This is a genomic window from Halolamina pelagica, assembly GCF_001307315.1.
GTDB classification, from domain to species: Archaea; Halobacteriota; Halobacteria; order Halobacteriales; family Haloferacaceae; genus Halolamina; species Halolamina pelagica_B.
Window position 1 is genome coordinate 2519512 of sequence record NZ_LGUC01000001.1, and the last position, 54953, is coordinate 2574464.

The 54953-nt window shown below is 69.6% G+C and carries 52 protein-coding genes, 1 tRNA gene and 12 pseudogenes (1 of these 65 running past the window's edge); 33 read left to right on the forward strand and 32 right to left on the reverse strand.

Features of this window, described 5'->3' with window-relative positions:
* The 3 genes from SY89_RS13150 to SY89_RS13160 form a co-directional block, all read right to left on the reverse strand.
* Positions 1–871 carry the 5' portion of a histone deacetylase family protein gene (locus SY89_RS13150; RefSeq protein WP_054584563.1) on the reverse strand. The gene continues 137 nt to the left of window position 1, outside the view, so only the first 871 of its 1008 coding nucleotides appear in the window; the start codon lies at positions 869–871; its stop codon lies beyond the left edge, outside the window.
* Positions 871–1302: a histone gene (locus SY89_RS13155; protein ID WP_054584564.1), complete on the reverse strand. Its 432-nt coding sequence runs from the start codon at positions 1300–1302 to the stop codon at positions 871–873. The genes SY89_RS13150 and SY89_RS13155 overlap by 1 nt, the downstream gene beginning before the upstream one ends.
* Before the next feature lie 311 nt (positions 1303–1613).
* Positions 1614–1686 (reverse strand) — tRNA-Arg (locus SY89_RS13160).
* Between the two features lie 123 nt (positions 1687–1809).
* On the opposite strand from SY89_RS13160, the gene SY89_RS13165 reads away from it, so the two are divergent.
* The 4 genes from SY89_RS13165 (at position 1810) to radA (ending at position 4674) form a co-directional block, all read left to right on the forward strand.
* The gene (locus SY89_RS13165) at positions 1810–2295 is read left to right on the forward strand and encodes a hypothetical protein (protein WP_054584565.1); all 486 of its coding nucleotides are present in this window, start codon (positions 1810–1812) and stop codon (positions 2293–2295) included.
* A gap of 100 nt (positions 2296–2395) precedes the next feature.
* Positions 2396–3067, forward strand: a complete 672-nt coding sequence (gene pspAB, locus SY89_RS13170) for a PspA-associated protein PspAB (protein ID WP_054584566.1) — start codon at positions 2396–2398, stop codon at positions 3065–3067.
* A 2-nt stretch (positions 3068–3069) separates the two neighbouring features.
* Complete coding sequence (locus SY89_RS13175; RefSeq protein ID WP_144427224.1) at positions 3070–3468, forward strand: hypothetical protein; 399 nt, start codon at positions 3070–3072, stop codon at positions 3466–3468.
* 174 nt (positions 3469–3642) lie between these two features.
* Positions 3643–4674 carry a DNA repair and recombination protein RadA gene (radA, locus tag SY89_RS13180; protein ID WP_054584568.1) on the forward strand — a complete coding sequence of 344 codons (1032 nt, stop codon included), beginning with the start codon at positions 3643–3645 and terminating at the stop codon, positions 4672–4674.
* Positions 4675–4736: 62 nt separating this feature from the next.
* Here radA and SY89_RS13185 read toward each other — a convergent pair.
* Together SY89_RS13185 and SY89_RS17385 are read right to left on the reverse strand one after the other, a co-directional pair.
* Positions 4737–4957, reverse strand: a pseudogene (locus SY89_RS13185) (DUF7561 family protein).
* A gap of 109 nt (positions 4958–5066) precedes the next feature.
* Positions 5067–5240, reverse strand: a complete 174-nt coding sequence (locus SY89_RS17385; RefSeq protein ID WP_189319170.1) for a DUF5786 family protein — start codon at positions 5238–5240, stop codon at positions 5067–5069.
* A 154-nt stretch (positions 5241–5394) separates the two neighbouring features.
* On the opposite strand from SY89_RS17385, the pseudogene SY89_RS13190 reads away from it, so the two are divergent.
* The 3 genes and pseudogenes from SY89_RS13190 to SY89_RS13200 all read left to right on the forward strand — a co-directional run bounded on the left by SY89_RS13190 (position 5395) and on the right by SY89_RS13200 (position 7874).
* Positions 5395–6410: pseudogene (locus SY89_RS13190) on the forward strand (DUF5784 family protein).
* Between the two features lie 45 nt (positions 6411–6455).
* Positions 6456–7279, forward strand: a pseudogene (locus SY89_RS13195) (PHP domain-containing protein).
* Positions 7280–7376: 97 nt separating this feature from the next.
* The gene (locus SY89_RS13200) at positions 7377–7874 is read left to right on the forward strand and encodes a DedA family protein (RefSeq protein ID WP_054584730.1); all 498 of its coding nucleotides are present in this window, start codon (positions 7377–7379) and stop codon (positions 7872–7874) included.
* A gap of 1 nt (position 7875) precedes the next feature.
* Here the strand turns inward: SY89_RS13200 and SY89_RS17390 are convergent, their stop codons facing one another.
* Positions 7876–8040 carry a DUF6757 family protein gene (locus SY89_RS17390; protein WP_189319171.1) on the reverse strand — a complete coding sequence of 55 codons (165 nt, stop codon included), beginning with the start codon at positions 8038–8040 and terminating at the stop codon, positions 7876–7878.
* A 90-nt stretch (positions 8041–8130) separates the two neighbouring features.
* Between SY89_RS17390 and hemB the strand changes: the two genes are divergently transcribed.
* Complete coding sequence (hemB, locus tag SY89_RS13205) at positions 8131–9135, forward strand: porphobilinogen synthase (protein WP_054584569.1); 1005 nt, start codon at positions 8131–8133, stop codon at positions 9133–9135.
* A gap of 235 nt (positions 9136–9370) precedes the next feature.
* Entirely contained in the window at positions 9371–9778 is a 408-nt protein-coding gene (locus SY89_RS13210; RefSeq protein WP_054584570.1) for a universal stress protein, read from the forward strand.
* Here SY89_RS13210 and SY89_RS13215 read toward each other — a convergent pair.
* Entirely contained in the window at positions 9757–10320 is a 564-nt protein-coding gene (locus SY89_RS13215) for a GNAT family N-acetyltransferase (RefSeq protein WP_054584731.1), read from the reverse strand. The two genes, SY89_RS13210 and SY89_RS13215, sit on opposite strands and share 22 nt — an antisense overlap.
* Positions 10321–10322: 2 nt before the next feature.
* On the reverse strand, positions 10323–10691 hold the full coding sequence (locus SY89_RS13220) for a universal stress protein (RefSeq protein WP_054584571.1): 369 nt from the start codon (positions 10689–10691) through the stop codon (positions 10323–10325).
* Positions 10692–10778: 87 nt separating this feature from the next.
* Between SY89_RS13220 and SY89_RS13225 the strand changes: the two genes are divergently transcribed.
* On the forward strand, positions 10779–11453 hold the full coding sequence (locus tag SY89_RS13225) for a DUF5806 family protein (protein ID WP_054584572.1): 675 nt from the start codon (positions 10779–10781) through the stop codon (positions 11451–11453).
* A gap of 21 nt (positions 11454–11474) precedes the next feature.
* On the opposite strand, the pseudogene SY89_RS13230 reads toward SY89_RS13225, so the two are convergent.
* Positions 11475–12576: pseudogene (locus SY89_RS13230) on the reverse strand (aminopeptidase).
* 127 nt (positions 12577–12703) lie between these two features.
* Here SY89_RS13230 and SY89_RS13235 point away from each other — a divergent pair.
* From SY89_RS13235 to gnd, 3 genes are read left to right on the forward strand one after another with little or no spacing between them, the layout of a single operon-like run.
* Positions 12704–13783, forward strand: coding sequence for an amidohydrolase family protein (locus SY89_RS13235; protein WP_054584573.1), 1080 nt, complete (start codon positions 12704–12706; stop codon positions 13781–13783).
* Entirely contained in the window at positions 13690–14142 is a 453-nt protein-coding gene (locus SY89_RS19125) for an amidohydrolase family protein (RefSeq protein ID WP_275575418.1), read from the forward strand. The genes SY89_RS13235 and SY89_RS19125 overlap by 94 nt, the downstream gene beginning before the upstream one ends.
* Positions 14115–15098, forward strand: a complete 984-nt coding sequence (gene gnd, locus SY89_RS13245; RefSeq protein WP_275575419.1) for a phosphogluconate dehydrogenase (NAD(+)-dependent, decarboxylating) — start codon at positions 14115–14117, stop codon at positions 15096–15098. Before SY89_RS19125 ends, gnd begins: the two co-directional genes overlap by 28 nt.
* Positions 15099–15108: 10 nt before the next feature.
* Here gnd and SY89_RS13250 read toward each other — a convergent pair whose 3' ends face one another.
* The 4 genes from SY89_RS13250 to SY89_RS13265 all read right to left on the reverse strand — a co-directional run bounded on the left by SY89_RS13250 (position 15109) and on the right by SY89_RS13265 (position 18373).
* Positions 15109–16023, reverse strand: coding sequence for a ferritin-like domain-containing protein (locus SY89_RS13250; RefSeq protein ID WP_054584732.1), 915 nt, complete (start codon positions 16021–16023; stop codon positions 15109–15111).
* 175 nt (positions 16024–16198) lie between these two features.
* Positions 16199–17092: an ABC transporter permease gene (locus SY89_RS13255; protein ID WP_054584576.1), complete on the reverse strand. Its 894-nt coding sequence runs from the start codon at positions 17090–17092 to the stop codon at positions 16199–16201.
* Complete coding sequence (locus tag SY89_RS13260; protein WP_054584577.1) at positions 17089–18036, reverse strand: ABC transporter ATP-binding protein; 948 nt, start codon at positions 18034–18036, stop codon at positions 17089–17091. The genes SY89_RS13255 and SY89_RS13260 overlap by 4 nt, the downstream gene beginning before the upstream one ends.
* A gap of 79 nt (positions 18037–18115) precedes the next feature.
* On the reverse strand, positions 18116–18373 hold the full coding sequence (locus SY89_RS13265) for a hypothetical protein (protein WP_054584578.1): 258 nt from the start codon (positions 18371–18373) through the stop codon (positions 18116–18118).
* A gap of 102 nt (positions 18374–18475) precedes the next feature.
* On the opposite strand from SY89_RS13265, the pseudogene SY89_RS13270 reads away from it, so the two are divergent.
* Together SY89_RS13270 and SY89_RS13275 are read left to right on the forward strand one after the other, a co-directional pair.
* Positions 18476–20268 (forward strand): annotated as a pseudogene (locus tag SY89_RS13270) (excinuclease ABC subunit C).
* Positions 20269–20384: 116 nt separating this feature from the next.
* Positions 20385–21689: a COG1470 family protein gene (locus tag SY89_RS13275; RefSeq protein ID WP_054584579.1), complete on the forward strand. Its 1305-nt coding sequence runs from the start codon at positions 20385–20387 to the stop codon at positions 21687–21689.
* A 58-nt stretch (positions 21690–21747) separates the two neighbouring features.
* Here the strand turns inward: SY89_RS13275 and SY89_RS13280 are convergent, their stop codons facing one another.
* From SY89_RS13280 to SY89_RS13295, 5 genes and pseudogenes are all read right to left on the reverse strand, one after another.
* A complete protein-coding gene (locus SY89_RS13280) occupies positions 21748–22194 on the reverse strand; it encodes an FxLYD domain-containing protein (protein ID WP_054584580.1) in 447 nt (148 codons plus the stop codon).
* A gap of 37 nt (positions 22195–22231) precedes the next feature.
* Complete coding sequence (locus SY89_RS13285; RefSeq protein WP_054584581.1) at positions 22232–23128, reverse strand: CPBP family intramembrane glutamic endopeptidase; 897 nt, start codon at positions 23126–23128, stop codon at positions 22232–22234.
* Between the two features lie 42 nt (positions 23129–23170).
* Positions 23171–23664, reverse strand: a pseudogene (locus SY89_RS19695) (hypothetical protein).
* A gap of 51 nt (positions 23665–23715) precedes the next feature.
* Positions 23716–24084 (reverse strand): annotated as a pseudogene (locus SY89_RS19700) (lactate/malate family dehydrogenase); the annotation flags it as partial.
* 105 nt (positions 24085–24189) lie between these two features.
* Positions 24190–24450, reverse strand: a complete 261-nt coding sequence (locus SY89_RS13295; RefSeq protein WP_054584582.1) for a hypothetical protein — start codon at positions 24448–24450, stop codon at positions 24190–24192.
* 147 nt (positions 24451–24597) lie between these two features.
* On the opposite strand from SY89_RS13295, the gene SY89_RS13300 reads away from it, so the two are divergent.
* A complete protein-coding gene (locus SY89_RS13300; protein ID WP_054584583.1) occupies positions 24598–25146 on the forward strand; it encodes an HIT family protein in 549 nt (182 codons plus the stop codon).
* A gap of 11 nt (positions 25147–25157) precedes the next feature.
* Here SY89_RS13300 and SY89_RS13305 read toward each other — a convergent pair whose 3' ends face one another.
* Positions 25158–26501, reverse strand: coding sequence for a sodium-dependent transporter (locus tag SY89_RS13305; RefSeq protein ID WP_054584584.1), 1344 nt, complete (start codon positions 26499–26501; stop codon positions 25158–25160).
* 88 nt (positions 26502–26589) lie between these two features.
* On the opposite strand from SY89_RS13305, the gene SY89_RS13310 reads away from it, so the two are divergent.
* From SY89_RS13310 to SY89_RS19130, 3 genes and pseudogenes are all read left to right on the forward strand, one after another.
* Positions 26590–27504 carry a cation diffusion facilitator family transporter gene (locus SY89_RS13310; protein ID WP_054584585.1) on the forward strand — a complete coding sequence of 305 codons (915 nt, stop codon included), beginning with the start codon at positions 26590–26592 and terminating at the stop codon, positions 27502–27504.
* 69 nt (positions 27505–27573) lie between these two features.
* Positions 27574–28719: pseudogene (locus tag SY89_RS13315) on the forward strand (carotenoid oxygenase family protein); the annotation flags it as partial.
* Positions 28720–28811: 92 nt separating this feature from the next.
* A complete protein-coding gene (locus SY89_RS19130; protein ID WP_080506707.1) occupies positions 28812–28994 on the forward strand; it encodes a carotenoid oxygenase family protein in 183 nt (60 codons plus the stop codon).
* A gap of 3 nt (positions 28995–28997) precedes the next feature.
* On the opposite strand, the gene SY89_RS17790 is transcribed toward SY89_RS19130, so the two are convergent.
* The 3 genes from SY89_RS17790 to SY89_RS13330 form a co-directional block, all read right to left on the reverse strand.
* Positions 28998–29714 carry a hypothetical protein gene (locus tag SY89_RS17790; protein ID WP_054584587.1) on the reverse strand — a complete coding sequence of 239 codons (717 nt, stop codon included), beginning with the start codon at positions 29712–29714 and terminating at the stop codon, positions 28998–29000.
* Between the two features lie 263 nt (positions 29715–29977).
* Complete coding sequence (locus SY89_RS13325; protein ID WP_054584588.1) at positions 29978–31228, reverse strand: tRNA (N(6)-L-threonylcarbamoyladenosine(37)-C(2))-methylthiotransferase; 1251 nt, start codon at positions 31226–31228, stop codon at positions 29978–29980.
* Between the two features lie 243 nt (positions 31229–31471).
* The gene (locus SY89_RS13330) at positions 31472–32587 is read right to left on the reverse strand and encodes an ABC transporter permease (protein ID WP_054584589.1); all 1116 of its coding nucleotides are present in this window, start codon (positions 32585–32587) and stop codon (positions 31472–31474) included.
* 124 nt (positions 32588–32711) lie between these two features.
* Here SY89_RS13330 and SY89_RS13335 point away from each other — a divergent pair, with 124 nt between their 5' ends.
* Positions 32712–33632: an ABC transporter permease gene (locus tag SY89_RS13335; protein WP_054584590.1), complete on the forward strand. Its 921-nt coding sequence runs from the start codon at positions 32712–32714 to the stop codon at positions 33630–33632.
* 44 nt (positions 33633–33676) lie between these two features.
* Positions 33677–34846 carry an outer membrane protein assembly factor BamB family protein gene (locus SY89_RS13340; RefSeq protein ID WP_054584591.1) on the forward strand — a complete coding sequence of 390 codons (1170 nt, stop codon included), beginning with the start codon at positions 33677–33679 and terminating at the stop codon, positions 34844–34846.
* Here the strand turns inward: SY89_RS13340 and deoC are convergent, their stop codons facing one another.
* Positions 34847–35482: a deoxyribose-phosphate aldolase gene (deoC, locus tag SY89_RS13345; RefSeq protein ID WP_054584592.1), complete on the reverse strand. Its 636-nt coding sequence runs from the start codon at positions 35480–35482 to the stop codon at positions 34847–34849.
* Positions 35483–35566: 84 nt separating this feature from the next.
* On the opposite strand from deoC, the gene SY89_RS13350 reads away from it, so the two are divergent.
* Positions 35567–36373 (forward strand): DUF63 family protein, encoded by an 807-nt coding sequence (locus SY89_RS13350; RefSeq protein WP_054584593.1) that lies wholly within the window; start codon positions 35567–35569, stop codon positions 36371–36373.
* Here the strand turns inward: SY89_RS13350 and SY89_RS13355 are convergent.
* A complete protein-coding gene (locus tag SY89_RS13355; RefSeq protein WP_054584594.1) occupies positions 36370–36759 on the reverse strand; it encodes a hypothetical protein in 390 nt (129 codons plus the stop codon). The two genes, SY89_RS13350 and SY89_RS13355, sit on opposite strands and share 4 nt — an antisense overlap.
* Positions 36760–36852: 93 nt before the next feature.
* Between SY89_RS13355 and SY89_RS13360 the strand changes: the two are divergent.
* Together SY89_RS13360 and SY89_RS13365 are read left to right on the forward strand one after the other, a co-directional pair.
* A pseudogene (locus SY89_RS13360) lies at positions 36853–37577 on the forward strand (nucleoside phosphorylase).
* Between the two features lie 2 nt (positions 37578–37579).
* Positions 37580–39052 carry a universal stress protein gene (locus tag SY89_RS13365; RefSeq protein ID WP_054584595.1) on the forward strand — a complete coding sequence of 491 codons (1473 nt, stop codon included), beginning with the start codon at positions 37580–37582 and terminating at the stop codon, positions 39050–39052.
* On the opposite strand, the gene SY89_RS13370 is transcribed toward SY89_RS13365, so the two are convergent.
* Positions 39053–40201: an NAD-binding protein gene (locus SY89_RS13370; RefSeq protein WP_054584596.1), complete on the reverse strand. Its 1149-nt coding sequence runs from the start codon at positions 40199–40201 to the stop codon at positions 39053–39055.
* An 87-nt stretch (positions 40202–40288) separates the two neighbouring features.
* Here SY89_RS13370 and SY89_RS13375 point away from each other — a divergent pair, with 87 nt between their 5' ends.
* The 7 genes from SY89_RS13375 to SY89_RS13400 all read left to right on the forward strand — a co-directional run bounded on the left by SY89_RS13375 (position 40289) and on the right by SY89_RS13400 (position 45846).
* On the forward strand, positions 40289–41503 hold the full coding sequence (locus tag SY89_RS13375; RefSeq protein WP_054584597.1) for a potassium channel family protein: 1215 nt from the start codon (positions 40289–40291) through the stop codon (positions 41501–41503).
* Complete coding sequence (locus SY89_RS13380) at positions 41500–42690, forward strand: cation:proton antiporter regulatory subunit (protein WP_054584598.1); 1191 nt, start codon at positions 41500–41502, stop codon at positions 42688–42690. Before SY89_RS13375 ends, SY89_RS13380 begins: the two co-directional genes overlap by 4 nt.
* Before the next feature lie 270 nt (positions 42691–42960).
* On the forward strand, positions 42961–43290 hold the full coding sequence (locus tag SY89_RS17405) for a hypothetical protein (RefSeq protein ID WP_054584599.1): 330 nt from the start codon (positions 42961–42963) through the stop codon (positions 43288–43290).
* Between the two features lie 53 nt (positions 43291–43343).
* Positions 43344–44252, forward strand: a complete 909-nt coding sequence (locus SY89_RS13390) for a DUF58 domain-containing protein (RefSeq protein ID WP_054584600.1) — start codon at positions 43344–43346, stop codon at positions 44250–44252.
* On the forward strand, positions 44240–44395 hold the full coding sequence (locus tag SY89_RS17410) for a hypothetical protein (RefSeq protein ID WP_189319172.1): 156 nt from the start codon (positions 44240–44242) through the stop codon (positions 44393–44395). Before SY89_RS13390 ends, SY89_RS17410 begins: the two co-directional genes overlap by 13 nt.
* A 190-nt stretch (positions 44396–44585) precedes the next feature.
* The gene (locus SY89_RS13395; RefSeq protein WP_054584601.1) at positions 44586–44927 is read left to right on the forward strand and encodes a hypothetical protein; all 342 of its coding nucleotides are present in this window, start codon (positions 44586–44588) and stop codon (positions 44925–44927) included.
* Complete coding sequence (locus tag SY89_RS13400) at positions 44920–45846, forward strand: hypothetical protein (RefSeq protein ID WP_144427225.1); 927 nt, start codon at positions 44920–44922, stop codon at positions 45844–45846. Before SY89_RS13395 ends, SY89_RS13400 begins: the two co-directional genes overlap by 8 nt.
* On the opposite strand, the gene SY89_RS13405 is transcribed toward SY89_RS13400, so the two are convergent.
* The 3 genes and pseudogenes from SY89_RS13405 to SY89_RS13420 all read right to left on the reverse strand — a co-directional run.
* Entirely contained in the window at positions 45843–46829 is a 987-nt protein-coding gene (locus tag SY89_RS13405) for an AAA family ATPase (RefSeq protein WP_054584603.1), read from the reverse strand. The genes SY89_RS13400 and SY89_RS13405 overlap by 4 nt on opposite strands.
* Positions 46822–47921 (reverse strand): annotated as a pseudogene (locus tag SY89_RS19365) (DUF4350 domain-containing protein). The gene SY89_RS13405 and the pseudogene SY89_RS19365 overlap by 8 nt, the downstream one beginning before the upstream one ends.
* Before the next feature lie 8 nt (positions 47922–47929).
* A pseudogene (locus SY89_RS13420) lies at positions 47930–48196 on the reverse strand (hypothetical protein); the annotation flags it as partial.
* 160 nt (positions 48197–48356) lie between these two features.
* On the opposite strand from SY89_RS13420, the gene SY89_RS13425 reads away from it, so the two are divergent.
* Together SY89_RS13425 and SY89_RS13430 are read left to right on the forward strand one after the other, a co-directional pair.
* Positions 48357–48572 carry a hypothetical protein gene (locus SY89_RS13425; protein WP_054584606.1) on the forward strand — a complete coding sequence of 72 codons (216 nt, stop codon included), beginning with the start codon at positions 48357–48359 and terminating at the stop codon, positions 48570–48572.
* An 84-nt stretch (positions 48573–48656) separates the two neighbouring features.
* Entirely contained in the window at positions 48657–49229 is a 573-nt protein-coding gene (locus SY89_RS13430) for a metal-dependent hydrolase (protein WP_054584607.1), read from the forward strand.
* Positions 49230–49409: 180 nt separating this feature from the next.
* On the opposite strand, the gene SY89_RS13435 is transcribed toward SY89_RS13430, so the two are convergent.
* The 4 genes and pseudogenes from SY89_RS13435 to SY89_RS13450 form a co-directional block, all read right to left on the reverse strand.
* Positions 49410–50654 (reverse strand): ABC transporter permease, encoded by a 1245-nt coding sequence (locus SY89_RS13435; protein WP_054584608.1) that lies wholly within the window; start codon positions 50652–50654, stop codon positions 49410–49412.
* Between the two features lie 220 nt (positions 50655–50874).
* A pseudogene (locus tag SY89_RS19705) lies at positions 50875–51231 on the reverse strand (hypothetical protein); the annotation flags it as partial.
* Positions 51232–51856: 625 nt separating this feature from the next.
* Positions 51857–52597 carry an ABC transporter ATP-binding protein gene (locus SY89_RS13445; protein ID WP_054584610.1) on the reverse strand — a complete coding sequence of 247 codons (741 nt, stop codon included), beginning with the start codon at positions 52595–52597 and terminating at the stop codon, positions 51857–51859.
* Positions 52598–52735: 138 nt separating this feature from the next.
* Positions 52736–54853, reverse strand: coding sequence for a hypothetical protein (locus SY89_RS13450; RefSeq protein WP_054584611.1), 2118 nt, complete (start codon positions 54851–54853; stop codon positions 52736–52738).
* Between the last annotated feature and the right edge of the window lie 100 nt (positions 54854–54953).

A 54953-nucleotide genomic window follows, 5' to 3' on the forward strand; every position in this document is an offset into this window, starting at 1 on the left:
CGTAGCCGCCCTCGAGGACGAACGCCAGCGCGGCGTCGAGCTCGTCGGACAGCTCCCGGACCGCGTCGGTGAACTGGGCGTACCCCTCGGTGGAGACGCGCATCCGCGAGATCGGGTCGTGGCGGTGGGCGTCGAACCCCGCGGAGACCAGCACCAGATCGGGATCGAACCGCCTGAACGCGGGGGCGATGGCTCGCTCGAACACGTGTCGGTACTCCGCGTCGCCACAGCCGGCCGAGAGCGGCACGTTGAGCGTCGCGCCCTCGCCCGCTCCCTCGCCGATCTCCTCGACCGCGCCCGTACCGGGGTAGAGCCCCTCCTCGTGGGTCGAGGCGTAGAACACGTCCGGATCGTCGACACAGATTTCCTGGATCCCGTTGCCGTGGTGGACGTCCCAGTCCCAGATCGCCACGCGGTCGACCGAATCGTGGGCGTCGATGGCCGCCCGTGCGGCGATGGCGGCGTTGTTGAAGAAGCAGAACCCCATCGCCTCGTCGGACTCGGCGTGGTGGCCCGGCGGCCGACCGATCGCGAACGGGGTGTCGCGGCCGTCGGCGCCGTCGAGCGCCGTCTCGGCGGCCCAGATCGCCAGTCCCGCGGACTTGCGCGCCACGTCGTAGGTGTCCTCGCCGGCGACGGTGTCCGGGTCCCACTCGCCGCCGCCGTCCGCGCAGAACGACTCGACCTCGTCGACGTACTCGGCGTCGTGGGCGCGTTCGATCGCCTCGCGGTCGGCGGCGGGCGCATCGACGTACTCGACGCAGTGGCGGTCCTTCAGCGTCTCGCGGATCGCCCGCAGGCGGTCGGGCGACTCGGGGTGTCGGGGGCCGGTGTCGTGATCGAGACAGCGCTCGGAGTAGCCGAACTGCATTACTCGAACAGGGCGAAGTACGTCTCGATGTCCTCGGCCTGTACGGTTCGGCGGTCGGCGTGGCGGGCGAGTTTCGCGGCCGCGCGGGCGACGTTGTCGGCGTAGTCCTCGAGGATGTCCGCCAGCGCGATCCGAGCCTCCATCGACACCCGGTAGCGGTCGTCGATGCGCAGGCGGGCGATGCGGTCGACGGGGGCGACCGGGAGGTCGACGGCGTCGCGGTCGACGACCTGTCCGACGCCGAAGTCCGCGGCCATGAGGGTCTTCCGGCCGTCCTCCGTGGCCTCCTCGGCCGCTTCGATGGCGAGTTCGGCGCCGCGGTCCTGGATGCGCGCCGCCAGTTCCTCGGCCGCGTCGGCGCTGACGCGGAGTCCGTCCGCGTTGCGACGGATGATCGCGTCGACGGGGGCGAACGGCAGCTCGACGGTCATACCGATACGCCGGGCGTAGCGCGTAAAACGCTTCCCCTCCGCTCTCAGGGCGTCACAGGGAGTGTGCGTCGACGGCGACGGCCCAGTCGCTACGGGCGCGGGCTGTGTCGCGAACAACGCCCGGACGGAGTCCACGCGAACGAAGTGGGCGTGGGCACGTCCGGTCGTGACTGAACGAAGTGAAGGAACGTCCGGACGGAGATTTGAACGCGAGAGACTCGCTTCGCTCGTCTCTCTGGCTCAAATCTCCGCGACAGCCGTCTACACAGCGCCGCCGACTCGCTACGCTCGTCGGGTGGCGCTGTGAAGAACGTCCGGACGGAGATTTGAACTCCGGTCCCTGGCTCCGCAAGCCAAGAGGATAGTCCACTACCCTATCCGGACTCATTTCCACAAACGCCCGACCTGCATAAGTCGGTTCCGGTTCCCGAACGGCGTGGGGAAAAGGAACAAAGCACGTTTTGTCCATACGGCGACCTTATGCAACCAGCCCCCGTCTGTAGCGCTATGGAGCGCAGAACGTTCCTCACGGGCGCCGCCGGGGCGCTCACGATGATCGCCGGCTGTGTTGGGTCGAACCCGGAGACGCCCGACGACGGTCCCGCGGCAAGCGAGACGCCGACGGCGACGCCAGCGTCGCCGACGATCACCGCCCGGTCGCTCGAACCGCGGCAGGACTGTGAGGAGCCTGGGAGCGCCACGATCGCCGCCGCCGGAGCCACCGTCACCGTCGACGGCTGTATCGTCGGCAAGAACGGCTGTATGGTCGCGTCGCTGGTGTCGGCCACCTACGATGCCGACGCGGACGAACTCGCGGTGCGCGTGGCGACCCGGGACGAGTCCGACGAGGACGAGGCGTGCACCCAACAGCTCGTCAACCGCGGCTACACCGTCACCGTCGAGTTCGACGGCGGGCTCCCTGGGACGACGACGGTCACCCACGACGGCGTGGACGGCGAGCAGCAGGTCGCCCAGTCCGAGACCGGCGGGTGACCGATCACGGCGCGCGGGCGGCAGTGCCCGTGGGGCGCTGCGAGAAGCTAGCTGACCGTGGGTGACGAGCAAACTAAACGCCGGGGGACCAACGGTCGCTATGGGCATTCTCGACTCGCTGAAGTCCGCACTCGGCGTGCGCGCGGAGGCGGACGCCTCCAGCGCGGCCGATCCCGAGGCGCTGTTCGGCATGAGCACCGCCTACGTCACGATGGAGGCCGAACTCGGCTACCGGTCGGCCGGCGCGGCAGCGCTCTGTTTCTCCCGGGTCGACAGCACCGCCTTCGCCGACGCCGTCGACGAGGTCGAGACGATCCTCCGGGCCGGCGAGGCGGAGACTGGCACCGAGTTCCGCCGCCACGAGGACGACCACGGCTACCACTGGGTGATCCTCGCCGACGACGATCCGGAGGACCTCGTGACCAGCGTTCACTTCGCCGCCGACGAGTTCGTAGAACAGGGGTTCGGCTCCCGCCTGCTAGCTGCCGTCTTCGGCTTCGAGAACGCCGACGCCGAGGCCGCCGAAGCTGGCGGCAAGCGGGGCGAGTGCGGCGCGAGCGCCACCCGTGCCAGCACCGAGCGGGCCTACTGGATCTACTCGTTCCGCCGTGGCGCCTACTACCCATTCTGCCCGAGCGGCGACCACGACCGCAACACCAAAGCGGAGTTCAAACTCCGCTCGGTGCTGGACGGGGAACTCGACATCGAGGACGACGAGTCCCACTGGTACCCACTCTGGCCCGACTCGCCCGGTGGCCACCCCTGGACGTGACGATGCCCAACAGTCCCACAATGTACGATCACTACCAGCAGACTGAGGGGGAGGCCACCGGCACCGTCTTCCGCGTCGTCGGCATCGGTGGGGTCGACGGGCGAGCCGCAGCCGCCGAGGGTGCGCAGTCCGACAAAGCCGCCGAGGTGACGCTGCTCCGACTCACGGACGGAACCGGGAACCGCGAGGCGACCGGTGAACTCCGACACGTCAGTCGGGAGCGACTCGACCGCGCGTTCACGCCCGCGAGCGATCCGAGCCCGCGGTTCGAACTGCCCGACTACCTCGCCGGCCTGTTGCTTCTGGCCGGTGTCGCCCTCGCGGTCCACCCCGCCGGCGACCGCCTCGGGGGCGCAATACTGGCGGTTGGCGGGGCCTACCTGCTCTGGCGTCGTCACTGAGCCTGTCGCCCCCGCAACGATCTCGACAGCCCAATCGGCGTCGTCCCGTCGACGCCGCGTCATCCGGTTTTAACCTTCTCACGGAGTCGCGTACTCGGCGCCTACTGGGCGGCTATTTCACTTTCACTCTACTGTTAACGAGGGTTTATCCCGGGGGACGCACAACCCAGGTGTATGGCAGAAGACGACCTCGAAAGTCTCCCCGGCGTCGGTCCCGCAACCGCAGACAAGCTCACGGACGCTGGGTTCGACAGCTTCCAGAGTATCGCCGTCGCGAGCCCCGGCGAGCTGTCCAACTCCGCGGACGTGGGCGACTCCACGGCGGCCGACGTGATCAACGCCGCCCGGGAGGCCGCCGACGTCGGCGGCTTCGAGACGGGCGCGACCGTGCTCGAACGCCGCGAGCGTATCGGGAAGCTCTCCTGGCAGATGGACGAGGTAGACGACCTGCTCGGTGGCGGGATGGAGACCCAGTCCATCACCGAGGTGTACGGCGAGTTCGGGACCGGGAAGTCCCAGGTCACCCACCAGATGTCCGTCAACGTCCAGCTCTCGAAGGAGAACGGCGGCCTCGACGGCGGCGCGATCTTCATCGACACCGAGGACACGTTCCGGCCCGAGCGGATCGACGACATGATCCGGGGCCTCGACGACGAGATCATCGCCGAAGAACTCGAGCGCCGCGAGATCGAGGGTGAGCCAGGCGACGAGGAGGCGATGGAACAGCTGCTCGAGTCGTTCCTCGACAACATCCACGTCGCGAAGGCGTTCAACGCCAACCACCAGATGCTGCTGGCCGAGAAGGCCCTTGAACTCGCAAAAGAGCACGAGGAGGCCGACTGGCCGGTCCGCCTGCTCTGTGTCGACTCGTTGACCGCCCACTTCCGCGCGGAGTACGTGGGTCGTGGCGAACTCGCCGAGCGCCAGCAGAAGCTCAACAAACATCTCCACGAGCTCGACAAGGTCGGCAACCTCCACAACGTCGCCGTCCTCGTCACGAACCAGGTCGCCTCCAACCCCGACTCCTACTTCGGCGACCCGACCCAGCCCATCGGCGGGAACATTCTGGGCCACAAGTCCACGTTCCGCATCTACCTCCGCAAGTCGAAGGGTGACAAGCGGATCGTCCGGCTGGTCGACGCGCCCAACCTCGCCGACGGCGAGGCGGTCATGCGTGTCCAGGACGGCGGCCTGAAGCCCGAGTAAGGCGTCGTTTCGGTTTCTCCCGGGTCCCCACTTCCCCGGTTCCCGTATCCCCCGTTCCCCACTCACTCCTCAGCCCGAGTCGCGAGCGCGGCGACGTCCTCGGGCGTCGCGTCGCGATCGTCGGGCAGTCGTTCGATACAGTCGAAACAGAGGAAGAACTCCGAGCCGTCGGCGAGTTCGAGATCCATCCCCTCCGTCGACCCCCCTCGAACGTCCAGAAGTCGCCGATGCCCCCGCCGATCCGGGTCCGTCGGTTGCAGCCGTCACAGCGCTGAGTGGCCATCGACGACGCTTCGGGCGCGAGTCGGTTAGGCGCTCCGGCGAGGGTCGCCGCCGTGAACGACGGCACCGCAGCTGGGCGGGTGGGGCTGCCGGAGGAGAGCGATCGCGGATCAGTCCTGTTTGATCTCTTCGAACTGATCGAGTAGTGCCTCCGTCGAGTCCCCGGAGTCGTAGCTGACGGTCCCACTGAACGTCTCTGGGGCCTCCGCGAACTCGGCATCCGCCTGGGAGGTCAGTTGTTCGCGGCGTTCGTGTTCACCTTCGTCATAGGCACCGAATGACATGGTAACTAGTCACTTTGTGGTTGCCTTGCATATACGTATCGGTTAGTTTCAGCCCCAGTCCACGTAGGTACCAGACGCTACGGGCTTGCTAGTTACCCGGATGGACCCCAGCGTCGCTCGAAAACTGTAAACCCCCGGCCCGCCGAGAGAACGTGTGGCAAAGCCGCTTCGGTTCCGATACGCCCCCGGTTCGTGGTCCGAGGCGCGCGTTCGTAACGAACTCTTGCAGCCGCTGCAGGCCAACATCGGGGCTGCGATGCGCGATCCGTGGTATCAGTCACCGGCCGGGTTCGACGCCGTCCGGTTCGAGATGGACAACGGCGACGTGGCGCTGTTCTGTTGGGACGACGAGGCCGGCTACTGGCTGGGCAACACCGAGACGCCCTCGGCGCTCTGGCGTACCAACAAACACGGGTTCGACGAAGTCGCCTACCCGATCCGGCGTTGGGCCGAACGGGAGCTGCTCGCCCAGCTGATCGAGGAGTCGCCGTGGCTCGAGGCGTACCCCCACGTCTCGTGGTTCTTCCTCCCGGTCTTCCTCTCGAAGGACGGCCGGCACACCACCCGGGAGTTCTTCCGGGACCACGCCGCCGGCTTCCCCGACGCCGACCGGGACGACGTGCTCTCGTTCTACGAGGAGCTGCTCTCGACGGGCGCGCTCGACCCTTACCGCGAGACGATGGCGGGGAAGCTCGGCACCTCCGAGACGCTGGACCTCACCCGGATGTCGGCGACGATGGGCGAGTTCAACGCCGCCTACCTCCTCCTCGAGGCGGGCTACGACGTGACCCCGAGGCGGCGGTGACGACGGGCCACTCCATCGACTATCGCGCCACCGGCGACGGCGACGAGGAGGCGTCGCTGGTCGAAGTGACCCGGCCCCTGCCGCCGAAACACCGCTCGGCGGGCTCGCCGATCACCGCGATCCGGGAGACGGCGGAGACGAAATCCTCGGGCCAGCTCGAGGAGCACGGCGGCGGCGTGACGCTGTTCGTCGACTGCTCCTCGTTCCCCGACGACGACTGGCTGGCCATCGCCGGCGAGCGCCCGGAAGTGCGCCACCGGCCGGCGGTCGTGTTCCGCCTCCGCCCCTCCGGCCACGTCGAGGCCTACCGGAAAGGCGGGCTCCCGCTGAAACTGGGCGACGCGGTCGAGTGGATCGACGGCTGAGTCGGCATCGCAAGCGGTTTCTCCCGGCGCCGGCACGTTCCGGCAATGACCGTCGTCGCGGACCTCCACACACACACCACCGTCTCCGACGGGACGTTCTCGCTGGACGCGCTGGTCGAGACCGCCCGGAAGGAAGGGCTCGACGCCGTCGCCGTCACCGACCACGACCGCTACCACCCCGAGCTCTCGGTCCCCGTCGAGCGCCGCGGGGGCTGCTCGTCGTGCGAGGGATCGAACTCCGCGTCGAGACGCCGACGGAACGCGTCGACCTGCTGGGCTACGGCCTCGAACCCACCGACGCGCTGACCGCGGAGGTCGAGCGCCTCCAACAGGACCGCATCGACCGCGGGCGCCGGATCGTCGAGCGAGTCGAAGGCCGACTCGGCGTCGATCTCGGGATCGAACCCCGCGCCGGGCTCGGCCGGCCACACATCGCCCGCGCGGTGGTGGAGAGCAACGCCGACTACGACACCGTCAGCGCCGTCTTCGACGACCTGATCGGCGAGGGCCGGCCGTGTTTCGTCGCCCGGACCGTTCCCGACTTCGAGACGGGCCGGGAGCTGCTCGAGGACGCCTGTGCGTTCGTCGGGCTCGCACACCCGCTTCGGTACGACGACCCCGCAGCCGCGCTGGAACTGGCCGCCGACCTCGACGCCGTCGAGCGCTACTACCCCTACGACCGGCCGGTCTCGCCGACCGACGCCGGCGCGCTCGACCCGCGACCGGTCGAGGCCGCCATCGTCGAGTACGACCTGCTGGCAACCGGCGGCACGGACGCTCACGAGACCGAACTGGCCGTCGACGGCCTCCCGCAGGCGGCGTGGGAGCGCGTGCGCCAACGCCTCCCCGAAGCGGTCGAACTCGCCTGACTGTGCGGTCGCTGAAGCCAGGTCCCGGCAGGGAGAGAAACTGATTTATCCGCGACTCCGGTAGCGCCGGGGCGTGAACGAGGGGATCGTCGCCGAGATGCCGGCGTGGCTCCAGTCGCTGTTGCACTCCGACTGGGCGCTGGTGGTGCTCTTCGGCGTGTTCGTGCTCGAGGGCGCGATGCTGATGTACTTCGTCCCCAGCGAACTCATCGTACCGGGGTCGCTCGCGCTGTTGGGACACAGCCTCGAGACGCTCCTGCCGGTGCTGGGCGTCGCCGTCCTCGGTGCGACTGTCGGCCAGCTCGCGCTATTTTTCGTCGCCGAACGCGCCGGCCGGGAGTACCTGCTGCAGAAGCGGTGGTTCCGCGTGAGCGAGGACGCACTCACCCGGTTCGACGGCTGGTTCGACCGCTGGGGCGCCCCCGCCGTCGCCGGTAGCAACGCGATGCTGTTCACTCGGGGGATGCTGACGGTGCCGGCGGGGCTGGCGAAGATGGACCCGAAACGGTTCGTCGCGCTGTCGGCACTCGGGACGCTGGTGTTCGAGTCGGCACTCGCTGGGTTGTACGTCTTCGGCGTCGACCTGCTCTGGTAGCTTACTCCGTGCGGTCGATCTCGGTCCGCTCGCGCAGCGCTTGCAGTCGCTCGTCGTCGGCTAACTCCTCGACGCGCTCCTGGAAGTGCTGCTCACAGAGGCCGACTTTGACGCCGTCCGTCTCTGCGGCGTAGACGGCGTCGTCCTCGCAGTAGTGGCACTTCATACACCAAAATATGCGCCCCAATCGGTTAAGAACGCGGGTAGCGGCCGGGCGGAGCGACGCGGTTTTGGCCGCGGAGGCTCTGGTGCCGGCATGAACCACACCCCCCGTCCCGGCCGCGACGACGCCCGGCGGCCCCGCCGCCTGCGGGCCGACGGCGTCCGCTCGCTCGTCGCCGAGACCAACCTCTCGGCGTCGGATCTGATCGCCCCCGTGTTCGTCGACGCGACGACCGACGAGCGCGTCCCGATCGAGACGATGCCCGGCCACGAGCGCGTCCCCGTCGACGACGCCGTCGCCCGCGTCGAGGAAGTGCTCGCGACGGGCGTCGAGGCGGTGATACTGTTCGGTGTCCCGGAGTTCAAGGACGGCCGCGGCACCCGCGCCTACGCTGAGAACGGCGTCGTCCAGCGCGCAGTCCGGCAGATCACCGAGGAGACCGACGCCTACGTGATCACCGACGTGTGTCTCTGTGAGTACACCGAACACGGCCACTGCGGTATCGTCGAACCCGGCGCCGACGAGGACCCCCACCTCACCGTCGAGAACGACGAGAGCGTCGAGTTGCTCGCGGAGATTGCGGTCTCCCACGCCGAGGCCGGCGCGGACATGGTCGCGCCCTCGGCCAGCCTCGACGGCATGGTCGGCGCCATCCGTGACGGACTGGACGAGGCCGGCTTCCGGAACCTGCCGATCATGTCCTACGCCGCCAAGTACGAGTCGGCGTTCTACGGCCCGTTCCGGGACGCCGCCGACGGCGCCCCCGCCTTCGGCGACCGCCGGCACTACCAGATGGACCCCGCCAACGCCCGAGAAGCCCGCCGGGAGGTCGAACTGGACGTGGAGGAGGGGGCGGACGTGCTGATGGTCAAGCCCGCGCTCCCGTACCTCGACGTGGTCGCGGACGTGCGCAGGGAGCACGACCACCCCGTCGCGGCGTACAACGTCTCCGGGGAGTACGCGATGCTGCACGCCGCCGCCGAGAAGGGCTGGCTCGACCTCGAGGCGGTCGCTCACGAGTCGCTGCTGTCGATCAAGCGCGCCGGCGCGGACCTGATCCTCACCTACTTCGCGGAGGACGTGGCCCGATCGCTCTGAGCGGGCGTCGACGCCCCTGTTGGCTCACGGCTCACTCCGTTCCCCGTTCGCTTCCGAGGTGGTTTGCCACCGCTCCCGTCGGTCGCGGTGTTTTCCACTCGCCCCTGTTGGCTCACGGCTCACTCCGTTCCCCGTTCGCTTCCGAGGTGGTTTACCACCGCTCCCGTCGGTCGCGGTGTTTTCCCACCTCGCTTCCGACGGAAACGGTTTTGCATCGGCGCCCTGACTCTCACCCATGGATCCGTACGACCTCGTGCTCGTCGCCGTCGACGGGAGTGAGGAATCCACTCGCGCCGTCGAGTACGCCGTGGCCGTCGCCGACGCCTACGACGCCGCGGTGCACGTCGCCTACGTGCTCGGTGAGGACGTCGCGGAGAACTACGAGGACGAGGGGTACGCCGACACCGCCGAGGAGATCGCCGCCGAGCGCGGCGTCGAGATCGACACCAGCACGGTCTCGGGGTTCTCGAAGAGTCGCCTCTCCCAACACCCCGGCAGCGTCGTCCTCGACACCGCCGAGGAGCGCGGCGCGGACTTCATCGTCCTCCCCCGGGAGCCACAGACCGGTACGCGGGCGGCAGTGCTCGAGAAAACGGCGGAGTACGTGCTCTGCTACGCCAGTCAGCCCGTGCTCTCGGTCTGATCGTCGAGCCGGATCGCCATCTCCAACTCGAAGCTCTCGGCGTCGGTCGTCTCGAACCCGATCTTCTCGTACAGCCCCACGGCCGCCCGGTTCCAGCGCTCGACAGTCAGCCAGACCTGCGTGATCCCCTGCTCGGCGCCGTAGCCGAGCGCCGTCTCGATCAGCGCCGTCCCGATGCCGGCGCCCTGGTGTGACTGCAGCACGAAGATCGCGAGTTCGTACGGCGACTCCGTGCCGTTTTCGGGCACGAGCGTCACGTGGCCGACCACGTCGTCGCCGTCCCAGGCGAACACGTTGAAGCAGTCCTCGTCGAGGATGCGATCGAGCCAGCCACGGAGCTTCGAGGGGCGACTCGGCGGGATCCCCTGTGCCCGATCGGCAGGGTCGAACGCCTCGTACATCGCTTGGAGCGCCTCCCGCTCCGCGTCGCTCCCGTCGTACACCCGGAGCTCGATCGTCCGGCCCTCGGCGTCCTCGACGGTCCGAGGCGGCGACGGGAAGCCGTCGGTGTGGTCGTCGGGGTAGCGCTCTGGTCCGGTCATGTTCACCGGACTAGCTTGACGCTCGTGTGGGCGTTCAACAGGACGAACTCCGCGATACTGCCCACGTTTATCTTCCCCATCGGGCTGGTCTGTCCGCCGCCCAGCGCGATCTCGTCGAACCCCTCGCGCTCGGCCATGTCGACCAGTTCGCTCCCCGGGTCGCCCTCGACCTGTCGGATCTCCGCGTCGACGCCGGCGGCGTCGAGCTCCTCGCGTGTCCGCTCGGCGATCTCCTCGCGCGAGCGGGGCGACCGCGGGTTCTCGACGATCGCGACGGTGAGGTCGTCGCCCACCTCGGCCGTCCGGGCGACCACCTGTTCCAGCGCCCGTATGGAGTCGTCGCTTCCGCCGATCCCCAGCAGCACCTTCATGAGCGGCCGCACGACCGCTCGGCTGATAAACCCCGCGGGCCGGCGCCGGTGAACAACCCTATGTCCGTGGGTGTGTCAGGTGGGTGCATGAGCGACGATCCGACGCCGACGGGGGCGGAGACCGACCACGAGGCCGCGGACGGCGAGGCGCCGACCGACGACGCCGACGCCGCCGAAAACGGCGCTGGCACCGCCGATCAGGGGGGCGATCGTCCCGAATCCAGCGCCGTCGACGACGTCCCCGAGGACGTGCAGGCGTACGAGCGCTTCACCAAGATGGACCGCGCGGACTACGACCGCGTCAACGAGTTCCTCCGCGAGCGAACCTACATCACCGCCCGCGAGTGGGCGATCGCCCGCCTCTGTGCGGACTTCCGGACCGAGACGGGCGTCGAGATGACCAAGATCGGCGAGAACCTCCCGCGGTTGGTGCCGTTCATGACCGACACGTACAGCCCGCAGGCCGTGAACCAGGCGCGCGCCTCCTTCGAGGAGAAGGTCACGAAAGCCGGCGCAACGTTTCTCTACGGCGCGATGTCGGGCTTTTACACCGCCGAGGAGCTCGACGACACGATGTACGAGGTGACCGAGATCGCGAAGTTCCTGCTGGAAGTCGAGGGCGTCGACCTCTCCGTCGAGGAGGAACTCGACGCCGAAGACGAGATCTCGCGGGTGATGCGCGAAGTGCGGGAGGCCTCCGCCCAGGTGCGCGGTGAGGAGGTCAAGTGTCCCGAATGCGGGCACGTCCACGAGACGGAGTAATCCCGAAACGACGATCTATCGCTACTCCTCGAACCCGTCTTCCCACCGGAACGTCCCGTTGCGCTGCACGACCTCGCCGTCGATCTCCATCCGCGAGTCCTCGCTCATGTCCGTGATCATGTCGACGTGGACCGCGGAGTCGTTGGCCTCGTCCTCGTGACCGTCGGGGAAGTTCGACTCGTAGGCGCGGCCGAGCGCGAGGTGGACCGTGTCGCCCATCTTCTCGTCGAACAGGATGCTGTCGGTGAACTGGTCGATGCCGCGGTTCATCCCGATACCGAGCTCGCCCAGTCGCTTCGCGCCGGCGTCGGTGTCGAGCACCTCCGCGATCGCGTCCTCGTTCTGCTCGGCGGAGAAGTCGACGACAGCGCCGTCCTCGAAGGTGAGGTGGACGTTCCGCACGCGCTGGCTGTTGATCGTCATCGGCACGTCGAAGAACACCTCGCCCTCGGTCGCGTGGGGGCGGTGAACACCTCGCCGGAGGGGAGGTTGTGGGAGTCGTAGACGACGCTGGCGGCGGAGTTGACCGCCGTCCGGTCCTCGATGGACATCGTGAGGTTGGTGTCCGCCTTCACGATGCGGACCTCGCTCCCCTCGTCGAGCAGTTCCTTCATCCGGGCCATCTCGTCGGCGAGCGTCTCCCAGTCGCGCAGGACGGCGTCGTAGACGAACTCCTGGTACGCCTCGTAGCTCATACCCGCCTGCTGAGCCAGCGCGCGCGTCGGGTGGACCGTCGACACCCAGTCGGTGTCCATCCGCGCCTCGCGGATCCCCTCCCGTGATCGCTTTTTCGCCGACGCTTCCCCGCCGGAACGTCGGCGCTCGCGGTCGTGTTGCGCCCGCCACCCAGGCGGAGCATCGCGTCGGCGTGCTCGTACAGCGCGCGCTCGAACTCCGGGCTCTCGTCGAACTCGCCGCTGTGGGCCAGCGTGTGCGCGCGGTCGACCTCGTCGGCGTCGTACAGCGTCACCACGTTGGCGTCGCGCTTCCCCAACTCCTCAGCGACCGCGACGGCGAGGTCGTGGGCGCCCTCCGAGACGGAGAGCACTACGTCGTCGCCCGCCTCGATCCGGGCGCTCCAGTCGACGAGCGTCCTCGCGTGTTCGCGGATACGGTCATCCATGTCCGAGGCGTGGGTGTGGCCCGGCAAAATACCCGCGGGATGGCCGCCGAGAACACCCCGTCCGGGACTACCCACCACCCAGTCGCGGCGGGGGAAGATTGAGGAGTCGACCGCGCGAACGCCGTCCATGGCTCAAACCGTCCTCGTCGGGGGCACCGTCGTGCCCGTCGACGCCGACCGGCGCGTGCTCGATCCCGGCGCCGTCGCCGTCGATGGCGACACCATCGTCGCCGTCGGCCCGCGCGAACAGGTGCTCGCCGACCACCCCGACGCCGAGCGCATCGATCTGGCCGACCACGTCCTGCTCCCGGGGCTGGTCGACAGCCACGGCCACGCCGGCCACAGCCTCACGAAGAACCTCGTCGACGGCGCCGGCGACGACTGGCTCGACCTCGTGAAGGAGATCTACTTCGAGGGGTCGGACGCCGAGTTCTGGCGGGCCGAGAGCCGGCTCGCCGCGCTCGAACGGCTCCGTGCCGGCGTGACGACCTCGCTGTCGTACGTCGGCTCGATGCCCCGCGTCGACGACCCGAAGTTCGCAACTGCGGCGGCGACGGGCTACCGCGAGTTCGGCCTGCGCCACGTCGTCGCCGTCGGGCCGCCGGACGGCCTCCCGGTCCACGCGACGGATCCGGACACCGGAACGGAGACGACGATCGACCTCGATCGCGCGATGGCGACGACCGAGGCCGTCGTCGACGAGCTCGACGGCGCCGAGAACGGCCGGCTCTCGGTCACGGTCGCCCCGTCCTCGCTCGTGCCCGAGACGGACGAGAACGGGGCGGCGACCGCGGCGAGCGTCGAGCAGCTCCGCGCGGTGCGCGACCTCGCGACGGCGAAGGACCTGCCGATCCACGCCCACGCCTACGAGGGAGAAGTGGCCGCAGCCGCCGACGCCGAGCCGGAGATCCTGACCGATCGCCTCTCGCTCGCCCACTGCGCGGGGATCAGCAGCGAGGAGGTGACGCTCATGGCCGAGAACGGCGTCGCCGCCTCACACGGCCCGCTCACGCACGCCTACGCGTGGGACCGCTTCCCCGTCGTCGAGGCGATGGAGCAGGGGTCACCGTCGCCGTCTCCACGGACGGCAGCGCGCCCGATCGGTCGTTCGACCTGCTCTCACAGGGCCGCATCGCGGCACAGCTCCAGCGCGCGCACCACGGCGACACGAGCCTGCTCCCGGCCGGGCGCGTGCTGGAGTCGATGACCGTCGACGCCGCCGCGGCGCTCGGGCTGGCCGACGAGGTGGGCTCGCTCGCGCCCGGCACGCGCGCGGACGTGATCGCGATCGACCGGCGCGCCGCGAAGCTCGGCCCGCACCTCGACGCGGAGCAGGCGGTGCCGCGAGTCGTCCACTACGCCGACGGGGGCGACGTGTCGTTCGTGATGGCCGACGGCGCGGTCCGACTGCGCGACGGCGAGGTGGTCGCCCCCGAGGCGCCGCCGATCGAGACCGTGCTCGACGACGCCGCGGCGGCCGCGGAAACCGCCCTCGACCGCGTCGACGCCGCGGACGCGCTGGCGCCACATCCGGATCTCTGGGGCGCGGTCCGGTACGGCGAGTAGCCACCCCCGGCCACGGAACCGCAACGGCTACCCGTACTTCGCTCACACTGACGGGCATGCAACTGGGCGTCATCGGACTCGGCCGGATGGGACAGATCGTCGTCGACCGGTGCCTCGACGCGGGCCACGACGTGGTCGCGTTCGACCTGAGCGCGGAGGCGACCGCCGAGGCCGCGGAGGCGGGCGCGACCCCGGCGGACAGCGTCGACGACCTCTGTGACCGACTCGGGACGGAGAAGCGCATCTGGCTGATGGTGCCGGCGGGCGACCCCGTCGACGCCACGCTCGACGACCTCGAACCCCACCTCGGCGCGGACGACGTGGTCGTCGACGGCGGCAACTCCCACTTCGAAGCGTCGGTCCGCCGCGCGGAGTCGACCGACGCCGCCTACCTCGACTGTGGCACCTCCGGCGGCCCCGCCGGCGCCCACCTCGGCTTCTCGCTGATGATCGGCGGCCCCGAGTGGGCCTACGAGGCGATGGTCCCCGTCTTCGACGCCGTCGCCACCGGCAACGCGGGCCACGACCGGATGGGCGCGGCCGGGTCGGGCCACTACGTGAAGATGGTCCACAACGGCGTCGAGTACGCGCTGATGCAGGCGTACGGCGAGGGGTTCGAACTGCTCGCGAACGGCCGGTACGACCTGGACCTGGAGTCGGTCGCCAACACGTGGAACAACGGCGCCGTCATCCGCTCGTGGCTGCTCGAACTCTGTGAGGAGGCGTTCCGCGAGGAAGGGAACGACCTCGGCGACGTGGCCGACCACGTGGCCGGCGGCTCGACGGGGACGTGGACGGTACAGGAGGCGCTGGAGCAGGAAGTGCCGGTGCCGCTGATCTACCAGGCGCTCGCCGAGCGGTTCGGCTCACGAGCGCCCGAAGACGGGCGGTTCGCCCGGCGACTCGCGAACCGCCTGCGCTACGGGTTCGGCCGCCACGAGATCGAGCGGCAGTAGCTCGCCGGCGCTATCCGCCGTCCGGCGTCGCCGTCTCGTTGCCGCTTGTGGTCATCGTCTCGTTACCCATCGGTGTCTCAGTCTCGTTGTCGTTCGCTGGCGTCGCCGTCTCGTTACCGTCCGCCGGGGTCGCTGTTTCGTTGCCCTCTGCCGGCGTCGCCGTCTCGTTACCGTCCGCCGGCGGCTCCGTCTCCGGTTCGCCGTCGTCGGTTTCGGTCTCTTCCTCGACGACGAACTGGCTCACGGCGTCCATCACCTCGGACTGCGAGCTGGCGGCGTCGAACGCGTCCGGGAACGGCGAGGAACCCGTCATCGAGTTCAGCACGGCCGCGTGTCGCGCCTCGACGCTGTGGATCGACAGGGCCACGCTCAGCAGGTCCGGGCTCTCGACGAACGGGGCGGCGCCGGCGTAGGCGGCGACGCCGGTGTTCTCGATCACCGCCGCCAGCGAGAGGAACTCGCCGACCGTCTCGAACTCGAAGTTGTACTCCGCGGGCGCCGCGGGCTCGCCGCCGAGCAGTTCGACGGCCTGCCCGAGGGCGGAGACGTGCTGTGTCTCGTGTTCGGCCATCGTCCCGACGTAGCCGTACACCGCCTCTCGGGTGCCTTCGTCGTACGCCGACAGGGCGTCGGCCTCGAGGAAGGCCTCCTCGTCGAACGCCTCCAGCCCGGCCGCGTACAGCGATCGCTCGAGGTGTTCGAGCGAGAGCGCGTAGTTCAGCACGTCCACGTCGGTGCCGTCCACGTCGTCGAACGCCGCTTCCGGGGCCTCGGTCGGGGCGTGTTCGTCCGCGAGCGCCACGCCGGCGCCGCCGCCGAGCGCCAGCAACGCGCCGCCAGCCAGCGCGGATCGCGTGAGGAAGCCGCGTCTGGACGCACTCGATTCGCCTGTCGCCGTCGTCTGTGGGTCGTTGGTGTCGGTCATGGTGTCGCCGATACTCGGCGGGCTATGCATGCGAGGCCGCGGAATTAGTTATGTAGGAGCAACGAAATGTAGGATCGGGCCGGTTCGAGTAGGGGTGCCCCCACGGCGCGCGTACGATCGCCTTACGCGAGGCGGCCGACGGGCGACTACGGGGGAGTAGGCCGGTCGTTCGAGCCTACAGCTCCGCCTCCCGGAACCAGACGATCCCCACCGCCAGCGGGAGCACCAGCCAGAGCAGCATCGCCGCCAGCACGACGGCGTCGCCGAACGCCGGCGAGAGCTCCGGGCCGAGTGCCTGTGCGGCCTGCTGGTTCGGGATCATGCCGAACAGCATGCTGAACATACGGATGCGGGCCTCCAGGTCGCTCATGAACAGGCTGTCCACGAGCGTCTTGTACGCCTGAATCGGGTTGAGGATCTTGAGCGCCAGCCGGAGCCGGAACTGGTCGGGCGTCGACAGCCCGAACAGGTCCGTCGCCGCGCGGTTGACGCCGGTGACGAAGAAGTTCCAGAGGAACCAGAACACCGCGAACAGCCCGCCGGCGCCGACCAGCGCCTGCTGGTTCGTGTTCGCGGCCGCCGAGACGCCGACGCCGATGCCGACGAACACGACGCCGAGCAGCGCCGTCAGCAGCGCGAACTGGACGTAGACGAAGATGTCCAGCCCCGACGCCGCCGGCAGCAGCGCCAGCAGCGCGACGACGAAGCCGATCAGCACCGGAAGCGTGACGACGGCACTGCGTCCGAGGAACTTCCCGAGCACCACGTCGTCCCGGGAGTGGGGCAGCGAGAGCAGTAGCTTGATCGTCCCCGACTCCCGCTCGCGGGTGATCGCCGCGTAGGTCACCACCAGCGCCGTCAGCGGGATGATGATCGCCGTCCCCTGCTTCAGGTAGAAGAGGAACCCACGGAGCAGGGCGGCCGCCTCCTGCTGGTTGCCGCCGCCGACGTAGAGCCGCCCGACGGCGGCGCCGGCGAACACGAGGATCGACAGCGCCGAGAGCACCCAGAGCCAGCGGGAGCGCACCGCATCGCGGAAGTCCTTCCGGGCGACGGCCTCCCAGCTCATGCGTCCACCTCCGTAGCGTCGTCGGGCGCCTCGTCCGGCGCCGAACCCTCGGTGTACGCGAGGAACAGGTCCTCCAGCGAGGACTCCCGGGTGGAGAAGTCCTCGACGGCGACGCCCGCGTCCTCGAGCGCGCCGATGACGGCCGTCTTGGCCTCGGAGTCACACTGGACCGTGACCGTGGCGCCATCGGTCGAGGCGGCGTCGACGCCGTCGAGTTCGCGCACCGCACCGAGGTCGTCGTCCGTGACGCCCTCGGCCGTGATCTCGAGTGTCGCCCCGGTGCCGACCGTCTCGCGGAGCCCCTCGATCGAGTCACGCGCGACCAGCTCCCCGTCGCGGAGGATCCCCACGCTGTCACAGACCGCCTCGACCTGCCCCAGCACGTGGCTGGAGAAGAAGACGGTCGCGCCGCGGTCGGCCTCCTCGCGCACGATGTCGCGCATCTCCTTTGCCCCCGCGGGGTCCAGCCCCGAGGAGGGTTCGTCGAGGATCAACAGGTCCGGGTCGCCGACGAGCGCCATCCCGAGCGCGAGCCGCTGGGCCATCCCCTTCGAGTAGCCGCCGGCCTTCCGGTCGCCGTCGCCGGCGAGGCCGACGCGGTCGAGGACGGCGTCGGGATCGGCGTCGGCGTCCTTCGACTCGATGGCGAACTCGAGATGCTCGCGGCCGGTCAGGCGGTCGTACGTCGAGAACCCCTCCGGGAGCACGCCGGTCCGTTCACGGACGGCGACACTGTCGGCCTGTGGGTCCATCCCGAGCACTTCGACCCGCCCCGCGCTGGGGCGGACGAAGTCGAGCAGGACGTTGATCGTCGTCGACTTCCCGGCGCCGTTGGGGCCGAGGAAGCCGAACACCTCGCCCTCCGGTACCGTCAGGTCGAGCTCCTCGACGGCGGTCACGTCGCCGAACCGTTTGGTAACCCCGTCGAGTTCGATGGCGGCCATAGGCCGGCTTGCCGCGGTTTCGGATAAAGGGTTTCGGCCGCGGGATCGACACCCCGGCACCGGATCGGCCAGTGACGAGTCAGAGTTCGTCGTCGGGGTCGTGGCTCTCGGCGACGCGTTCGGCCTCGGCGGCGTAGCGTGCGACGGTCTCGCGGTCGTCGACGGCGGTCAGCCGGTCGTCGGCCACGTCGAGGGCGGCTGTCGGCCCGTCCCGGCGGGCGAGGCTGTCCAGCGCCGCTTGGCGAGTGAACGCGCGCTCGCCGTCCGGGGTGGCGTAGGTCATCGTCACGAGGTTGCGGCTGTCGACGTCGCGGTCGACGAGCCAGACGCGGGTCATGGGGGTCGTTACGCTGCGGTCGGTTTGTAGCCGGCGGTCGTTCACGGCGTCGCGGCGCCGCGGGCGTCACGCTCAAACGCGGCGACGTGCTACCTCGGGTAGATGGACGCGAGCGAGGTACGCGAGCGTGCCGGCGACCTCCCTCGGGAGCCGGGCGTCTACCAGTTCCTCGACCGCAGCGGCGACGCCGACACCGTGCTGTACGTCGGGAAGGCCGTCGACATTCGCGATCGCGTGCGCTCCTACGCGGATCCGCGCACCGACCGCATCCGGAAGATGGTCGCCCGGGCGGACGCCATCGACACCGCCGTCACGGACACCGAGACCCAGGCGCTCCTGCTGGAGGCGAACCTGATCAAGCGCCACCAGCCCCGGTACAACGTCCGGCTGAAGGACGACAAGTCCTACCCGCTGGTCCAACTCACCGACCACGAGTTCCCCCGGATCGAGATCACCCGCGACCCCGACGATGCCGCGACCGTGTTCGGCCCCTACACCCGGAAAGGCGAGGTCGAGACGGTCGTGAAAGCGATCCGGGAGACGTACGGCCTGCGCGGCTGTTCGGACCACAAGTTCCGGAACCGGGACCGGCCCTGTCTCGACCACGAGATGGGGCTGTGCTCGGCGCCCTGCGTCGACGGCATCGACGCCGCGGGCTACGCCGAGGACGTGGCGAGCGCGATTCGATTCTTCGAGGGGAGACGGGCGTGCTCGCCGACCCGCTCAACCGGGAGATGGAGAGCGCCGCCCAGGAGGAGGCGTTCGAGCGCGCGGCCAACGCCCGCGACCGGCTCGAAGCGGTCGAGGCGTTCCACGGCGAGGGCGGCGAGGCCGTCTCCGCGCCCGGCAGCCGGCGCGAGGTCGACGTGCTCGCGGCGGTCGTCGAGGGCGGCGACGCCACCGTCGCGCGGCTCCACGCCGACGCCGGCCAGTTGGTCGATCGCTCCCGCCACCGTCTCGACGCGCCCGACGGCGAGGACCGCGTGGCGAGCCTGCTCTCGGCGTTTCTGACCCAGTACTACGCCGAGCGTGACCTCCCCGACGCGATCCTGCTCTCCGAGCGCCCGGACGACGCCGACGTGCTCGACTGGCTGGCGAACGCGGGCGTCGAGGTGTCCGTGCCCGGCGCGGGCCGGGAGGGGAAGCTCGTCGAACTGGCGCTGAAGAACGCCCGCAGCGGTGTCGGCGCCGCCGACGACCCCGTGGGGGCGCTCGGCCAGGCGCTCGACATCCCCCGGCCCGAGCGGATCGAGGGCTTCGACGTGAGTCACGCACAGGGGAAAGCCGTCGTCGGCAGCGACGTGTGTTTCGTCGGCGGCAGCGCCGAGAAGGCCGACTACCGCCGGAAGAAGCTGACCGACCGCAACGACGACTACGCCAACATGCGCGATCTGGTACGCTGGCGGGCCGAACGCGCCGTCGAGGGGCGGGACGACCGGCCCGATCCGGACCTCCTGCTGATCGACGGCGGCGAGGGGCAGTTGGCCGCCGCGCAGGACGCGCTGGCCGAGACCGGCTGGGAGGTACCCTGCATCGCGCTGGCGAAAGCCGAAGAGCTCGTGGTCACGCCCGACGGCGTCGCCGAGCGAAGCTCGGCTGCCAGTCAGGCGTCGCCTGACAACGTCGAGCGGTTCGACGACGACGCGGCCCACCTCCACCTGCTCCAGCGCGTCCGCGACGAGGCCCACCGCTTCGCGGTCCAGTACCACCAGAGCGTCCGCGACGAGGTGTCGACGGCGCTCGACGAGGTCGAGGGGGTCGGCCCGGAGACCCGGAAGCGGCTGCTCCGCCGGTTCGGCTCGGTCGACGCGGTGCGTGAGGCCGGCGAGGCGGCGCTCCAGGACGTGGACGGCGTCGGGCCGACGACGGCGGAGCGAATCGCCCGGCGGCTGTGATCCGGTGACACAAATCACCGTTTTAGGTTCCCGTAACTACTTGTCAGAAGGGAGTGAATGGCCGCCTGTTCGCCGCCCTCCGCCCTCCATGGCGAGTCATCGGCGTACGCACACCCATGAAACGAATCATCCTTGTCGCGTTCCTCGTCGCGCTGGCCGCCGTGCCGGTCGCGACGGCAGTCGCACCGACCGACGGTGGGACGCAGGCAGCGGCCCCCGCTCCGAACGAAGCAGTATCGACCACCACGGCGACCGGGTCCGACAGCGACTCGGCCGCCGATAGTGAGGACACGCAGCAGAACTACACGCGGCTCTACGTCGACGCCCGGGAGAGCTACCTCGACCTCAAACCCGGCGAGAGTGATACGTTCACCGTCGTCGTCGAGAACGGCGAGGACGAGGCCGTCGACGTGAACCCCCACCTGTTCACGTCGCCGACCGACCGCAACCCGATCGAGTCCTCGTGGGTCGAGATCGACGGGCCCGACAGCATCGACGCCGGCGAGGAAGTCGAGTACGAGGTGCGCGTCGCGGTGCCCGAGGACGCCGAGATCGCCCGCTACTCCGGCATGATCGCGTTCACCGACGAGACCGTCGCGTCGGCGCCGAACCGTCCGGCGCGGCCGGTCCACGCCGCCCACACGAGCGTCGAGGTCTGGAAGGAGCCGACCGTGAAGATCCTCTCCGAGACGTACATCAACACGCAGGTCGAGGCCGGCGACTCGGTCACCAAGCAGATCGTGATCGAGAACACCGGCGACGAGTCGGTGCCGCTGAGCCCCGAGCGCGCCGAACAGCGGGGCCACTGTTACGGCACCCACTGCCCGCAGCAGGTCGACCAGTCCTGGATCGACATCGACGCGCCGAGCCAGATCGAGCCGGGTGAGACCGCGACGGTGACGGTCACCATCGCGCCCGACGCCGACGCCGACCGCGGGCGCTACGACACCTCGGTCAACCTCGGCCTCGACGACCCCAACCGACGCGACGACAACGGCTACTGGCAGGAGATCAGCCTGAACTTCGTCGTCTGGGAGCAGCCCGAGGAGCCCTACGAGGTCGACTTCACGACCGACGAGCGGACGGACAACGTCACGCTGACGCTCAACCCTCGGAACTACCGCGCGGCCGAGAACGCCGACGACCCGAGCTTCGACGTGACCTTCGTCTCGCCCGACGGTGAGCGCATCGACGCCGAGCGCGTCGAGGTCACCGAGCGCGGCTCCGTCAACCTCGGCGCCCAGCGCCAGCAGGGCGCGACCGAGGACGGCGCCTACGCGACCCAGCACGCACAGACGAAGTTCGTCTACGAGCTCGACGCGCCCGACGAGGGCGAGTGGACCGCGGAGATCATGCCCGACAACACGATCGGGTTCCAGTACGAGCTCACGAAAACCGAGTCCGACGACGCTGACGAGTAGCGTCGCCCCGGCTCACTGAGTTTCACTTTTTCGCCGCGATACGCCGAGAAGCCGTGGCTCAGTCGTCCCGACTGACGACGAGCCGATAGTCGGCCACGGCGCGGGCGTCGGCGCCGCTGCCGGGGTAGGTGAGTTCGACCTCCCAGCGTCCGCCGGCGGCGAGCCGGCTAGTGCGGGCCTCGCTCTCGTCGAGTAGGCGCTGGTCATCGTCGAAAAAGCGCGCGACGGCACGCACATCGGTCGTCGGCTCGTCGCTACCGTTCTCGATCACGGCGTCGACGGCGACGAGTTCGTCCTCGCTCCCTTCGTTCGAGCGAGTCAGCTCATGTTCGACGACGGCGAGTACGGCGCCCTCGGGGGTCTGGACCGTCGACGGCGTCGGTGTGGGCGTCGGTGTCGAGCTCTCGGTCGGCGAGTCAGTTGAGTCGCCGACGCCGGAACAGCCGGCGAGTCCGGCGGCGGTGGTCAGGAGGGCGGTGCGCGCGAGGAGGGCACGGCGGCGCATACCGGTCGCTCGGGGCGCGAACGCATAGCTCCTGTGACTACTCCCGAAGCAGCCACGCCGCCAGCGCCAGCCACGGCAGCGCGGCCAGCAGCCCCACTGGCGTCGGGCCGAGCAGGCTGTTTGGCTGGCCGGCGAGGAACAGGACGGCGATGCCCGCGATCGCGTTGATCGCGCCGTGGCCGACGCTCGCGGGCCAGACGCTCCCCTCACGGACAGTCAGAGCCGAAAGGAACGTCCCGGTGCCGACGGTGAAGGCGAGGAAGGCGAGCATCCCCGTCCACGGGAAGCCGGGGTAGTCGAAGCCGTAGTTGTACCCCATCGCGAGGATCGGCCAGTGCCAGACGCCCCAGATCACGCCGGAGAGCACGACAGCGCGGCGGTAGCCGAGCGGGGTCAGCTTCGGCAGCAGATACGCCCGCCAGCCGAACTCCTCGCCGAACGCGAACAGCCCATTGATGATCGGCGCGATCGTGAGCGCGCTGACGATCTGGATCGCCGCCAGCAGCCGCGGATCGATTCCGACGCCCATGCTCGCCATCTGCTCGCGGAAGGCGGCCATCGTCGGGTCGAACTGGCCGGGGAACACCGCGAAGTAGAGCCCGGCGCCGACGACGGTCAGCCCGGCCGGCACCAGCCACGCGGCGGCGTACGTCCACATCGTCCCCTCGAACTCGGGGCGGAGACGGTGGCGATCCCAGCCCTCGCCGGTCGCGAGTCGGGCGACGACGTTGCCCACCGCGGGGCCGAACATGTAGGCGGTCGGCAGCAGGACGGTCGCGAGCGTGATCCCGCTGGTGAGTTCGGGGCTGTCGGTGAACCCGCCGGTGACCCAGATGGCCAGCGCCGTCGCCCACGAGACGCCGAAGGCGACCAGGAGGAAGAGGGCGATCCGGCGGCGCTGCAGCGTCGTCGGCGCCCGTAACCGGTCGTGCATACCTCGCCGGTGGGACCGCCGCCAGCAAAAACGTTGGCGAGTCTACTCGATCTTCGCGTACTGGTCCCGCAGCTTCTCGGCGGCCTCGTCCATCAGGTCGGCCTCGTAGTCGGAGAGCTCCCACTCGACGACCTCCTCGACGCCGTCGGCGCCGAGTTTGACCGGGACGCCGAAGGCGGTGTCCTCGTAGCCGAACTCGCCGTCGAGGACGATGCTACCGGGGAGCACCTCGCCGGTGTCGTTGATGATCGCCTCGGCCATGTGGGCGACGCCCGTCGCGGGTCCCCACTCGGTGGCGCCTTTGCGCTCGATCACGTCCATCGCCGACTGCTGGAGGTCGCCGAGGATCTCCTCGCGCTCGTCGGGCGTGAACTCGGGATCCCGGCCGTCGACGCGCACTTTCGAGAACAGGGGACCTGTGCGTCGCCGTGCTCGCCGAGGATCGTCGCCTCGACGTTGCCGACCTGGGTGTCGAACCGCTCGGAGAGCACGTAGCGGAACCGCGCGGAGTCCAGGCGGCCGCCGAAGCCGATCACCTTCGAGCGGTCGCGCTCGCCGGTCTCGTACAGGTGGCGGTTGAGCAGGTCGACGGGGTTGGAGGTGGTGATGGTGACGAAGTCGTCGTTGTGCTCCGCCAGCGAGGCGCCGATGTCGTCCATGATCGGCGCGTTGTCGCCCGCGAGGTCGATCCGGGTCTGCCCCGGCTCTCGGGGGATGCCAGCGGTGATGATCACGACGTCCGAGCCGGCCGTGTCGGCGTAGTCTCCCTGCCGAACGGTCGTGTTGGAGTCGTAGGCGACGCCGTGGTTGGCGTCAGCGGCCTGGCCGACGGTCACGTCCTCCTGTGAGGGGATGTCGACGTACACCAGTTCGTCGACGATATCCCGAAGCGCGAGGTTGTACCCGGCGGCTGCGCCGACGGTTCCTGCCGCACCGACTACGCTGACTTTCGTCATGACGCGTACGAGTTGGGCGAGTCGGCGATTAAACCCAGCGATGGCGGTGAGTGAGAGCGGACCCACACCGGGTCGCGATCGGCCGAAAGACGCCGTGAGACCGCCTTAGCAGGCCTCAGCACCGAACGCCGACTTCACGACGTTCGGCACCGGCAGGTCGGCCATCAGCCCCGAGACGAAGTCGGGGACGAGGCCGCCCACGAACCCGGGCGGCCCCTCGCCGTCCGGGCCGTTCTCGGCGTTCTTGCAGTCGTCGACCTGTTCGGCCGGGCCGTCGGCGGCGCCCGGCGCGGCTGCCGCGGGCATCGCGACGACGCTCAGCAGCAGCAGCGCCGCGAGGGCGCCGATGATCGGGTTGGCGTTCATTGCGTCTCGAGCCACGAGCGGGAGGGGGATAAATCGGGCAAGCGCTACAGCCGGTTTGCGGCCGATTTAACTCCGGTTAACGCCGCTTCGACTCGGATGGAGCGATCGAGGGGAACCACTAACCGGCGGCCGATCGATCCTGCGAGCATGGACCAAATCTTCGCCCCCTGGCGGATCGACTGGGTCGAGCGCGACCCCGAGGACGACGAGATCGACGGCTGCCCGTTCTGCGTGCTCCCCGAGCGCGACGCCGACCGGGAGAGCCGCATCGTCGCCCGCAGCGAGCACTCGTTCGTCATCCTCAACAACGCGCCCTACGCCCCGGGCCACGTGATGGTCATCCCCGAGCGCCACACCGGCGAGTGGGGCGAGCTTTCGGACGCCGAACTGCTCGATCACGCGAAACTGAAGGTCGCGACCATCGAGGCGCTGGAGGCCGGGTTCGACCCGAACGGCGTCAACGCCGGCGAGAACCTCGGCGGCGCCGCCGCCGGCGGCTCCATCGACGACCATCTCCACACCCACCTGATCCCGCGCTGGGCGGGCGACACGAACTTCATGCCGATCGTCTCGGACACCAAAGTGATCGTCGAGGGGCTGGAGGCGAGCTACGAGAAGCTCCACGACGCGTTCGCGTCGCTGTCCGAGAGTGAACACGCCGAAAAGACGGCCGCGGTCGAGCTCCGATTCGACTGAGCGCGGGGCGCCTACAGGAACGGCAGGCCCGGCGAGGCGTAGATGGAGGTGACGCCCAGGTACAGCGTGACGAACACGCCGACGAACACCACCGTGCGGAGCCACCAGACCCAGAGCCGGGCGTACATCGCGTCCGCGTTCGATCCCTGCTGGACCTCGTCGATCGCTTCGGGGCCGTACACCCAGCCGACGAAGATCACGCCAAGCAGCACGGACGCCGGCAGCAGGACGCTGTAGGCGAGCGTGTCGAACCAGCCCAGCCACGCCGTGTCCCACGCCGCGAGCGTCCCGAGCAGGAACAGCGCGCCGCCGAAGCCAAAGGCGGTCGCCTTGCGGTTCCAGCCGTACTTGTCGACGCAGTAGGACGTGACGACCTCCAGCAGACTGATCGCCGAGGACAGCGCCGCGATCAGCACGACGAAGAAGAACAGCGCGCCGACGACCCGGCCCGCCATCCCGAGGTTCGCGAACGCCTGCGCGACCGAGACGAACAGTGCGCCCGGGCCGCCACCCGCGGCGCCCTCGGGGACCTGCCCGAACTGGACGAACAGCAGCGGGATCACGACCAGCCCCGCCAGCACGCCGATCGCGGTGTTGAGGCCGACGACGAGCCCGCCGTCAGCCGGGAGGCTCTCGTCTTTGTCGATGTAGGAGGCGTAGGTGATCATCGCACCCATCCCCAGCGAGAGCGAGAAGAACGCCTGGCTCACGGCGAACGGGACGACGGAGCCCAGGTTGTTCGCGAGATACCCCATATCCGGGGAGAGGTAGTAGCCGTACGCGGGGCCGCTCCCGTCGAGCGTGAACGCGTACACGCCCAGGCCGAGCAGCATCAGCACCACCGACGGCACCATCAGCTTCGTCGCCTTCTCGATCCCGTCTTCGACGCCGAAGGCGACGATACCGGCGGTGAGCGCCATGAACAGGGCGTGGAACGCGATCGCCTCGACACCCGTGGAGACGGCGCCGAAGTACGTCGCAGTGTCGGCGAAGTAGCCGCCGGTCAGGCTCCCGATCGTGTACCGGATCACCCAGCCGCCGACGACGCTGTAGTACGACAGGATCCACAGTCCCGTGAACAGCCCCAACCCGCCGACGACCGTCCAGGCGGGGTGGTTCAGCTGCTCGAACGCCTCGACGGCGTTGAGCTTCGCCCGCCGGCCGATCGCGAACTCGCCCAGGATCGTCGGCAGCCCGATCAACACAGCCGCGAGCAGATAGACGAACACGAACGCCGCCCCACCGTTCGTGGCGGTTTTGAACGGGAACTGCCAGATGTTGCCCAATCCGACTGCGCTTCCGACCGCAGCGAGGATGAACCCCGCACGCGTGGTCCAGGTTTCTCTCTGTGCCATGTATCCGCAAGCCGGACATCTGATACAAGATTCTACCGGTTTTCAAAGAGCGACCATTCAAGTACGATGGCGCACCCAGTGTACCCGAATGGAGCGCAAGCAGACCGTCCGCCGGGTCGGCGTCGTCGTCCTCGTCGCCAACCTTGCACTCGCAGTGCTGAAGGCGGGCGTCTGGCTGGAGACCGGAAGTCTCGCGCTGGTGAGCGAGGCAGTCAACAGCGGCGCCGACGCGCTGTACAGCGCCGTCGTGGTCGCCGGGCTCTACCTCACGACCCAGCCCCCGGACTTCGAACACCCACACGGCCACGAGCGCATCGAGCCGTTCGTCTCGCTGTTCGTCGCCGTCGGCGTGCTCGGCGCCGGCGTCGGGGTGGCGTGGTCCGGCATCAACTCACTGCTCACCGGCTCTTACACCGCAGTCCCGCCGCTGGCGGCGGCGGTCCTCGGCGTCGGCGCCGCCGCGAAGTACGCGCTGTATCGCTACTGCCTTGGCGTCGGCGAGACGCACAACTCGCCCGCGCTGGTCGCGACCGCGAAGGACAACCGCACGGACGTCCTGACGGCGGTGGCGGCGCTGATCGGCGCCGGCGGCGCCGCCGTCGGCTACCCGGTGCTCGACCCGATCGCCGCCGTCGTCGTCGCGATCGGCGTGTTCCTCACCGGTATCGACATCGTCCGGGACAACGTCGGCTACCTCGTCGGCGCCGCACCGCCGGAGGATCTCCGACAGGACATCGTCGAGGCCGCGCTCTCCCACCCCGACGTGCAGGGCGCCCACGACGTGGTCGCCCACTACGTCGGCCCCGAGGTCGACGTGAGCCTCCACATCGAGGTCGAGGGCGACATGACGCTCCGTGAAGCCCACGACATCGAGACGGCGGTGATCCAGGCGATCCGCGACCTGCCGGAGGTCGACGACGCCTTCGTCCACATCGATCCGAAGGAGCTGGGCGAGTGGAAGGAGGACGACCGCTGGCGCGACGAACGCGTGAACCGCGAGTGATCGAAGGGCGGCCGCGAGAAGGGGGGCAGGCGGGCGAGCGCTTATTCGCGTCCGTGCCCGAATACCCCCATGGCCGGCTACGAAGCGGGGTTTCGCGACCTGACCGAGGAGTTCCGTGCCCGCGAGCTCCCGGTCGATGGCGCGGTCCCGGACTGGCTCGACGGCGCGCTGTACCGGAACGGCCCGGCGCGCTGGTCGGTCGGCGACGCCGAAGCCGACCACTGGTTCGACGGGCTCGCCCACCTCACCCGGTTCGCGTTCGACGACGGCGCGGTGCGGTACACCAACCGATTCCCCCGGACGGGCGCCTACCGCGCCGCGGTCGAGGAGGGGAGTTTCGCCGGGCAGTTCTCCTCGACTGACGGCTACCTCTCCCGGGTGACGTCGATGCTCGCCGGCGAGTCGACCGACAACGCGAACGTCCACGTCGCCCGACTCGGCGGCGATCTCGTGGCGTTGACCGAGACGCCCAACTGGCTCCGGGTCGACCCCGACACGCTGGAGAGCCACGGGTCGCTCGACTACGACGACGATCTCACCGCCCACCACGTCACCGCACACCTTCGGCAAGACCCAGCGACGGGGGCGCACTGGGGCTACTTCACGCGGTTCGGCCGGACGACCGAGTACGTCCTCTTCAAGATTCCCGACGGCACCACGCGCCGGGAGTCGGTCGCGCGCGTCGCCGTCGACCGCCCGGCGTACATGCACAGCTTCGCCCTCACCCCCACCTACGCGGTGTTGGTCGAGCCGCCGCTGACCACCCACCCGGCGAAGTTCCTGCTCCCGGGGTCGGGCGGGTTCATCGACAACTACGACTGGCAGCCCGGCCGCGGAACGCGCTTTCTGGTCGTCCGGCGCGACTCGGGCGAACTGGTCCGCGAGGCCACCGTGCCGGCGTTTTTCACGTTCCACACCGCGAACGCGTTCGAACGGGGCGGCGAGAGCGCCGACCCCGAGGCGATCGTCGTCGACCTCGTCGCCTACGACGACGACAGCGCGGTGACGGATCTCTCGATCGCGGCGCTCCGTGGCGGCGACGCCGGCTTCCCCTCGGGCGAGCTCCGGCGCTACCGACTCCCGCTCGACGGCGGCAAGCCCGAGTTCGATAACCTCGCCGACAACCTGGAGATGCCGCGGTTCGCCCCCGACGTTCACACCCGGCCGTACGAGCACGTCTACGCGCAGTCGACGGAGATGGAGGGCGGCAACGCGCTCGTACGCGTCGACGTGAGCGAGGAAGGGGAGACGCCGACACCGGCGTCGCCGAACGCTGGGAGGCGTCGGGCGTCTACTCCGGCGAGCCGGTGTTCGTCCCCCACCCCGACGGGGCCGAAGAGGCCGACGGCGTCGTGCTCTCGCTCTGTCTTGACACCGACGCCGAGCGCTCGTTCCTGCTGGTCTGCGACGGCGAGCTGACCGAACTCGCGCGGGCGCCGCTGCCCCACGTCGTCCCGTTCGGGTTCCACGGGGAGTACTACCGGAACTGAGGATCAGGTCGGCGTCGAGGCGTCCTCGACGGTGATCTCCTGTTCGGCGCTGACGTGCCCCTCGATACGGAGCGTGATCGGGCCGTCCTCGTCGGTCGTGTAGCCCGTGTCGATCGTGAGCGTCGCCGTCGTCGACGCGCCGGCGTCGACCGCCTGCTCGATCAGGTGTGACTCGTCGTCGTCGGCGATCAGTTCGGTCGGCCAGTAGGCGGCCGCGAGGAAGCGTCCGTCGGTGTCGCTGGTGTTGGTCACCGAGAGTTCGATCGTCATCGCCTCGCCTTGAGTGACCGAATCTGGCGCCGACAGCGAGTCGAGTTCGAACGACGGCGCAGACCCGGCGAGGGTCTGGGCAGCCTCGTCGGGCAGGGACCACGTCGCCGACTCGCCGCCGCGTTCGAGCACGATCTGTGGGTCGTCAACTTGGATGGGCGAACCGAGTTCGAACGCGACGTAGCGGGCGGCGTCGCCGCCGGTAAGTTCGGGGCTGCCGACGATCCCGCCCTCGTGGCCGGCAACGGCGTAGTTCTGGGCGCCCTCGTCGCCGGGGTCGACGGCTGCCCACGTCTCGCCGCCCGCGCGGAGGCTGAACGCGTCCAACTCGAGTTCGGCGTCGCTGCGGACCGAGGCGACGACGAACTGCCGCCCCTCGGGGGCGACGACGCCGCCGGAGCCCATGATGGACTCGTAGGTGACGGCCTTCTCGGCGACGATGTCGAACACGGCGACGGCGTCGCCGCCGACCGTCCGCTCGGACGACGCCGGCGGGGGACCTCTGTCTCGGACGGGGACCCGTTCGGTGGTTCTGGGGAGTCGGTCGGCGATTCGTCGTCGCCGGGCGAGTCGCCGATACAGCCGGCGGTCGCCAGCGCCGCGGCGGCGCCGAGGCTACTCGCCAGAAACTGTCGTCTGGTGGAGGGCATCACCCGAAACTGGGGGCACCGACCGTAACAAGCCTTGTGGGGGCGACTGCGGCGTCGGCGGAGTCAGACCGGCGTTCCGAACGCGTACACCGTCTGGTGACTCGTGACCTCGACCTCCGCGAAGTCGCCGGGTTCGAGGCCGTGCTCGTCGGCGTTCTGGACGATGATCTGTCGGTAGGCGGAGTCACGGCACTTCACCGAGTCGCCGGTTCCCTCCTCGACCACCAGCACCTCGCGGGTGGTGCCGATCAGCTCCTCGTAGGCCTCGGCGACGACCTCGTGCTTGAGTTCGCTCATCGCCTTCGAGCGGTCCTTCTTCGTCTGGCCGCCGAGCCCCTTCATCTCCGCGGCGTCGGTGCCGGGCCGCTTGGAGAAGCGCGTGACGTTGACCTTCTCCGGGCGCACCTCGCGGAACAGCGCCATCGACTGCTCGTGATCGGCCTCGGTCTCGGTGGGGAAGCCGACGATGAAGTCCGTCGACAGCGTCCAGTGGTCGAGCGTGTCGTCGAACGTCTCGACGATGTCGAGGAACTTGTCGACGCGGTGCTGGCGTCGCATCTCCGCGAGCACCTCGTCGCTGCCGGACTGCACCGGCGCGTGGAGGAAGTCGTACAGCTTCTCGTTGCGGGCGAACACGTCGGCCAGCTCCTCGCGGATCCCGTGAACGCCGCCGGGGTTGGCCATCCCGACGCGGACCCGGAACTCGCCGTCGATGTCGCAGATGCGGTCGAGCAGTTCGGGCAGCTTGCGCTCGCCCTCGTCCCAGCCGTAGACGCCGGTGTCCTGGCCGGTGACGCGGAGCTCCTTCGCGCCGGCGTGGACCAGCGCGCGGGCTTTCTCGACGTTCTCCTCGACGCTCGGCGAGTCGATCCGACCCGTGGCCTGCTTGGTGATGCAGTACGAGCAGTTGCTCATGCAGCCCCGAGCGATGGGGAGGATGCCGACGACGCCGTCGAGGACGGGCTCGGTGCCCGGTCCCGGTGTGGGGCACTCGCCGTTGGTGACGGCCTCGGGCACGTCGTCCCAGTGGAGCACCTGCGCGTCGATGTCGGCCTGCTGGAACTCCTCGCTCTGGGCCAGCGCCATGCAGCCCGTGACGATCAGGTCGGCGGTCTGCTCGTCGAGCTCCTCGGCGCGTCGGAGCATGTTGCGCTCGGTCTTCTCGACGACCGTACAGGAGTTGAGGATCGACACGTCCGCCTCTTTGGGCCCGTCCACCCGGTAGTGGCCGGCGTCGCGCAGGGCGCTCTCGATCGACCGACTCTCACCCCGGTTCGACGTACAGCCGTACGTCTCGATGTGGTAACGGGCCATCAGTGTCGGAACTGGGCGAGCGGTGGGCAAAAGGCCGACGGTTGAAACTCCGCCGCGGCGACGGCCAGCCGCGGCGGTGTGGACGACAACGTGGCGACGGCCAGCCGCGGCGGTGTGGACGACAACGTGGCGACGGCCAGCCGCGGCGGTGTGGACGACAACGTGGCGACGGCCAGCCGCGGCGGTGTGGACGACAACGCGGCGATCAGCCCAGCCGCGGCGGTGTGGACGACAACGTGGCGATCAGCCCAGCCGCGGATCCAGCGCCTCGACCAGCGCGTCGCCGACGAGCTTGAACGACACCACCGTCGCCGCCAGCGCCGCCGCGGGGAACACTGACACCCACCACTTCGTCAGCATCGGCACCTGACCACCGAGCCCGCGGGCCATGACGTTACCCAACGACTGGAGGTCGAACGCCTCCAGCCCCAGGAACGCGAGCCCCGCCTCCGTCAACAGCAACACGGGCGCCTGCTGGGTCGCGGTCGGGATCGCCACGACCGACACCGCGGGGAGGACGTGTTTCCGCAGGACGTGTCGGTCGCTCCCGCCGAGCACTTTCGCGGCCTGGACGAACTCGGTCTCGCGCAGCCGTCGCGCCTCGCTCCGGACGACCCGGGCGGCGCCGCCCCAGCCGAGGAAGCCGAAGAGGAGGATGATCACCAGCAGCGACTCGCCGGTGATCCAGATCAGCAGCAAGTACATCACCAGCGGCGGCACCGCGTCCTGCACCTCGACGGCCCGCATCGAGACGTTGTCGATCAGCCCCCCGTGATAGCCGGCGCTGGTGCCGACGACCAACGCCAGCGGCACGATCAGCGCCAGCGCGATGACGGCGACGTACAGCGTGACGTGCAGCCCCTGCAGCAGCAGGATCTCCATCGCGTAGCCGTTGATGTCGGTCCCGAGCGGGTACTGCCAGCTCCCGTGACAGCGCCCGTCGACGACCGGACCGGCGCACTTGTGCGGGAGTTCGTCAGCCGGGATCGTCCCCCAGATCGGCGGCTGATTCCCGTTGAGGAAATCCAGCTTCGGCGCCGGCACGAGCGCGAGGCCGACCGTGCCGAGCACGTACACCACCCCGAGCCACGCCGCGCCGGCGATAGCTTCGGGCTTCTCGCGGAAGCGCTGCCACACCGTCGCCGCACGCTCCCGGTCTTCGAGGATCGGGAGGACGCCGTAGAACAGCAACACGACGTTCGCGAGGATGAACAGCCAGTCCAGCGGCGACGCCAGCCAGGTGCCGACGGTGTAGCCGTCGTTCACCTGTGTGTCGTAGAGGGCGAGGGCGACGACGACGGCCAGCACCACGATGGAGAGCGGGATCCGGCGGCGTCGCCAGTCCAGCGACGGGGACATTGTGGTACGATGTAGTGCGGTTCGGCCGTGATAAACCTTCTCGATCGGTAACGTTTAACAGTCAGTCGTCCCACGCTAGGGGCGTGCCCGTCTGCCAGTCGCCCCTCCACTGGATACGCGACCCATGAGTCTTCGGTCACGGCTGCTCGCCCGGTTCGGCTTCGCCGTCGTCGCCGTCTACCTCGTGATCACGCTGACGTTCCTCGTCGTCGTGCTCACCCCGGACACCAACCTCCGCGGGATGCTCGGCACCGCGCTGTGGTCCGGCGCCTCGCCCGCCGAGATGGAGCAGATGCGCGAGACGTACCTGGCGGCTCGCGGCCGGAACCAACCGCTGTACCGGCGCTACCTCGACTGGGTCGTCAACATCACGCTGTTCCGCTGGGGGCTCTCGGCGACGTTCGGCGAGCCGGTGACCCAGGTCGTCGGCGCCGCCACCCTCGAGACGGCGAAGTATCTCGTCCCCGGTGCGGTGTCGGCCTGGATCGCCGGCATCGCCGTCGGCATCCGGTCGGCCCGGGAGCGCGGGAGCCGGTTCGACCGCCTCGGCCGGCTGGCGACGTACGTGCTGTTCGGGCTGCCGGGGTTCTGGCTGGCCGCGCTCGTGCTCGTCGCCCTCGACGGCGGGGGCCAGCTCGCCCGCGACGTGATCGTCCCCGGCGGCGCCGTCGCCGCCGCGCTGTTGGCCGGCCAGGTGAGCCTGACGCGCTCCCGCAGCGTCGATGAGTTCGACGCCGACTACGTGCGCTACCTCCGCGCGAAGGGGCTCAGCGACCACGGCGTCGACCGCCGCGTGTTCCGGAACGTGCTCGTCCCGGTGCTGTCGATGACCGCCGCGGAGCTGTTCTCCGTGCTCGTGCTCTCGGTCGTCGTGCTGGAGTCGCTGATCGGGATCGAGGGGATCGGCTGGCTCACCTACGAGGCCACCCAGGAGAACGACATCCCGCTGATCCTCGGGACGACGATGGTGCTGGTCGTGGTCGGCATCGGCGGGAGCATCGTCTGCGATCTCGCGAGCGCGTGGCTCGATCCGCGGTCGCGGTAGGCGAGGAGGCAGTTTCTTGCACCCGTCGCGAGAAGCGGTGAGTGATGCCCTCCAGACGCGAGTACTTGGCTGCAGTCGCGAGCGCCACCGCGGTCGGCGTCGCCGGCTGTCTCGACGGCGCCGACGCCGCCACAGCCGGCACGGACGAATCGACCGAGTGGCCGATGCGAAACTACGACCGCTACGGCGCGGCGTACGCGAGCGATGCCGCCGCCCCGCGGTCGTCCCCGGGCGAACGCTTCGAGACCGCACTCGAGGGCACCCCGCGCGGGCGACCGATCGTCGCCGGCGGCCGCGTGTTCCAGTCGACCTGGGCCGGGATCGAGGCAGTCGACGCCGAGAGCGGCGAGAAGCTGTGGACCTACCGAGCCGAGGAGGGCGCCAGCCACTACCCGACGCCCGCAGCGCACGACGGCGTCGTCTACGCCGGCACCGATGCGGTACTGATCGCCCTCGACGCCGAGAGCGGCGACGAGCAGTGGCGCGTCGACACTGACGGGCGGGTCACGGCGTCGCCGGTGCCCGGCTACGAGTGGGACCCCATCTACGTCGGGACCGACCACGGGGAGGTGCTCAAGGTCCGCGACGGCGGCGATGTCGAGTGGCGAGCGACCGTCTACGGCGAAGTGACCCACCTCGTCACGCCCAACGTCGCCGGCGTCACCGCCGCCACCAGCGGCGGCGAGGTGTTCACGCTGTACCAAGGCCGCGGACTCTGGCGGAAGAAAGTCCCGGGCCAGGTGACCGCGATCGCCGCGCAGAGCGGGAACGACCTGTTCGTGGCCACGTTCGGCGGCGGCGTCCTCAAACTCCGGACGGCCGCCCACGCAGGGCGAACCGCGTGGCGCAGCGAGCGCGGACCGGTCGCCGACGGCGCGCTCGTGCTGGCCGACGGCGCCGTGTTCGGCGGTGACCTCTCGGGCGTCCACCGCCTCGACGCCGGCGACGGGGGCGTCGGGTGGGAGCTCGGCGACGACACGTACTCCGTCGCGGCGGCGGGGGACACGCTCTACGTCGGCGCCGACGGGGCGGTGATCGCGCGCCCGCTCTCGGGCGGTGCCGGCGTCGGCGGGAGTCGCCTGAACGCGGAGCGGTTCCGGTACGGGATCGGCGACGAAGCCGCGGCGATGGGCGTCACGCCGGCCGACGGCGCGCTGTTCGCTGGCGTGACCGACTCGGGCAGCGGGGAGGAGCGCCTGCTCGCGCTGGAGTAGCTACTCCGGGGCGCCCGAGAGGATCTCGACGCCCGAACTCGCACCGATGCGCTCGGCGCCGGCGTCGAGCATCGCCATCGCGTCCTCGTAGCTGCCGACGCCGCCGGAGGCTTTGACGGGGAGGTACTCGCTCATCAGCTCCACGTCCGCCACCGCGGCGCCGCCATCGGCAAACCCCGTCGACGTTTTCACCATGTCGGCGCCCGCGGCCTCGGCGGCCTCGCAGGCGGCGTGTTTCTCGTCGTGGGTGAGCAGCGCGGTCTCGATGATCACCTTCACCGGCAGCGGCGTGGCGGCGACGACGCCCGCGAGATCCTCCTGGACGGCGTCGGTCTCGCCGGCCTTGAGTCGGCCGACGTTGAGCACCACGTCGAGCTCGTCGGCGCCGTCGGCGTCGGCGACGACCGCCTCCTCGCGCTTGGCCGCCGCGGCGTGCTGGCCGTGGGGGAAGCCGATCACCGTCGCCAGCGTCACGTCGGGCGCGTATTCGGCGGCCTCGCTCACGTAGCACGGCGGGATGCAGGCGTTCATCCCGTGCTCGGCGGCCTCGTCGAGCACGCGCTGCGTGTCGGCCCAGGTGGTCTCCGGGCCGAGGACGGTGTGGTCGATCTTGGGGGCGAGTTCGTCGCGATCCATGCCCGCCTCTGGGCCCGCCGAGGTGAAAAACACCGCCGCTCCGCGCTCCGAAACGCTTTCGCCCCGCCCGCTCCCCCGGCAACCATGGTACTCCCCGCCGGCTTCGCGCTGCCGCCGCTGCCGTACCTGCTCGCGCTGCTGCTCGCCGGCGGCGCCGTCGCCGTCGCGCTGTGGCGCCGCGATCCGGCCGTTTCCGACCGCCTCGTGCTCGCGCTCGTCCCGTGGATGCTCGCCGGCGCGTGGCTCCACGTCCTCCACGTCGTCGGCGCCGCGCCCGAGGCGATCGACCCGCTGCTGGGGACGCCGGCGGCCTACCTCACCACGGCGATCCTCGCGGGCGCCGTCTGGCTGGCTGTCGACGCCGGCGAGATCGCGACCGAGCGGGCGTTCGCCGCCGCCGGCGCGGCCGTCGCGGCGCTGGTGCTCGCGGTCGGCGTCCAGTGGGGGCTGGACGAGGGGACGTTCGCGCCCGCCTGGCCCGTCGTCGCGGCCGTCCTCGGCGTCGGCGTGGGGATCGCGGTCTGGCTCGGCCTCCGGCGTGCGTACCCGGGCGTCGGCGACGCGGGCGCCGCGGGCGCGCTGGCGATCGTCGCCCACAGCCTCGACGGGATCTCGACGGCGATCGGGATCGACCTGCTCGGCGCGACCGAGCGCACGCCGCTCTCGCGGGCGGTGATCGAGTTCGGCGCGACGCTGCCGACCGCGGAGCTGCTGGGGACTGCGTGGCCCTTCGTGCTCGTAAAACTTGCACTCGGCGCCGGGATCACGGCGCTGTTGGCGGAGTCGGTCCGGGAGGCGCCCCGCCAGGGCCGGCTCCTGCTCGCGTTCGTCGCCGCCGTCGGGCTCGGCCCCGGCGCCCACAACCTGCTGCTGTTCTCGATTATGGGCTAGCGCCGACCGCGGCGGCGCTTGCTGTACCACTCGCGATCGCGTCGCCAGCGTCGCAGGCGCGATCGGAGCGAGCCCTCCAGCATCCCGTGGCCCGGGTCGGCGACGAACTGGTACGTCGCGAGCGCGAACACGGGGAGGCTGATCGCGACGTTGAACGCCGTGAGCGCGAGGAACTCCCCCGTGACCAGATCGACGAACAGCGCGATCGCCAGCAGGCGGAGGCCGACGACGATCAGGAGCTCGTCGAGGCGGGCGAGCAGGCGCTCGCCGAAACTCGGGCGGCCGGGGCGGCCCGAGTCGAACAGCAGCCGCTCGACGCGGTCGGGGAGCCGGGGGCGGAAGTACGCCCGAAGCGGGCGTGAGCGACGTGGTCCGCGAACCGACATGGCTCCGAGCACGGCGGGGAGGGAAAAGAAAGCTTGCCCGACCGGAGCGCCCGGACCGCGGTGTTTTTGGCGACGCCGACGACATCCGCGAGTATGGCCAAACAGCCCCACCTGCTCGTCGGCGAGGGTGACGTGAACGAGATCGCGCTCATCCCGGGCGACCCCGGGCGCGTCGACCGCATCGCCAAGCAGTGTGAGAACGTCGAGGAAGTGTCCGAAAACCGCGAGTACAAGGTCGTCAACGCCGAGTACGAGGGCACTGAGCTGACCATCTGCTCGACGGGGATCGGCTGCCCCTCCGCCGCCATCGCGATCGAGGAGCTGCACAACGTCGGCGTCGAGACCGTCCTCCGCGTCGGCACCACGGGCGCGCTGCAGGCGGACATCGAGATCGGCGACATGGTCGTCGCGACCGGCGCCGCCAAGGAGGAGGGGACGAGCAAGCGCTACGAGTCCGCGACCTACCCGCGGTGCCGGACTACGACGTGCTCTCCCGGCTGGTCGACGCCTCCGAGGCCAACGACGAGGACGTCCACGTGGGGCCCATCGTCTCCGACGACGCGTTCTACAACGAGAGCGACGAGTTCGTCGAGGACTGGGAGGCGGCCGGCCTGCTCTGTATCGAGATGGAGGCCGCCGCCGTCTTCTCGCTGGCGCGGCGCCGCGGCATGCAGGCCGGCGCGATCTGTACCGTCGACGGTAACCTCGTGAAGGGCACCCAGAAGGGGGAGACCGAGGGCGAGGAACTGCCCGAGAAAGCCAAGAACAACGTCGAGCGCGCCATCGGCATCGCGCTCGACGCCGTCGCCGCGCTCTGAAGATGGGGCGGCGCCGGGAGCGGGTGCGCACGGCGATTCGCCGGCTCCGGTCCGCCCAGCGGCGCGAAGTAGGCGAGTTCCTCCGGTGGATCGAGAACACCGACAACCTCGTCCACCTCTCGGTGCTGGTGTTCGTCCCGCTGCTGATCGCGCTGGTGACCCTGCTCTCGAACGCGATCGAGGCGCTGCCGTACCTCCTGTTCCCGCCGCTGGCGTCGGGGGCGTACACGCTGTTCGTCCGCCCCGAGAGCCGCTACGCCTCGCCCAGACGCTTCGTCGGCGGCATCACGCTGGGGGCGCTCTGTGGCTGGGTCGCGTTCGTCGCCGCCCAGCGACTGTTTCCGGCGTCGACGTTCACCGTCCCGCCGGCGGCGGCCGCCGGCGCCATCGCGCTGACCGGGATCGTGACGTGGGTGCTCGATCTCGAGGAGCCCTCGGCGTTCTCCTCGGCGCTGCTGGTGCTGGTCGTCGAGATGGGGACCGGCACGATCACCCTGCAGCCGCTCCCGGCGCTGGTGATCCGGCTCTCGCCGCGCTCGGCGTACGTCCTCAGCGTCCTGCTCTCGACGGCGCTCGTCGCCGCCGCCTTCGTCGTCTGGGACAAGACGTTCTACGAGCGCCGGGCGACGTACCTCTACGGCACGACCCACGGCGACGACCACGTCCTCGTCCCGATGCGCGGCGACGACGGCGTCGAGACGGCGACGATGGCCGCCCGGATCGCCGCCGCCCACGACGCCGGGAAAGTCGTCCTCCTAGACGTGTTAGAGGACCTGAACCCCGACGTACTGGCCGCCCACCGCGGCGAGGGCGACCCCGCGGCCGTCGACGAAGCCGGCGCCGAACGCGTCCGGCGGGCCGCGGAGCGGCTCGACAAAACCGCCACCCGGCTCCGTGAGCAGACCGGAGTCCCCTGTGAGGTGATCGTCGCCAGCGGCGACCCCGCGCCGACGACGCTCGACACCGCCGACCGGGCCAACTGCGACCTCATCGTGATGCCCTACGAGACCGCGGACGGCGCGCTCTCGCCGTACGTCCGGCGGGTGCTCTCCGGCCCCATCGACGCCGTCGCCCACCGGTCGACCGGGACGACCGACTGGCGCCGGGTGATGGTGCCCGTCGTCCGTCCCGGCGACACCGCCCACGCGATGGTCGACTTCGCGACCCGCCTCGCCGGCGACACCGGCCGGGCGAGCGTCTGTACCTGTATCGGCGACGAGAACGCCCGCCGGGGCGCCGAACACCGCCTCGCCAACGTCGTCGAGGCGTTCGACGCGCCGGTCGAAACCCGGGTCGCCCGCGCGGAGATCACGACGTACATCCAGGAGAACGCGAAAGCGTACGATCTCGTGATGCTCGGCTCCTCCGGCGACCGCTCGACGGCGTCGCGGCTGATCTCGCCGCCGACGTTCCGCCAGATCCGGGACGTTGACTGCGACGTGGCGATTGTGGACCGGGGCGACGCCGGGCGGTGACTACTCCTCGCCCAGCAGGTCGCTGGCCTCCCGCTCGCTGTCGCCGCGGCCCATCGCCGCCTCGACGAGCAGGTGGCCGCCGATCGCGGCCGGGCTGATCACGGTGTCCGCGCCGGCACGTTTGAGCTTGCTCACGTTCTCGCGCTGGGTCACGCCGACCGCGATGTGGATCTCGGGGTTGAGCTCCCGGGCGGTGAGAATCGAGAGCGCGTCGTTGGCGTCGTTGTTGGTGGCGGCGATGACGGCCCGCGCCCGGTCGATCCCGGCGTTCTTGAGTGGCTCCTCGTCGCTGGGGTCGGCCGTCAACACGTGCACGTCGTGGTTGGTGAGCCGTCGGGTCACCGTCTCGTCCTCCGTGATGACGACGAACGTCGTCTGGGCTTCGAGCTCTTCGAGGATCGGTTCGGTCAGGTCGCCGTAGCCGAGAACCAGCACGTGGTTCTCGAGCGTGTCGAGTTGTTGTTCGGTCATACGTCCGAGTGCCGCGGAGAATCGGGCCTCGATCATCGGCGTCAACACCACCCCCAGTGCGACGGCGAAGGAGGCCACCGAGAGCATGATCGCCGACATGGCGAACAGCCGGGCCTGCTGGGTCTGGGCGTAGATGTCGCCGTAGCCCACGGTGCTCCCGGTGACGAGCGTGTAGTAGAACGCGTCGATGAGGCTGTTGACGCCCTGGAACCCGTCCCGGAGCGCGAAGGTGCCCACGGTGCCGTACACCTGCGCGGCGACGAGCGCCCCCAGCGCCGCCAGTTGGGTGGTCGTCAGGTCGAGTTCGTGGTGGAACGTCCGGCGGTTGAGCGCGACGACCGGCAGGGTGAGCAGCGACAGCGCCACCAACGGGTAGGAGTAGTTGCTGGCCTGCAACAGCCCTTGGACGGCCGTGATCGGCAGCATCCCCACCGTGAGGAACCAGCCCGCGCGGTAGCGCTTCCGGAGCATGAACGCGCCGGCGAGGGTGAGAAAGCCCGTCAGTACGCCCGTGAACCCGGCCGTCTGGCGCACCATCGGCGGGACGTACGCCGCGAGCGGGCCGGTGGCGGTGGTGGTGGAGATGTTGATGATCCCCGTCGCCACCGAGAGCGCGGCGACCGCGAACGTCAGCCAGACGGAGGCGCGGACGCCGATCCAGTCCCGGTCCCACTGCATACACGGGGGGAAATGCGCCGGGGGCTTAAATGCGCAGCCGATCTGGCCGCCGGTACGTCTATACAGGCGCCGACGCTCCGTCGCTGTATGGCTTCGTTCCCGCTCCAGATCCTGCTCGGGGTGTATCTCGGGCTGGTGACGGGGATCGTGCCTGCGCTGGTGGCGTGGGTGCTCGGTTTTACCTTCAAGTACTTCACCAACGTCTCCATCCCCGGGTTCGGGGTGGTCGTGCTCGCGCTCGCCATCGCGGGGGTCAACGGCGGCCTGCTCGCGCTCAACGACCGGGCGATCGTCGGCGGCGCCAACGGCGTCGCCATCCTCGTCGCGATCGTCGTCGTGCTGATGCTGTCAATGTACGCCCACGCCAAGGGCGACCAGATGGGGGCGGCGACGCCGAAACGGCTCACGCTGAAGAAGCTCGCCGACCGCACCCTCTCGGCTGACGTGGTCGACCTCGTCGGCGGCCGCGGGGAGGTGAGCCTGCAGATCACGGGCGACGTGGGCGACATGGAGGGGTACCCGCCGCTGCCGGGCGAACTCCGCCGGGCGATCCGGGAGGCGTCGATCGCGCTGCCCGCGGACCTCCCCATCTCCGAGCTCGAACACCGCGCCGAGGACCGCCTCCGGAGCGAGTTCGACCTCGCGAACGCCTCGGTCCGGATCGACGAGCGCGGCCACGCGACCGTCGCCGCCGCGCCGCCGACCGCCGGCCTCTCGAAGCGCGTCCCCGCGGGCAAGCGCGCGGTGTCGCTGACGACGATGGTGCCCACCGGCACCGCTGCCGGCGACGAGGTGACGATCCGCACGCGAGACGCGACCTACGAGGGGACCGTCGTCAGCGTGCGCCCGGCGAAGGAGGGCAGTGGGGAGCCCGCCGCGACCGACGGCGGCACCGAGGCCGAAGCGCCGTCGCCGCCCGTCGCCAAGACCGCCGCGGGCGGGCGTGACCGCGTGACCGTCGCCGTGAGCCGCGAGACCGCGGGGGTGCTACTCGAACACGAAGTGACCGGGCTCAGCGTTCGCTCCCGGGGCGAGCGCCGGGAGTTCGAGCTGCTGGCGCTGCTGCGGCGCTCGGGCAAGCGGCTCCGCCGGGTGACCGTCCGGGAGGGCGGCGCGCTCGACGGCCACGGGCTTGGCGAAGTGGGCGTCCACTCGCAGTACGGCGTCGTCGTCCTCGCGGCCCGGGGCGACGGCGGCTGGACGCTCGTCCCCGGGGGTGGGTACGTCCCCGCGGCCGGTGAGGAGCTGTTCGTCGTCGGCACGCCCGCCGACCTCGACGCGTTCGCGGGGGTGGCGGCGTGATCCTCCAGATGCTGCTCGGGGAGATCGACCTGCTGCCGGCGCTCGGCCAGCTGTTCGGACTCTCCGTGCTCGCCTTCCTGGTGTCGGGGACGGCCTCGGTCGGGTATCGCTGGTACTTCCGGGAGCCGATCCCGCGCGGGCTGGCGGCGCTGTTCGGCGTCGCCGCCGTCGCGCTCTACCTCAACACCGTTGGGCTACTGGGCCGGGTGATCGGGACGCCCGGGACCGACCCCTTCGACGCGGCCGGGGTCGGCGTCGACCTGCTCACGCTGCTCGTGGCGTTCGTCGCGACCGTCCCCGGCCGCCGGCTCGGCGACGCGCTCCGGGCGGATCTGGCCTCCGCGGCGGGCGCCCGCGAGGTCAACGCCAGCGTCGGGCGCGCGCTTCGGGGCGTCGCCCGCCTCTCCGCCGTGGAGCTCCCCGCCGCCGACGAGATCGAAGACATGCAGAGTCACGACCCCGTCCCCGCGGAGGTGAAGACCGAGCTGGGCGGGAAGACGCTACTGTTCCCCCGATCGAACCGCGAGGCGCTCCGCGATCGGCTGGTGACCCGGCTGAAGGAGGACTACGGCGTCGGCTACGTCGACGCCGAACTCGCGGCCGACGGGACAGTGACGTACCTCGCGCTCGGTTCGCGGCTGGCGGGGATCGGCCTCACGCTGGGGCCCGGCACCTGCGCCGTCGCCGTCGAGGCCGACCCCGCCAGCGACGCCGGCCCGGGCGACATCGTGCAGGTGTGGACGACGCCGAACGCGACCGCGACGGCCGAGGGCGATGCTGGGGAGGCGCCGTCGTCGCCGCGCCGCGTGACAACCGCGGAACTGCGCGCGACCGCAGGCGAGACGGTGACGCTGGTCGTCGACGAGGCCGACGCCGCGGCGCTGTCGCCCGACGAGCGCTACCGGCTGGTGACGCTGCCCGTGAGCGCGCGGGCCGACCAGGAGTTCGCGTCGCTGCTGCGGGGCGTCGACGAGACGCTGGGCGTGGTGCAGATCCCCGAGGGGAGCCCGCTCGTCGGGACGACCGTCGGCGACCTCGAGTCGGCGGTCGTCGCAGTGCGGCGCGGGACGGGCGCCATCGACGCGCTGCCGGGTTCGGAGCGCGTGCTCGAGCCGGGTGATTCGGTGTACGCCATCGGTCGCCCGGACGTGCTGCGCGGGCTGGAGGAGCGGGCGAACAGTCGCTAGCGAGAACAGCGGGCGTGCATCGGCCGCGGTCGGCACGCTCGTGGGGAGGGCCCGTCTCAGCCCGCGAACCGGAACAGCAGGAACGTCGAGAGCCCCAGCATCGCGAGGAACACGAACGTGACCATGAGTATTCTGTTCTCTCGTGACATTTGTTAGCTTCGAATATGGGATTACCTACCATAAATTGTTCTATCATGTTTCGGCTCATCTTCGATAGAGCGTTTCAACCAAGCCAGAAGTTTGAACTGCCGCATCGTCTATGCTCGTGGTATGCGTCCCACCCCGCGGTTCCTGCAGATCGGCACGGCAGGTGCCGTGCTCGTTGGGGTGGGAGTCCTCGCCAAATCCCCGGTCGCGGTGCTGGGCGGCGTCGCCCTCGGCTGTTGGTTACTCGTGGAGCAGTATACCGCCCTCCGATCGTTTGCACAGGCGACCGAGCGTCTCGACGTCGACGTCAGCCCGGTCCGGACCGCCGCGATCGTCGACGAACCGCTCTCGGTCACCGTCGACGCCACGCTCGCAAGGCCGGTCGACACGACCATCGAGGTCGCGATCGATCTCCCCCCGGCGCCGAGTACGGGGATGCGCCTCCGACACTAACACTCGAACCGGGCGAGACGGCGGCGTCGACGACGTTCTCGTGCTCATTCCCTGTGGCCGGCGAGTTCGCGTTCCCGCCGGTGACAGTGACACTGTCGAACCAGCGCGAGACGGTGACCGAATCGGTTCCACACGATCCCGACCAATCCGTCCGGATCGACCCACGCCGGCCGCGAAACCTCCACGTCGGCCAGGGCGGCGACCGGATCGACGCCTACGGCGAACATCCGGCCGGGAGCGGGGCCGCGGGGCTCGTCCCCGAGGAGATCCGCCAGTACGTCACGGGCGACGCCCTGAGCCAGATCGACTGGAAGGCAACCGCCCGGCTGCAGGCCCCCCACATCCGGGAGTTCGAGACCGAGACCAGCCGGCAGACCGTCATCGCGGTCGACCATCGCCACACGATGGAGCACGGGCCAGACGGCCAGACGATGCTCGACTACGCGCGGGAGGTGGGACTTGGCTACGCGCGAGCCGCCGAGTCCTTCGACGACCCACTGGGCCTGTACGCGATCGGTGACGGCGGGATCACGGTCCGTCGCCGGCCGACGAGTTCCGCCCGCGGGTATCGCCACGTCCGGAACGCCCTCCACGATCTGGCACCCACCCAGGCCGAGGGTGGCGCCGTCGACGCCACGAGCAACCGACTCAGCCGGCCCGACGCGACGTGGTCGGCGGCCCGCACGCTTTCGACCGACGACTCCGCGTTCGCGCAAACGGTCGCGCCCTTCCTCGCCGACACGGACGCGTACGTCCACCGCATCGACTCGGACCCGCTGTTCCGGGCGATTCGGCAACTCCTGGCCGAGACGAGCGGTGAAGTCTGGCTCGTGTTGCTGACCGCGGATACCGGGCGGAACCGCCTCCGGGATATCGCCTCACTGGTCGCCAACGAGGGGGCCACCTCTCGCTGTTTCTCACCCCGCGGGTGCTGTTCGACGCCGACGCGATGGACGACGTGAGCGCGGCGTACGACCGGTACGCCGACTTCGAGTCGTTCCGCCGCACGGTCGCCCGGACCCCGCGGACAGAAGTGTACGAAGTCGGGCCGGGTGACCGCCTCGATGCCCTGCTGGCCGCCCGACGACGCGCTCGGCAGGCCTGAGTCGGCGAGGGGTGGCCGTTTCAGTATCTTCAAATGGATGTACCCGAACAGTTGGGCCAATGGGAGAACCACCGCTCGTCGTCGCGCCCCGCGGTCGCGAGGTGCTGGGGAACCCCCCACATCGGCGGCGATCGGTGTTACGGCAGTCGGGTTTGCGCTGCTGGGCGGGCCGACCGCCGCAGCGCTCGCGGTGGTTCCGGCACTCGGGCTCGTGCTTGGTGGCCCGGTGCTGGCGTTCGTCGCCGGGATCATCGGCCTGCTCGGCGTCGGCGACGTCGTCGGGCTAGCGCCGATTCCGTCGGCACTGGTGCTCGCAACTTTCCCGCTCGCAGCTACGTACGACACACACGGCCCGCGGCCGGCCGGGATCTATCTGGCGACCGTCGCCGCCGCAGTCGGGACGTTCGTCGTCGCCCGAGCGACACTCGACGGGCTGTTGGCGGTGGCCGCTGTCAGTATCGGCGGGCTGGCGTTCGTCGGGTACGGGATCCACAGGTACGAACTACTCACGCTGGGGCTGATCGATGAGTGAAACACAGTCGCGGGAGGCGGTAGTGGACGGTGACGAACAGGCGACCGAGCGCATCGAGGATCTCCGCGCCCAGGTCGACCTGCTCCGCAGTGAGAACGAGCGGCTCCGCAACGAGTACGCCCGCGCCCGGCAGGCAAGCTATCGCCGAACGGCACTCGGTCTAGGCGTTGTCGGCGCCGTCGCGGTCGCCGGTGGGTTGTTGTTCCCCGCGGCGCGGGAGGTGCTGTTCGTACTCGGTGCCATCGGGATCTTCGGCGCCGTCCTGACCCGCTACCTCACGCCCGAGCGGTTCGTCGCCGCCGAAACCGGCGAGCGGATCTACGCCGCCCAGGCCGACAGCCTCGGCGATCTCACTGGGCAGTTGGGCCTCGAACCGACGTGGGTGTACGTCCCCGTCGAGGGCGACCCGCCGGCGAGGCTGTTCGTTCCGCAACACAGCGAGTACGAGATTCCGGACGAGGCGGCCCTCGAGCGACCGTTGGTCGTCGGCGACCGCGATGCCGAACGGGGCGCGTCGTTCGTCCCCACTGGCGGGACGCTGTTCCGCGAGTTCGAGCGCTCGCTGACCGGCTCACTCGGAAACGAGCCCGGGACTGTCGCAGAGCAAGTCGCCGACGCGCTAGTCGAAGGGTTCGAACTCGCCCAGACCGCCGAGGTGGCGACCGACGGCGACGCCGGCCGCGTGACGGTCTCGGTGACGGGGTCGGTGTACGCGGATGCCGAAGCAGTGGATAACCCGCTCGGGTCGCTGCTCGCGGTCGCGCTCACAGAGGCACTCGGACAGCCGGTTCGACTCGAAACCACACGCAGCGACGACGACCTCGTCCTGAACTGCCGCTGGGACGTGGACGAGTCGGAGGACGAAACGGACGGGACGAGGGGCGCAGTCGAGACGGACGGCGAAGCGCCCGACAGCTAGCTGTCCGCGGGTTGATCGGCGACTGCGCTTTCGCGAGTTGCCTCCTCGGGCACCGGGACGGAGTCGAGCAGCCCCGTGATCAGGTCGTCGACGCTCTCGCCGCCGAGTTCAGCGTCCGTGCTGAGCACGAGCCGGTGACGGAGCACGGGATGGGCGAGTTGCTTGATGTCGTCCGGGATCACGTACGAGCGGCCGTCGATGGCCGCCGCCGCTTTGCCGGCGTTCAGGAAGGCAAGTGTCGCCCGCGGCGACGCACCGTACTCGACGTCCGGGGAGTCCCGCGTCGCCCGGACGAGGTCGAGGATGTACTCGCGGACGGGGTCGGCAACGTGAGTCTCCGCAACAGCCGCGCGTGCCTCTTCGAGATCCTCTGGGGTGACGACCTGGCTGACGCTCGACGGGCCGATATCCGGTTCGTCGTCGAAGCGGTCGAACAGGTTGCGCTCCATCTCCCGACCCGGCAGGTCGACGGTGAGTTTCAGCTGGAAGCGGTCGCGCTGGGCCTCCGGCAGCGCGAACGTGCCCTCCATCTCGATCGGGTTCTGGGTCGCGATCACCATGAACGGCGCCGGCAGCGAGAGCGTGTCGCCCTCGATAGTGACGGTCCCCTCCTGCATCGCTTCGAGCAGGGCGCTCTGGGTTTTCGGCGTCGCGCGGTTGATCTCGTCGGCGACGACGACGTTGGCGAACACGGGACCGCGCTGGAGTTCGAACTCGCCGGTCGGCTCCCGGTAGATGTGGGTGCCCGTGATGTCCGCGGGAAGGATGTCCGGCGTCATCTGGATGCGCGTGTACTCGAGGCCGGAGGCGCGCGCGAACAGGTTCGCGATGGTCGTCTTCGCGACGCCAGGGACGCCCTCCAGCAGGACGTGCCCCCGAGTCAGCGCGGCGATCGAGAGCCCCTCGAGGATCTCCTCGTTGCCGATCAACACCGCGCTGGCCTCATCCCGCACGGCGTCGTGGAAGGCGGCCGGGTCAGTCATTGCCTTCTGTTGATTCGTCAGTCCGTATAACACCTCGCATCACACGGCGGAGTCGCCGTTCGTCCCAGTCAGGATGCCGTCGCTGCAGGTACGCGACGACCTCGTCGGGACTGGCGTCGGCGAGTGCGAGCTGGGCGTCCGGCGGCTCGTGACCGAGTCGGTCCAGGACGGTGGCTGGGAGTCGTCGGAGGCGACGCCCCCAAACGACCGCGCCGATGCCCACACTGGCGACGACGACCTGCCAGAGCGGACTCTTCTGGAGGGTCAACAGGGCGACTGCAAGCGGGGGCTGGCCCGTCACGTGTGAGTAGTCGAGGATCGCGGCCTCGTGACCGGCGAAGAGGTTCGCCGCGAACTGGGCGTTCCCGGGCCGCTCGAGCATGGCGTTAATGAAGATACTCGGGTCGGCGACGACGTACACCGTCCCCGCGCCGGCCGATTCACGAACCACGACGGGCCGGCTGGCGAGCGTCTCGTTGTCGTCAAGCTCGCCGTCGCGGTCGGTATCGAGGTAGGCGAACTCCGAGGAGTTGACGAGGACCGTGGTGTTGGTCCCGGAGTCGGTGACTGCCAGGCTCGTCCCGTGGTTCAGCGTGAGTTGGTTGACGTTCTCGGTCTCGGGATGGGTGGAGACGTTCGTGGCGACTGGGAGTGCGGGTGAGCGGTAGTACTCCTGCTCGTCACGGAGCGGCGCGCCGTCGAATCGCGTCTCAGCGCCGACGGCCTCGAGAAGCGGCGTGCTGTGGGGGCCGAAGTCTTCGGCGACGACGAGCGTCCCCCCTGTTCGACGAACGCCGCGAGTCGCTCGCGATCCTGTTGGGAGTAGGGCTCGTCGGGCGACAGGACGACTGCGATCGTCCCGTTCGGGTCCGCTTCGGCGTACTCGGTCGTGTTGAGTGCGACGACGGGGTCGGCACCCTGTTCGCTCGCCGCCTCACGGAGGTCGCTGGCGCCGTCCCACGCGGCGTTGTACGTACTGAAGGCGGTCTGTGACGTGCCCGCGGCGACGACGCCGGTTATCGCGATCGTGAGGGCGAGAGTGACGAGGAGGAGCTGCGGGACCGACCAACCCTCGGGGAGCCAGTCGGCCATTCAGAGCACCCCGGCGGGAGGATTTCGAGGATGCGCCTGATCACGATGTAGCCGAACACGGCGAGTCCCGCCGCGATCAGCCACTTCAGCCGGGAGCGCCACGTCGGCGTCACGCGAAACGGGGCCGTGAGCTCGACGACGACGAGCAGCCCGATCAACGAGACGACGAACACCAGTTCGTAGCTGAGGCTCGACAGGAGCGTGAGCACGAGCGTCGCGCCGAGCAGCCACGCGAGGGTCGCCCGGACGAACCGCTGGCGCCGAGCCGTTGCCATTGTCGGGTTGTGGACCATCTTCGTCTTGAGAGTATCGCCTTCACCAGTGCTACGGATTGCGAGCGACGCTCGTCGAGGTTGCAGCCGTTACTGGCGCCAACCCGAGGGTCGAGGTGGATGTTGCCGCAAGGTTTTTCGTTGACAGAAAGTATATGCGCGCATGAACGACCACCGCGAGATCAGCGTCACTCTGGATAGCGACGCCGCGCATGCCTACGAACGCATCTTGAACGAGTTGGAGCAACAGCAGGGCCAGCCGGTCGAGATCGACGAGCACGCGGAACGGATCCTGCGGAAGTACATCGCCGACGAGTACCGGAAACTCATCCTGAACGGGAGTGCCACGACAGAGATCCCGAAGCTCGCAGAGGAGTGAAGACGGGGACTGGGAGCTGTCCCAGCCGAGTAACCGCCCCCAAGTCGACACCCCTATCCGTTCGCTAGGGGGAGTGACACCCGAATGCTCCCGTGGGGCCACGCGGCGGTCGGCTATCTCTCCTACCGGCTGTACACGTTTCTCAGGCGTCGACGCCCGCCAAAGGGGGTCGCCGTGGTCGCCCTCGCGATCGGCACGCAGTTCCCCGACCTGGTCGACAAGCCGCTGTCCTGGACGGTCGGGATCCTCCCCTCGGGCCGAAGTCTCGCCCACTCACTGCTCGTCCTTGGACTTGTCGCCGGCCTGCTCTACCGAGTGAGTCGTGGGCGCTCGGACCGAACACGGACAGCCGTCTTCGCGTTCGGGTTCGGCTGGCTTGCCCACGTGTTCGCTGACGGCTACACGATCCTGCTCGGGCAGCCGACCTGTGTGAACTACCTCGTCTGGCCGCTCGCCATCTGTCCGTACGACGAGGTCGATCGCTCCATCATCGAGCACCTCCTCGCAACCGACCTCACCACCGGCACCCTGATCGGGCTGGCGCTGACCGCGATCGCGAGCGCGGTCTGGGTCCTCGATGGGGCGCCCGGCCTGTGGTACCTGCTTCGACTGGTCAAGGAGCGGTTGGGGTGGCAGGAGCAACCGGTGAACCCCTAATCCACCGCCTAACGATGGGTGTGGCGCGCGGAGAGAGCACATGGCGAGACACTTCCCGGCCGAACAGAACGGCTGTTACTACGGCCGTGTGGCCGACTGTTGCTGGCTCTGCTACTTCCGCCTACTGGGGGCAGCCGTGAAAGCCCGCCTGCGGGTGTAGGCTGCGCGGGCCACTCCCGATCACCGCAGCCCGTCGACGGGCGAGAGCCGTGAGACCTGCCAGCCGGCGACGGCGGCGCCGATCAGGCTGATCGGCACGGCGATCGCGACGCCCGCACCGAGCACCCACGGCGGCGTCCGGACGACGTTCTCGAAGCCGACGAGGGAGGCAGCGACCGCATCGAGCCCCATCCCCAGCGGGATCGTCGCTGCGACGCCGAGCAGGCCGCCGATGACGCCGAGGAAGAGCGCCTGGACGACGACGATCCCGACGAGCGTGCGCGTCCGGGAGCCGAGAGCTTTGAGCGCCGCCAGTTCACGACGCTGCTGGTACACTACCGACACGAGCAGGTTCGCCGTGAGCGTGATGCCTGCGAGTACCGCGAGGACGACGAGACTCCCGCCGCTGGCAAGCACCACCGCCTGTCGCTCCAGCGTCGCCTCCAACTGCTCGCGGTTCGTGCGCACCTCGTACTCGGGGTGCTCGCGCTCGATCTCCTGCGCAACAGTCGCAGGGTCGGCGCCGTCCTTGAGGTCGACAGTGATCAGCGACGCGCGATCCGTTGCGGTGGTGCCGGTTACCTCCTGGAGTTCACTCAGGTGCAGCGTGACTGTCGGCGTCCCGAGGAACCGCGAGAACGTCGGCGAGATGCCGACGACGGTAAACTCGTTGGCGCGGGCGTCCGAGATCGTGCCGCCGATGTGGAGCGTGTCTCCCACGGAGACGTTGAACATGTCGGCCGTCCGCTGATCGATGATCACCTCGTGGGTCATCGGGCCGGTGTAGTTTCCGTCGGCGTAGTGGATATCCCGGTTTTGGAACGCCTGACCCTCGGTCACCTGGACGCTGGGGCCGCGGCCGGGCGCGCCGGTGCCGACGAGCGTCTCCCAGTCCTCCCCGTCGGTACTGACGTACACCGTCTGGAACGCCATGGGCACCGCTGTGCTCACGTCCTCTCGAGACTCGATCGCGGCGCTGATCTCGTGGGCGTCGACGACGGTGTTCTCGAACCCGCCCACAGTCCCGGGGGCGAGCGTGATGGGGCCACCAGTGACCCAGAGGTCGCGCCCGGAAGCGTCGAACTGCTCTTCGCCGGTCTCCACAACGCCGATGCCCACGCCGCCGAGCAGGGTGGTCGCGAGCACGGCCAGCGTGATCCCCAGCACCGACAGCACCGTCCGGGTTCGGTCGTGACGCAGTTGGGCGATCGCGATCCCCACGACCGCACGGACCCGTGTCAGCGCACTTCGGAGCCGGCCGCTCACTGGTCGAGCACCTCCACGATGTTCGTCCGGCGGGCGAGCCACGCCGGATAGGGCGAGGCGAGCAGGCCGATGACGATCGCGACCAGTGGCCCGTACGCGAGCAGCGCGGGGTGGAACTGGGCGACGTTCTGGACGCCGACGTACGCCTGGCTGACGTAGTTGATGGCGACGACGCCCCGAGGCCGAGCAGCGTCCCGGCGATACCGCCGAGGCCGGCGATCGTCACCACCTGCGACAGGACGAGGATCGTCTGCGAGCGGCGGGAGAACCCCATCGCGCCTTGGGCGGCGATCGTGGCCCGGTTGGCGATGACGTCCAGCCCCGTGAGCGTCGCGACGAACAGCGCGCCGATGCTCACCGCCGTCAGGAACGCGGCGACGGCGACCGCAAGCGGGAGGCTCGACGTGGAGACGCTGGCGCCGCCGACGCCCGATCGAGTCAACACGTCAGTGCGGGGGTAGACTCCAGTCAGTTCGCGCTTGACCGACGGGTCGTTCGTGCTCACGAGGATCTGGTCCGCCTGATCGCCCGCCGAGGTCCCGGTGATCGTCTGCAGTTCGCTCAGGTGGACCACCATCACCGGCACGGGACCGAGCCCCGTCGACACGTCGGCGTCCGCAACGTCGACGGCGCGGAGCGAGCGGTCAGTGCCCGAAGCGGTCAGTTCGGCGCCAGTGTCGGCGCCGAGCACCTCCGCCGCCGCGGAGCTGAGGACGGCGTCGCCAGTCCACGTGCCGTTGTACGTGCCGTTAGCGTAGTGGGGATCGCCCGGCGCCAGTGACGCCGTCGGTAGGCCGAGCACGCGCTGGCCGTCCGCGGGCGGGACGACCCCGGCTGCGAGGACGTATTCGGACGTGTTGCCAGCGCTGACTTGCAGGATTTGGAGTTGCACTGGCGTCGCGTAGGTGACGCGGTCGTCGGCCTCGATCTCCGCGGTCGTCGGGTGGACCGCGCCGAGTCGTGGCCCCTCGACGGAGACGGCGATCGTCGACGCCGACCCGCCCTCGGGGACGATCCAGTAGTCGACGTCGTCACCCTGCACGGTTGATCCCGACGCGAGGCCGACCGCAACGCTGGTCACGCTCACCATCAGCGCCACGGCGAGAGCGACGCCGAGGGTCGTCATCACGAGCCGGCGGGCCTCGGCCGTGCGGAACCGGCCTAGCGTCTCAATGACGCCGAGCTTCCAGAGGGCGAGTAGCCTACGCATCGCTCACGACCTGGCCGTCGCGGAGTCGGATGATTCGATCCACGCGGTCGAGCACCGCCTGGTCGTGCGAGGCGACGATGACCGCGCGGTCCTCGGCCACGTCCGCCAGCAGGTCGAGCACGTTCGCCCCCGCCTCGGAGTCAAGTTCGCCAGTGGGTTCGTCCGCGATCAGCAGCTCCGGCTCGCCGGCGAGCGCTCTGGCGACGGCGACCCGCTGCTGTTCCCCACCGCTCAGTTCCGCAGGGCGGTGGGTCAGTCGGTCCCCCAGGCCGACCCGGTGGAGAAGGAGTTCGGCCCGGTCGTGACGCTCCGTTTTGCCAACGCCCCACTCGATGAACGGGAGGGCGACGTTCTGTTGGGCCGTCAGCGCGGGGAGCAGGTGGAACCGCTGAAACACGATGCCGATGTGGTCGCGTCGGAGCCGGCTCCGGGCCCGCTCGCTCAGCTCGGCCGTGTTCGTCCCGCCGATCTCGATCCGGCCGGTTGTCGGCGTATCGAGTGCCGCGAGCAGGTGGAGCAGCGTCGACTTGCCGCTCCCGCTCGGGCCCGCGATCCCGACGAGTTCGCCCCGGTTGATCGCGGCCGAGACGGTGTCGAGGGCGGTGACGACGGTCGCGTCGCTGTTCCGGCCCAACAGGCCGCCCTGGCCTCGCCTGTACGTGCGGCCAACGTCGACGGCGTTGACGACGGGGGTGGGCTGCTGGGCAGCGTCATCGGGGTCGATACGGCTCATGGGTCGCCTCGATTGTCAGACATGATCAGCGGGGAAGCGTCGCGGGGGTGGTTAGTTAGCGGTAGTCGTCCAACTCGAAGTCGCCGCGGAAGTAGAGGAACGCTCCCGCGCCGATCACGAACAGGATGAGGAGCCCAATCACGATCCCCCGATCCCGCCACCGCCGTCACCGCCCGGCGTGTCGGTCGGCGTGACGGTTGCGGTGTCGGTCGGCGTGGCCGTGCCGTCGTCGGACGGCGTCGGCGTCATCGTCATCGTCTCCGTCGGCGTGTCAGTGGCGTCCTGTTGGCTCACGAAGCCGATCGCGTAGGCGGTGAACCCGGGCGAGCGGGCGCGGTACTCGTCACCGCCGAGGTGGGTCGTCTTGAGCGTCGTCCACTCGCCGTCGACGTAGCGGAACAGCCGGACGTCATCGGGCGAGCGGTCACCCAGCTCGCTCTCCGAGAGCGTGAAGGTGAACTTGACGTTGCCGATCCGCTCGTCACTGAGGCCGATCGCCTCCGCGGTGAAGTAGTTCACGGCAGTTCCCTGCGCGGGATCAAGTTCGGGCGTCCGCGACGGCGGGCCGGCCTGGGGCTTGGTGAACTCGACGCGGAAGTTGCTCTCGCTGAACCGCGTCGTGAGTGTGAGCCCAGTCACCGCTGCGTTGTCGGCGGCGACGTTGGGGACGTCGACGCTCAGGGGCTGCCCGCTACGGGTGCTTCGGAAGTTGACCGTCGCGCCGGTGTTCGTGGCGATGGCGCGTGCCTCGCCACCCTCGTCACCGCCGCCCTGGCCACCGCCGCCACCACCGCCGGCAGGCGGGCCGCCACCACCCTCACCGGGCGCTTCCGTGACGGTGATGTCGACAGTGTCGCTGAGGTACACCACATCGTCCGTGTCGGCCTTGGTCACTGTCGCCGTGAAGTTCCCGACCTCGCCCGGTCGGATGGTGGCGCGGCCGTTGGCGTTGGTCGAGACCGTCTGGCTGCCGAGCGTGATCTCGGCGTTCGCGATCCGCTGCCCGTCGCCACGGACCGTGAAGCGGATCGCCTGGGGGACCTCCACGTTCGTCCGGTTCGCCGTGAGGTCGAGTTGGACCTCGCGGGGCTCGGTCCCGACGGTGATGTTCCCTTTCGCCGTGCTGAACTCGTTGGTGTCGTTCGTCGAGGCGACGTAGACGTACTCGTACGTGCCGTTCGTCCAGTTCTTCGACGTGCCGACCTCGAGCGTCGTCGAGCCGCTCTCGGTGACGACGGACGTTGTCGAGGCGTTCAGCACCGTGTCGCCGGTCGAACTGGTTGCGGGTTCGTTGACGTTCGATTCGGTCGCGAGGAACTCGATCAGTGCCGGGAGGCCGACCGTGCCGCTCCGCGATCGATCGGCGAGATTGATGCCCATGACCTGGGAGTCACTGTCGACGCGTGCGACGCCGTCGATGGCGTCGATGCTGTGTTCGATCGTGACGTTGTCGGCCGTGTTGTTCGCGTCGAACCCGTTCGCGGTGAGCGTGTCGAGATCGCCGTCGTAGTTGATCGTCGTCTCCTCGCCGGCGAGCACGGACTCGTTGACGAGGACGACGGTGTGGCTCGTCCGCTCGTCAGCGAGGTTGGAGTTCACGTCGAACGTGACGTTTTCGCCTGGGTCGATCGTCTCCTGCTGCGGCGTTGCGGTTGCCGAGGCCGCTTGCACCGGCGCGGCGTCGACGCCCAGAATCCGGACGTCCTCGCTGATCGAGGCGTTGCCGTTGGAGACGCTGACTGCTTGGCCCGAGTCAGACGCGACGAGCATGAGCGCGTAGGCGCCCGGTTCGCTTGGCGTGAAGCTCGTGGTGACGGTACCCTCGCTGTCGATGGTGCCGGTATCGGCGACCGTGAAGGTGAAGTTGCGGTTCACCTCAGATGCGGTTCGGTTCTGGGCGAAGAGCCGATCAAGCGCCTCGTTGGCTGTGAGCCCCATCGTCGCCGACGTGTTCAAGTTCGACGTATTCGGGTTGTCGGAAACGCGTGCGGCGACGAGTTGGACGTTTTGGCCGTCGAACTGGTCCGTTCCGGCACCGACTCGCCGATTAAACTCAAGCGTGATCGTCGAGCCGGGTTCGAACACGCCGACAGTGTCCTTGTTGATCGGTGCCAAACCCGTTTCGTCCGTGTATATTTGGGTCGTCGGCCCCTCGACCGTCGTCGTCGCCGTCGACGTGTCGACGCGGAGCGGAAGCGCCGCCCGCTCCCAGACTGACACGTTCTGGGACGTGTTGACGAACGAGTCAGCCGCCACGAAATCCGCATCAGTCGTACTGAACGAGGCGCTCTGCGCGTCCGCAGTGGCCCCGACTCCCGCCACGGCCCCAGGTGCCGTAGCGGAGAGCACTAGCAGC

Bases quoted from the DNA above. Each gene is read 5' to 3' on its own strand.
- SY89_RS13155 (WP_054584564.1), bottom strand. From the start codon at position 1,302: ATGACCGTCGAGCTGCCGTTCGCCCCCGTCGACGCGATCATCCGTCGC.
- SY89_RS13165 (WP_054584565.1), top strand. From the start codon at position 1,810: ATGGAGCGCAGAACGTTCCTCACGGGCGCCGCCGGGGCGCTCACGATG.
- pspAB (WP_054584566.1), top strand. From the start codon at position 2,396: ATGGGCATTCTCGACTCGCTGAAGTCCGCACTCGGCGTGCGCGCGGAG.
- SY89_RS13175 (WP_144427224.1), top strand. From the start codon at position 3,070: ATGCCCAACAGTCCCACAATGTACGATCACTACCAGCAGACTGAGGGG.
- radA (WP_054584568.1), top strand. From the start codon at position 3,643: ATGGCAGAAGACGACCTCGAAAGTCTCCCCGGCGTCGGTCCCGCAACC.
- SY89_RS17385 (WP_189319170.1), bottom strand. From the start codon at position 5,240: ATGTCATTCGGTGCCTATGACGAAGGTGAACACGAACGCCGCGAACAA.
- SY89_RS13200 (WP_054584730.1), top strand. From the start codon at position 7,377: ATGCCGGCGTGGCTCCAGTCGCTGTTGCACTCCGACTGGGCGCTGGTG.
- SY89_RS17390 (WP_189319171.1), bottom strand. From the start codon at position 8,040: ATGAAGTGCCACTACTGCGAGGACGACGCCGTCTACGCCGCAGAGACG.
- hemB (WP_054584569.1), top strand. From the start codon at position 8,131: ATGAACCACACCCCCCGTCCCGGCCGCGACGACGCCCGGCGGCCCCGC.
- SY89_RS13210 (WP_054584570.1), top strand. From the start codon at position 9,371: ATGGATCCGTACGACCTCGTGCTCGTCGCCGTCGACGGGAGTGAGGAA.
- SY89_RS13215 (WP_054584731.1), bottom strand. From the start codon at position 10,320: ATGACCGGACCAGAGCGCTACCCCGACGACCACACCGACGGCTTCCCG.
- SY89_RS13220 (WP_054584571.1), bottom strand. From the start codon at position 10,691: ATGAAGGTGCTGCTGGGGATCGGCGGAAGCGACGACTCCATACGGGCG.
- SY89_RS13225 (WP_054584572.1), top strand. From the start codon at position 10,779: ATGAGCGACGATCCGACGCCGACGGGGGCGGAGACCGACCACGAGGCC.
- SY89_RS13235 (WP_054584573.1), top strand. From the start codon at position 12,704: ATGGCTCAAACCGTCCTCGTCGGGGGCACCGTCGTGCCCGTCGACGCC.
- SY89_RS13250 (WP_054584732.1), bottom strand. From the start codon at position 16,023: ATGACCGACACCAACGACCCACAGACGACGGCGACAGGCGAATCGAGT.
- SY89_RS13255 (WP_054584576.1), bottom strand. From the start codon at position 17,092: ATGAGCTGGGAGGCCGTCGCCCGGAAGGACTTCCGCGATGCGGTGCGC.
- SY89_RS13260 (WP_054584577.1), bottom strand. From the start codon at position 18,036: ATGGCCGCCATCGAACTCGACGGGGTTACCAAACGGTTCGGCGACGTG.
- SY89_RS13265 (WP_054584578.1), bottom strand. From the start codon at position 18,373: ATGACCCGCGTCTGGCTCGTCGACCGCGACGTCGACAGCCGCAACCTC.
- SY89_RS13275 (WP_054584579.1), top strand. From the start codon at position 20,385: ATGAAACGAATCATCCTTGTCGCGTTCCTCGTCGCGCTGGCCGCCGTG.
- SY89_RS13280 (WP_054584580.1), bottom strand. From the start codon at position 22,194: ATGCGCCGCCGTGCCCTCCTCGCGCGCACCGCCCTCCTGACCACCGCC.
- SY89_RS13285 (WP_054584581.1), bottom strand. From the start codon at position 23,128: ATGCACGACCGGTTACGGGCGCCGACGACGCTGCAGCGCCGCCGGATC.
- SY89_RS13295 (WP_054584582.1), bottom strand. From the start codon at position 24,450: ATGAACGCCAACCCGATCATCGGCGCCCTCGCGGCGCTGCTGCTGCTG.
- SY89_RS13300 (WP_054584583.1), top strand. From the start codon at position 24,598: ATGGACCAAATCTTCGCCCCCTGGCGGATCGACTGGGTCGAGCGCGAC.
- SY89_RS13305 (WP_054584584.1), bottom strand. From the start codon at position 26,501: ATGGCACAGAGAGAAACCTGGACCACGCGTGCGGGGTTCATCCTCGCT.
- SY89_RS13310 (WP_054584585.1), top strand. From the start codon at position 26,590: ATGGAGCGCAAGCAGACCGTCCGCCGGGTCGGCGTCGTCGTCCTCGTC.
- SY89_RS13325 (WP_054584588.1), bottom strand. From the start codon at position 31,228: ATGGCCCGTTACCACATCGAGACGTACGGCTGTACGTCGAACCGGGGT.
- SY89_RS13330 (WP_054584589.1), bottom strand. From the start codon at position 32,587: ATGTCCCCGTCGCTGGACTGGCGACGCCGCCGGATCCCGCTCTCCATC.
- SY89_RS13335 (WP_054584590.1), top strand. From the start codon at position 32,712: ATGAGTCTTCGGTCACGGCTGCTCGCCCGGTTCGGCTTCGCCGTCGTC.
- SY89_RS13340 (WP_054584591.1), top strand. From the start codon at position 33,677: ATGCCCTCCAGACGCGAGTACTTGGCTGCAGTCGCGAGCGCCACCGCG.
- deoC (WP_054584592.1), bottom strand. From the start codon at position 35,482: ATGGATCGCGACGAACTCGCCCCCAAGATCGACCACACCGTCCTCGGC.
- SY89_RS13350 (WP_054584593.1), top strand. From the start codon at position 35,567: ATGGTACTCCCCGCCGGCTTCGCGCTGCCGCCGCTGCCGTACCTGCTC.
- SY89_RS13355 (WP_054584594.1), bottom strand. From the start codon at position 36,759: ATGTCGGTTCGCGGACCACGTCGCTCACGCCCGCTTCGGGCGTACTTC.
- SY89_RS13365 (WP_054584595.1), top strand. From the start codon at position 37,580: ATGGGGCGGCGCCGGGAGCGGGTGCGCACGGCGATTCGCCGGCTCCGG.
- SY89_RS13370 (WP_054584596.1), bottom strand. From the start codon at position 40,201: ATGCAGTGGGACCGGGACTGGATCGGCGTCCGCGCCTCCGTCTGGCTG.
- SY89_RS13375 (WP_054584597.1), top strand. From the start codon at position 40,289: ATGGCTTCGTTCCCGCTCCAGATCCTGCTCGGGGTGTATCTCGGGCTG.
- SY89_RS17405 (WP_054584599.1), top strand. From the start codon at position 42,961: ATGCGTCCCACCCCGCGGTTCCTGCAGATCGGCACGGCAGGTGCCGTG.
- SY89_RS17410 (WP_189319172.1), top strand. From the start codon at position 44,240: ATGGACGACGTGAGCGCGGCGTACGACCGGTACGCCGACTTCGAGTCG.
- SY89_RS13400 (WP_144427225.1), top strand. From the start codon at position 44,920: ATGAGTGAAACACAGTCGCGGGAGGCGGTAGTGGACGGTGACGAACAG.
- SY89_RS13405 (WP_054584603.1), bottom strand. From the start codon at position 46,829: ATGACTGACCCGGCCGCCTTCCACGACGCCGTGCGGGATGAGGCCAGC.
- SY89_RS13425 (WP_054584606.1), top strand. From the start codon at position 48,357: ATGAACGACCACCGCGAGATCAGCGTCACTCTGGATAGCGACGCCGCG.
- SY89_RS13430 (WP_054584607.1), top strand. From the start codon at position 48,657: ATGCTCCCGTGGGGCCACGCGGCGGTCGGCTATCTCTCCTACCGGCTG.
- SY89_RS13445 (WP_054584610.1), bottom strand. From the start codon at position 52,597: ATGAGCCGTATCGACCCCGATGACGCTGCCCAGCAGCCCACCCCCGTC.